55 protein-coding genes and 1 pseudogene (1 of these 56 running past the window's edge) are annotated in these 57,671 nt (G+C 40.8%); 28 read left to right on the forward strand and 28 right to left on the reverse strand.

The window, feature by feature from the left end; all coding sequences use genetic code 11:
• The first annotated feature begins 249 nt into the window (after positions 1-249).
• The 4 genes from ACED29_RS12780 to ACED29_RS12795 are packed head-to-tail and all read left to right on the forward strand — an operon-like array spanning position 250 to position 2,708.
• Positions 250-861, forward strand: a complete 612-nt coding sequence (locus ACED29_RS12780) for a TIGR02594 family protein (protein WP_371697822.1) — start codon at positions 250-252, stop codon at positions 859-861.
• Complete coding sequence (locus ACED29_RS12785) at positions 861-1,304, forward strand: hypothetical protein (RefSeq protein WP_182741703.1); 444 nt, start codon at positions 861-863, stop codon at positions 1,302-1,304. Before ACED29_RS12780 ends, ACED29_RS12785 begins: the two co-directional genes overlap by 1 nt.
• A 52-nt stretch (positions 1,305-1,356) precedes the next feature.
• Positions 1,357-2,130, forward strand: a complete 774-nt coding sequence (locus ACED29_RS12790; protein ID WP_371697823.1) for a ChaN family lipoprotein — start codon at positions 1,357-1,359, stop codon at positions 2,128-2,130.
• Complete coding sequence (locus ACED29_RS12795) at positions 2,124-2,708, forward strand: hypothetical protein (RefSeq protein ID WP_371697824.1); 585 nt, start codon at positions 2,124-2,126, stop codon at positions 2,706-2,708. The genes ACED29_RS12790 and ACED29_RS12795 overlap by 7 nt, the downstream gene beginning before the upstream one ends.
• A 124-nt stretch (positions 2,709-2,832) precedes the next feature.
• On the opposite strand, the gene ACED29_RS12800 is transcribed toward ACED29_RS12795, so the two are convergent.
• The gene (locus ACED29_RS12800) at positions 2,833-4,119 is read right to left on the reverse strand and encodes a citrate synthase (protein ID WP_124015805.1); all 1,287 of its coding nucleotides are present in this window, start codon (positions 4,117-4,119) and stop codon (positions 2,833-2,835) included.
• A gap of 429 nt (positions 4,120-4,548) precedes the next feature.
• Here ACED29_RS12800 and sdhC point away from each other — a divergent pair, with 429 nt between their 5' ends.
• The 9 genes from sdhC to ACED29_RS12845 all read left to right on the forward strand — a co-directional run bounded on the left by sdhC (position 4,549) and on the right by ACED29_RS12845 (position 15,162).
• On the forward strand, positions 4,549-4,923 hold the full coding sequence (sdhC, locus tag ACED29_RS12805) for a succinate dehydrogenase cytochrome b556 subunit (RefSeq protein ID WP_124015806.1): 375 nt from the start codon (positions 4,549-4,551) through the stop codon (positions 4,921-4,923).
• Positions 4,917-5,264: a succinate dehydrogenase, hydrophobic membrane anchor protein gene (gene sdhD / locus ACED29_RS12810; protein WP_124015807.1), complete on the forward strand. Its 348-nt coding sequence runs from the start codon at positions 4,917-4,919 to the stop codon at positions 5,262-5,264. Before sdhC ends, sdhD begins: the two co-directional genes overlap by 7 nt.
• Positions 5,265-7,031, forward strand: a complete 1,767-nt coding sequence (gene sdhA, locus ACED29_RS12815) for a succinate dehydrogenase flavoprotein subunit (RefSeq protein ID WP_124015808.1) — start codon at positions 5,265-5,267, stop codon at positions 7,029-7,031.
• 16 nt (positions 7,032-7,047) lie between these two features.
• Entirely contained in the window at positions 7,048-7,755 is a 708-nt protein-coding gene (locus ACED29_RS12820; RefSeq protein WP_124015809.1) for a succinate dehydrogenase iron-sulfur subunit, read from the forward strand.
• A 203-nt stretch (positions 7,756-7,958) separates the two neighbouring features.
• Complete coding sequence (sucA, locus tag ACED29_RS12825) at positions 7,959-10,781, forward strand: 2-oxoglutarate dehydrogenase E1 component (RefSeq protein ID WP_124015810.1); 2,823 nt, start codon at positions 7,959-7,961, stop codon at positions 10,779-10,781.
• 28 nt (positions 10,782-10,809) lie between these two features.
• Complete coding sequence (gene odhB, locus ACED29_RS12830; RefSeq protein ID WP_124015811.1) at positions 10,810-12,003, forward strand: 2-oxoglutarate dehydrogenase complex dihydrolipoyllysine-residue succinyltransferase; 1,194 nt, start codon at positions 10,810-10,812, stop codon at positions 12,001-12,003.
• Positions 12,004-12,078: 75 nt separating this feature from the next.
• Positions 12,079-13,245: an ADP-forming succinate--CoA ligase subunit beta gene (gene sucC / locus ACED29_RS12835; RefSeq protein WP_124015812.1), complete on the forward strand. Its 1,167-nt coding sequence runs from the start codon at positions 12,079-12,081 to the stop codon at positions 13,243-13,245.
• Positions 13,245-14,117, forward strand: coding sequence for a succinate--CoA ligase subunit alpha (sucD, locus tag ACED29_RS12840; RefSeq protein WP_124015813.1), 873 nt, complete (start codon positions 13,245-13,247; stop codon positions 14,115-14,117). The genes sucC and sucD overlap by 1 nt, the downstream gene beginning before the upstream one ends.
• Before the next feature lie 118 nt (positions 14,118-14,235).
• Positions 14,236-15,162, forward strand: a complete 927-nt coding sequence (locus ACED29_RS12845; protein ID WP_371697825.1) for an AEC family transporter — start codon at positions 14,236-14,238, stop codon at positions 15,160-15,162.
• A 161-nt stretch (positions 15,163-15,323) separates the two neighbouring features.
• Here ACED29_RS12845 and fur read toward each other — a convergent pair whose 3' ends face one another.
• Entirely contained in the window at positions 15,324-15,755 is a 432-nt protein-coding gene (gene fur, locus ACED29_RS12850) for a ferric iron uptake transcriptional regulator (protein ID WP_124015998.1), read from the reverse strand.
• A 348-nt stretch (positions 15,756-16,103) separates the two neighbouring features.
• Here fur and cobB point away from each other — a divergent pair, with 348 nt between their 5' ends.
• Both cobB and ACED29_RS12860 read left to right on the forward strand, forming a co-directional pair.
• The gene (cobB, locus tag ACED29_RS12855; RefSeq protein ID WP_182722740.1) at positions 16,104-16,826 is read left to right on the forward strand and encodes a Sir2 family NAD+-dependent deacetylase; all 723 of its coding nucleotides are present in this window, start codon (positions 16,104-16,106) and stop codon (positions 16,824-16,826) included.
• A 55-nt stretch (positions 16,827-16,881) separates the two neighbouring features.
• Complete coding sequence (locus ACED29_RS12860; RefSeq protein ID WP_220487551.1) at positions 16,882-17,304, forward strand: AAA family ATPase; 423 nt, start codon at positions 16,882-16,884, stop codon at positions 17,302-17,304.
• Between the two features lie 112 nt (positions 17,305-17,416).
• Here ACED29_RS12860 and ACED29_RS12865 read toward each other — a convergent pair whose 3' ends face one another.
• From ACED29_RS12865 to ggt, 5 genes are all read right to left on the reverse strand, one after another.
• On the reverse strand, positions 17,417-19,516 hold the full coding sequence (locus tag ACED29_RS12865; protein WP_371697826.1) for a bifunctional 2',3'-cyclic-nucleotide 2'-phosphodiesterase/3'-nucleotidase: 2,100 nt from the start codon (positions 19,514-19,516) through the stop codon (positions 17,417-17,419).
• Between the two features lie 591 nt (positions 19,517-20,107).
• Complete coding sequence (locus ACED29_RS12870; RefSeq protein WP_371697827.1) at positions 20,108-20,503, reverse strand: phosphate ABC transporter substrate-binding protein; 396 nt, start codon at positions 20,501-20,503, stop codon at positions 20,108-20,110.
• Between the two features lie 11 nt (positions 20,504-20,514).
• Positions 20,515-21,738: a hypothetical protein gene (locus tag ACED29_RS12875; protein ID WP_124015818.1), complete on the reverse strand. Its 1,224-nt coding sequence runs from the start codon at positions 21,736-21,738 to the stop codon at positions 20,515-20,517.
• A gap of 83 nt (positions 21,739-21,821) precedes the next feature.
• Positions 21,822-23,438 (reverse strand): methyl-accepting chemotaxis protein, encoded by a 1,617-nt coding sequence (locus ACED29_RS12880; protein ID WP_182697114.1) that lies wholly within the window; start codon positions 23,436-23,438, stop codon positions 21,822-21,824.
• A gap of 440 nt (positions 23,439-23,878) precedes the next feature.
• Positions 23,879-25,630 (reverse strand): gamma-glutamyltransferase, encoded by a 1,752-nt coding sequence (gene ggt / locus ACED29_RS12885; RefSeq protein WP_182697115.1) that lies wholly within the window; start codon positions 25,628-25,630, stop codon positions 23,879-23,881.
• Positions 25,631-25,742: 112 nt separating this feature from the next.
• Here ggt and ACED29_RS12890 point away from each other — a divergent pair, with 112 nt between their 5' ends.
• Positions 25,743-26,915: a GNAT family N-acetyltransferase gene (locus ACED29_RS12890; RefSeq protein ID WP_371697828.1), complete on the forward strand. Its 1,173-nt coding sequence runs from the start codon at positions 25,743-25,745 to the stop codon at positions 26,913-26,915.
• A gap of 45 nt (positions 26,916-26,960) precedes the next feature.
• On the opposite strand, the gene ACED29_RS12895 is transcribed toward ACED29_RS12890, so the two are convergent.
• The 3 genes from ACED29_RS12895 to ACED29_RS12905 all read right to left on the reverse strand — a co-directional run bounded on the left by ACED29_RS12895 (position 26,961) and on the right by ACED29_RS12905 (position 29,952).
• Entirely contained in the window at positions 26,961-27,578 is a 618-nt protein-coding gene (locus tag ACED29_RS12895; RefSeq protein ID WP_124015822.1) for a LysE family translocator, read from the reverse strand.
• A gap of 104 nt (positions 27,579-27,682) precedes the next feature.
• Positions 27,683-28,723 (reverse strand): 4-hydroxyphenylpyruvate dioxygenase, encoded by a 1,041-nt coding sequence (gene hppD / locus ACED29_RS12900; RefSeq protein ID WP_371697829.1) that lies wholly within the window; start codon positions 28,721-28,723, stop codon positions 27,683-27,685.
• Between the two features lie 68 nt (positions 28,724-28,791).
• On the reverse strand, positions 28,792-29,952 hold the full coding sequence (locus ACED29_RS12905) for a homogentisate 1,2-dioxygenase (RefSeq protein WP_182741694.1): 1,161 nt from the start codon (positions 29,950-29,952) through the stop codon (positions 28,792-28,794).
• A gap of 219 nt (positions 29,953-30,171) precedes the next feature.
• Between ACED29_RS12905 and ACED29_RS12910 the strand changes: the two genes are divergently transcribed.
• Positions 30,172-31,101 (forward strand): LysR family transcriptional regulator, encoded by a 930-nt coding sequence (locus ACED29_RS12910; RefSeq protein WP_124015825.1) that lies wholly within the window; start codon positions 30,172-30,174, stop codon positions 31,099-31,101.
• Positions 31,102-31,272: 171 nt separating this feature from the next.
• Positions 31,273-32,061, forward strand: coding sequence for a TIGR00266 family protein (locus tag ACED29_RS12915; RefSeq protein ID WP_124015826.1), 789 nt, complete (start codon positions 31,273-31,275; stop codon positions 32,059-32,061).
• A gap of 149 nt (positions 32,062-32,210) precedes the next feature.
• On the opposite strand, the gene ACED29_RS12920 is transcribed toward ACED29_RS12915, so the two are convergent.
• Positions 32,211-32,678: an EVE domain-containing protein gene (locus ACED29_RS12920; RefSeq protein WP_182741693.1), complete on the reverse strand. Its 468-nt coding sequence runs from the start codon at positions 32,676-32,678 to the stop codon at positions 32,211-32,213.
• 156 nt (positions 32,679-32,834) lie between these two features.
• Entirely contained in the window at positions 32,835-33,248 is a 414-nt protein-coding gene (locus tag ACED29_RS12925) for a YccF domain-containing protein (protein WP_124015828.1), read from the reverse strand.
• Positions 33,249-33,445: 197 nt separating this feature from the next.
• On the opposite strand from ACED29_RS12925, the gene ACED29_RS12930 reads away from it, so the two are divergent.
• Positions 33,446-34,417, forward strand: a complete 972-nt coding sequence (locus tag ACED29_RS12930) for a 1-aminocyclopropane-1-carboxylate deaminase/D-cysteine desulfhydrase (protein ID WP_182741692.1) — start codon at positions 33,446-33,448, stop codon at positions 34,415-34,417.
• Between the two features lie 226 nt (positions 34,418-34,643).
• On the opposite strand, the gene ACED29_RS12935 is transcribed toward ACED29_RS12930, so the two are convergent.
• The 5 genes from ACED29_RS12935 to ACED29_RS12955 form a co-directional block, all read right to left on the reverse strand.
• Positions 34,644-34,817, reverse strand: coding sequence for a hypothetical protein (locus tag ACED29_RS12935; protein ID WP_124015830.1), 174 nt, complete (start codon positions 34,815-34,817; stop codon positions 34,644-34,646).
• Between the two features lie 722 nt (positions 34,818-35,539).
• Positions 35,540-36,226, reverse strand: coding sequence for a ChrR family anti-sigma-E factor (locus tag ACED29_RS12940; RefSeq protein WP_124015831.1), 687 nt, complete (start codon positions 36,224-36,226; stop codon positions 35,540-35,542).
• Positions 36,219-36,881, reverse strand: coding sequence for a sigma-70 family RNA polymerase sigma factor (locus ACED29_RS12945; RefSeq protein ID WP_124015832.1), 663 nt, complete (start codon positions 36,879-36,881; stop codon positions 36,219-36,221). Before ACED29_RS12945 ends, ACED29_RS12940 begins: the two co-directional genes overlap by 8 nt.
• 159 nt (positions 36,882-37,040) lie before the next feature.
• Positions 37,041-37,631 (reverse strand): LON peptidase substrate-binding domain-containing protein, encoded by a 591-nt coding sequence (locus ACED29_RS12950; RefSeq protein WP_124015833.1) that lies wholly within the window; start codon positions 37,629-37,631, stop codon positions 37,041-37,043.
• 58 nt (positions 37,632-37,689) lie between these two features.
• Complete coding sequence (locus ACED29_RS12955) at positions 37,690-38,199, reverse strand: lipocalin family protein (RefSeq protein WP_220492705.1); 510 nt, start codon at positions 38,197-38,199, stop codon at positions 37,690-37,692.
• Between the two features lie 258 nt (positions 38,200-38,457).
• On the opposite strand from ACED29_RS12955, the gene ACED29_RS12960 reads away from it, so the two are divergent.
• A complete protein-coding gene (locus ACED29_RS12960) occupies positions 38,458-39,399 on the forward strand; it encodes a chemotaxis protein CheV (RefSeq protein ID WP_124015834.1) in 942 nt (313 codons plus the stop codon).
• A 49-nt stretch (positions 39,400-39,448) separates the two neighbouring features.
• Here the strand turns inward: ACED29_RS12960 and ACED29_RS12965 are convergent, their stop codons facing one another.
• Together ACED29_RS12965 and ACED29_RS12970 are read right to left on the reverse strand one after the other, a co-directional pair.
• On the reverse strand, positions 39,449-40,123 hold the full coding sequence (locus tag ACED29_RS12965) for a hypothetical protein (RefSeq protein ID WP_165870077.1): 675 nt from the start codon (positions 40,121-40,123) through the stop codon (positions 39,449-39,451).
• A 238-nt stretch (positions 40,124-40,361) separates the two neighbouring features.
• Positions 40,362-40,721, reverse strand: a complete 360-nt coding sequence (locus ACED29_RS12970) for a DUF2750 domain-containing protein (RefSeq protein WP_182697124.1) — start codon at positions 40,719-40,721, stop codon at positions 40,362-40,364.
• Between the two features lie 498 nt (positions 40,722-41,219).
• On the opposite strand from ACED29_RS12970, the gene ACED29_RS12975 reads away from it, so the two are divergent.
• The 3 genes from ACED29_RS12975 (at position 41,220) to ACED29_RS12985 (ending at position 43,357) form a co-directional block, all read left to right on the forward strand.
• Positions 41,220-42,467 carry a lytic murein transglycosylase gene (locus tag ACED29_RS12975; RefSeq protein WP_182756703.1) on the forward strand — a complete coding sequence of 416 codons (1,248 nt, stop codon included), beginning with the start codon at positions 41,220-41,222 and terminating at the stop codon, positions 42,465-42,467.
• An 83-nt stretch (positions 42,468-42,550) separates the two neighbouring features.
• Positions 42,551-43,033: a peptidylprolyl isomerase gene (locus ACED29_RS12980; protein ID WP_182756701.1), complete on the forward strand. Its 483-nt coding sequence runs from the start codon at positions 42,551-42,553 to the stop codon at positions 43,031-43,033.
• Between the two features lie 96 nt (positions 43,034-43,129).
• Positions 43,130-43,357: a DUF3389 domain-containing protein gene (locus ACED29_RS12985; RefSeq protein WP_124015839.1), complete on the forward strand. Its 228-nt coding sequence runs from the start codon at positions 43,130-43,132 to the stop codon at positions 43,355-43,357.
• 268 nt (positions 43,358-43,625) lie between these two features.
• On the opposite strand, the pseudogene ACED29_RS12990 reads toward ACED29_RS12985, so the two are convergent.
• Positions 43,626-44,656: pseudogene (locus ACED29_RS12990) on the reverse strand (glutathione S-transferase family protein).
• A gap of 213 nt (positions 44,657-44,869) precedes the next feature.
• Between ACED29_RS12990 and ACED29_RS12995 the strand changes: the two are divergent.
• From ACED29_RS12995 to ACED29_RS13005, 3 genes are all read left to right on the forward strand, one after another.
• Complete coding sequence (locus ACED29_RS12995) at positions 44,870-45,538, forward strand: alpha/beta hydrolase (protein WP_371697830.1); 669 nt, start codon at positions 44,870-44,872, stop codon at positions 45,536-45,538.
• Positions 45,539-45,851: 313 nt separating this feature from the next.
• Positions 45,852-47,570 carry a bifunctional UDP-sugar hydrolase/5'-nucleotidase UshA gene (gene ushA / locus ACED29_RS13000; RefSeq protein ID WP_124015842.1) on the forward strand — a complete coding sequence of 573 codons (1,719 nt, stop codon included), beginning with the start codon at positions 45,852-45,854 and terminating at the stop codon, positions 47,568-47,570.
• 196 nt (positions 47,571-47,766) lie between these two features.
• Positions 47,767-47,940: a hypothetical protein gene (locus ACED29_RS13005; RefSeq protein WP_165870071.1), complete on the forward strand. Its 174-nt coding sequence runs from the start codon at positions 47,767-47,769 to the stop codon at positions 47,938-47,940.
• A 228-nt stretch (positions 47,941-48,168) separates the two neighbouring features.
• Here the strand turns inward: ACED29_RS13005 and ACED29_RS13010 are convergent, their stop codons facing one another.
• The 6 genes from ACED29_RS13010 to ACED29_RS13035 all read right to left on the reverse strand — a co-directional run bounded on the left by ACED29_RS13010 (position 48,169) and on the right by ACED29_RS13035 (position 52,491).
• Positions 48,169-49,014 (reverse strand): D-hexose-6-phosphate mutarotase, encoded by an 846-nt coding sequence (locus tag ACED29_RS13010; RefSeq protein ID WP_182741347.1) that lies wholly within the window; start codon positions 49,012-49,014, stop codon positions 48,169-48,171.
• 85 nt (positions 49,015-49,099) lie between these two features.
• On the reverse strand, positions 49,100-49,714 hold the full coding sequence (locus tag ACED29_RS13015; RefSeq protein WP_182722756.1) for a DUF938 domain-containing protein: 615 nt from the start codon (positions 49,712-49,714) through the stop codon (positions 49,100-49,102).
• Positions 49,714-50,376 (reverse strand): response regulator transcription factor, encoded by a 663-nt coding sequence (locus tag ACED29_RS13020; RefSeq protein WP_182697130.1) that lies wholly within the window; start codon positions 50,374-50,376, stop codon positions 49,714-49,716. The genes ACED29_RS13015 and ACED29_RS13020 overlap by 1 nt, the downstream gene beginning before the upstream one ends.
• A gap of 183 nt (positions 50,377-50,559) precedes the next feature.
• Positions 50,560-50,997, reverse strand: a complete 438-nt coding sequence (locus ACED29_RS13025; RefSeq protein ID WP_124015846.1) for an acyl-CoA thioesterase — start codon at positions 50,995-50,997, stop codon at positions 50,560-50,562.
• A gap of 233 nt (positions 50,998-51,230) precedes the next feature.
• Positions 51,231-51,770, reverse strand: coding sequence for a histidine phosphatase family protein (locus tag ACED29_RS13030; RefSeq protein WP_371697831.1), 540 nt, complete (start codon positions 51,768-51,770; stop codon positions 51,231-51,233).
• 4 nt (positions 51,771-51,774) lie between these two features.
• The gene (locus tag ACED29_RS13035; protein ID WP_124015848.1) at positions 51,775-52,491 is read right to left on the reverse strand and encodes an SIMPL domain-containing protein; all 717 of its coding nucleotides are present in this window, start codon (positions 52,489-52,491) and stop codon (positions 51,775-51,777) included.
• Between the two features lie 361 nt (positions 52,492-52,852).
• Between ACED29_RS13035 and ACED29_RS13040 the strand changes: the two genes are divergently transcribed.
• Complete coding sequence (locus tag ACED29_RS13040; protein WP_182722758.1) at positions 52,853-54,076, forward strand: HD-GYP domain-containing protein; 1,224 nt, start codon at positions 52,853-52,855, stop codon at positions 54,074-54,076.
• Between the two features lie 101 nt (positions 54,077-54,177).
• Here the strand turns inward: ACED29_RS13040 and ACED29_RS13045 are convergent, their stop codons facing one another.
• Positions 54,178-55,242 carry a 3-deoxy-7-phosphoheptulonate synthase gene (locus ACED29_RS13045; RefSeq protein WP_124015850.1) on the reverse strand — a complete coding sequence of 355 codons (1,065 nt, stop codon included), beginning with the start codon at positions 55,240-55,242 and terminating at the stop codon, positions 54,178-54,180.
• A gap of 194 nt (positions 55,243-55,436) precedes the next feature.
• Positions 55,437-56,249, reverse strand: a complete 813-nt coding sequence (locus ACED29_RS13050; protein ID WP_124015851.1) for a pyruvate, water dikinase regulatory protein — start codon at positions 56,247-56,249, stop codon at positions 55,437-55,439.
• Between the two features lie 126 nt (positions 56,250-56,375).
• On the opposite strand from ACED29_RS13050, the gene ppsA reads away from it, so the two are divergent.
• Positions 56,376-57,671, forward strand: the 5' portion of a protein-coding gene (ppsA, locus tag ACED29_RS13055) for a phosphoenolpyruvate synthase (protein ID WP_124016001.1). 1,074 nt of this gene lie beyond the right edge of the window; only the first 1,296 of its 2,370 coding nucleotides appear in the window; its start codon is at positions 56,376-56,378; its stop codon lies beyond the right edge, outside the window.

The raw sequence follows: 57,671 nt of genomic DNA on the forward strand, positions 1-57,671 counted from the left end.
AATCTGCAGATTTAACTTCTGCTTTACACCAATAATGACAAGGATAATACGATGTAATCAATAAAAATAACTCAAGCTGTCGGGCTGGGTGGAGCTAACGATGTAAAAACAGTTCAAAGCGGTTTAAATAAACTACTTAAATTCATTCCTCCTACAAAATCATTAATTGTTGATGGCCGTTTAGGCTCTAGGCCTGAAAGCTCTAAAACTGTTGCAGCGATTAAATTGTTTCAAAGCAAAGTACTTAATATGGTACGTCCAGATGGCAAAATTGACGCGAATGGTCGAACTTATCGAAAGATGAATGAAAAACTGTTGATTGTAGACGGGTTTCCTAATGTAAATACCTCTTTAAAAATGCCTGTAACTAATGCTTTTTGGATGAAAACAGCAGTTAATGAGGTGGGTGAATCCGAAGTTGCAGGCACTAAAGCAAACCCTCAAATTTTAGAATATTTTAAGGCGTCTAAGTTTTGGGGAAGTGATGACAGTGGGGGGCAAAATGCCTGGTGTGGGTCTTTTGTTGCTTGGGTGATGAAACAAAATAATATTGAACCTGTCAAAAATGCTTTTAGAGCCAAATCATGGATTGATTTTGGTAAACCAATAACTCAACCTGTTTACGGTGCTATAGGCATCAAATCAAGGCAAGGGGGCGGACATGTTGCTTTTGTCGTAGGGCAAAGCGTTGATGGTAATTATTTGTTTATGCTCGGAGGTAATCAAAGTAATAGTGTGAAAGTTTCTAAGTATAAAAAAGAGGTGTGGGATGCTTTTGTTGTTCCTTCTAACTTTGACTCATCATCTGCCAGTTTACCTGTTTATACTCAAAAGTCATCGATTGCAGGAAGTGAAGCATAATGAAAAATATCATAGTTCTCCTATTCTTGTTAGTAGGTGTTATCCATCCAGCGCTCGCTCAAAACGAAGCCTCATCAGAATTAAACGGCTTTATACAAGCTATAAAAAATGTACATTATCTTGCTAAATTAAAAGTCACTAAAGTGGAAGTAACGGCTCAGAATGATGGATTAGAAAAGCAGGTTTTTTTTGCTGAAGTCCTCGATACTTATAAAGGTGAATCTCACAAAAACATAAACTATGAAATGCTTGTCGAGCAAGGTGAAGATGTCGTTTTTAATTCGACTCCAGTTTATGTCGCGCTGTGTTTAGATAGTGCTGGGAATTACTACTGGCCGGGTACTGGCTCTGAATTCAAACCTTCAACAGCGATCGATGTATGGTTAGCTGAAAATAAAGAAAAGTTGATGGGTATTGTTTCTGTAGCAGATTGGTGTAAGTAGTATTATTTCAAAAATTAGACTGTTAAGTTTTAATAAAAATCACGGACAAATAATGAATAAAATTAACACGGATGTAAATTACAAAACGATGGCAGGTAATGCTCGCTTAGTTATGCTAGGTGAGTCTAATCACAACACCGCTGGTTATAAATATGAAGCGATTAAAGCGATCAAACAATTAAAAGCAGCTGGCTTTACCCATTTTGCTATAGAGATGTTACCACAATCAATGAAGGAGCAAGTGGCATTCTATCAACGTACAGGTAAGGGATTTGAAGTTATTCAGCGTTACTTTAATGATAATTGGGCATGGGGATATTTAGTTCCTCATGCATACGGTGAACTTGTTAAAGCAGCAAGAACTGCAGGTTTGAAAATAGTTGCTTTGGACATGACATTAGATCAAATGGCAAGTCTTGATGCAGCTTGCTCGTCTGACAATGCCGAGGCGGGTATTTGTAAAGATACTCATAGCAAACGCAATGATAGCTGGACAAATAATATTGTGAGTATCATAAAAGAATCCAATCAACATCGTGTGCTGGCTTTCATGCATCGGTGGCATGCTGTTGAAGCTGCATCTTATCAAGAAGGTATTGATACTTTAATCCAAAAGCAAGGGATACATAATGTTGTCTTTGTAGACTTTATTGGAGGTATGTTGTGTCTAACCGAAAATGATTGCAAAGAGGGCTCTGCTGAAGATACTCCGCTTAAGCAGCAATACTTTTACCGTGAAGGGTTTCCCTATAAGTCAGCTATTAAGTCTTTTCAGGTTCATATTCCTGAAAAACGGGTCAATTCAGATGGTGAGTTGCAATGGTAAGGATAAGTCTTTTTATATTGTTAGTTTTAAACTCAATTTGCCACTATGTGCAAGCAAATAGTTTATGGCATGCAATCGATATTAACGATCCAAACTTAACAGTAGAACAGGCTGCACAACAGTGTGCAAAAAGTTCAATGTTTGCACCATATAGTCTAGAAGAGTGGTGTGAAAAAGCTTATTCGATGGGAAGTTGGAAATCACTTCTTTACATTGGATACTATACAGGTGATGGGACTCGTTATGTCAATGAAGCAAAAAAAAATGCACAAGCCGATGATGTTGAAGCTATCAAAATATTAGCTTGGATTTATAGTAATGGGTCTTTTGTTGAAAGGGATCTTAGTCAGTCGATTAAGCTTTATAATGATTACTTGAATCATAAAAAAAATAAATCACTGACAAAACATCAATTAGTTTCAGTTCATAAAGCCCTGTATAACATATACAAAGAATTGGAATTTTGGCAAGACGCTTCAAAAAGTTTGCAGTATATTATTAATAATGAAGATAATGACATTGAGAAAAATTTTTTCCGAGAAGAGATGGTTTATATTCGCGAGAGATTATCGGAATAATATCAACCGTCATGATATTCCGAACTCAAGCAAACAAGTAGAACCTGATATAGCCGTTGTAAATTACCTTTAAGTAACAAAAAAGCGCCTTTCGGCGCTTTTTTCTGTTTGGTTAATCAGATGATTAACGCTTATCAACGCTCACAAAATCACGCGCAGACTCACCAGTGTATAACTGACGAGGACGGCTGATCTTATGGCCTGGTTGATCTAACATTTCTTTCCAATGTGAAATCCAACCAACAGTACGAGACAATGCAAATAGCACTGTGAACATATCGTTAGGGATACCAATGGCTTTCATGATGATACCAGAGTAGAAATCAACGTTCGGGTATAGCTTCTTAGAGATGAAGTACTCATCTTCAAGAGCGATACGCTCAAGTTCCATTGCCACGTCTAATAATGGATCAACCACTTTCAGTTCTTTAAGCACTTCATGACAGGTTTCACGCATCACTTTAGCGCGAGGGTCGAAGTTCTTATAAACACGATGGCCAAAGCCCATTAGACGGAATGGGTCGTTTTTGTCTTTCGCTTTCTCGATAAACTCAGGAATACGATCAACGCTGCCGATTTCTTCTAACATTTCTAAGCAAGCTTCGTTAGCACCACCATGAGCTGGGCCCCACAACGAAGCAATACCCGCTGCAATACATGCAAATGGATTAGCGCCTGAAGAACCGGCTAAACGAACAGTAGATGTAGATGCATTTTGCTCGTGATCAGCATGTAATACAAAAATACGGTCCATCGCTTTTTCAACAACTGGGTTGACTTTGTACTCTTCACAAGGAGTAGCAAACATCATCGACAAGAAGTTACCTGCGTAACTTAAATCGTTACGTGGGTAAACAAAAGGTTGCCCCATTGAGTACTTGTAGCACATCGCTGCGATTGTCGGCATTTTCGACACTAAGCGGTAAGCTGCAATTTCACGATGCTTTGGATTGTTAACATCAAGAGAATCTTGATAGAAAGCAGATAATGCACCCGTTACACCACATAGCATTGCCATTGGGTGTGCGTCACGGCGGAAACCTCTGAAAAAGAATGCAATTTGCTCGTGAACCATAGTGTGTTCTTTCACTGTGGAAACAAATTGTTCGTAATCAGCTTTAGACGGTAATTCACCATACAATAGCAAGTAGCATAAATCTAAGTATGTCGATTCAGTAGCAAGTTGGTCAATTGGATAACCACGATGCAACAAGATACCTTGCTCACCGTCGATATAAGTAATTGCTGACTCACAAGATGCAGTAGCTAAAAAGCCTGGATCGAAGGTGAAATACCCTTTTTTTCCAAGTGTACTGATGTCGATAACGTCAAAACCTTCAGTACCTTTCTTAATAGGTAGGTCGATTGAATCGTTTCCTGGTAACTCTAATTTGGCTATATTATCAGCCATACCCCGTTCTCCTTACTTCATTCTTCTATATGAGTGCGGCATGTTAAGCGGTCATTACTTTACAGTGGATCGGGATCACAGATCAATTTAAATAAGCGTTTAAATTCGTTAGACCAAGGTATATGTCTGCTGTAAACCGCTCTAGGCTTGAATTAAATTAAAAAAACAGTAAAAAAACTTATTTTGCATAATGTGATGTTTGTATTTGACAATTCCCGCGAGTATACTTGCCTGCGTCCCTAAGGGAGACTAACGTCACAGTTTAGAAACGATTAATTTACGCACTAAATAGTGGTTTCTCAACTGATTAGATGTTTTAGAGTGATCTGTTATTTGTTTTAAAACGTAAGCTAAGTGTTAGCGTTAGTGGTTAAACAAATAACAGATATATAACAAAAATAATGCTCGACGGAGCTGAGTGAGCAGAACGTGAAAAAGCAAAGACCTGTCCATCTAGACCTGCAGACGATTCGCTTTCCTGCAACAGCGATCGCGTCAATCCTACACCGTGTTTCCGGTGTTATCATGCTATTTGCTATTGGTATTCTTCTATGGTTGTTAAATTCGACTTTAACATCAGCAGAAGGGTTCGCTAGCGTACAATCCTTGTTCGATGGTTTCGTGATGAAGTTCATCCTTTGGGGCATTCTAACCGCGTTAGGTTATCACTTGTTAGGTGGCATTCGTCATCTGATTATGGATACTGGTCGCTGGGAAGAGTTAGCTTCGGGTACAGCATCAGCTAAAGCTACGTTTGCTTTAGCAGCGGTTCTATCAATCATAGCGGGGATTTGGGTATGGTAACAAATGCAGCAAGTTTTGGACGTAGTGGTGTTCATGACTATATTCTATTACGCGCAAGTGCAGTGATCCTCGCTTGTTATACTATTTTCTTAGTAGGTTTTATCGCGTGTAGTGCCCCGTTAACTTTCGAAATTTGGAGTGGCTTATTCAGTTCACTTCCAATGAAAGTCTTTACTCTTATAACGTTGGTTGCTTTGCTTATCCATGCTTGGATTGGTGTATGGCAAGTGTTGACTGATTATGTCAAAAATACAGCGTTGCGTGGTGTACTACAGTTTACTTTTGTTGTTATCGCATTGAGTTATTTAGCTTCAGGCATAGTAATAGTGTGGGGTGTTTAAGTGAGTATTCCAGTACGCGAATTTGATGCAATTGTGATCGGCGCCGGTGGCGCAGGTATGCGAGCAGCATTACAGATTTCTAAAGAAGGTAAGAGCTGCGCGCTGTTATCTAAAGTATTCCCTACTCGTTCACATACCGTTTCTGCTCAAGGTGGTATCACCGTAGCATTAGGTAATGCACACGAAGATCATTGGGAACAACACATGTATGACACGGTTAAAGGTTCCGATTTTATCGGTGACCAAGAAGCCATCGAATTTATGTGTAAAACAGGTCCTGAAGCCATCATCGAACTTGAGCAAATGGGTTTACCTTTCTCTCGTTTTGAAAACGGCACCATTTACCAACGTCCGTTTGGTGGTCAGTCTAGAAACTTTGGTGGCGAGCAAGCCGCTCGAACTGCCGCTGCTGCTGACCGAACAGGCCATGCACTGCTTCATTGTTTATATCAACAAAACGTTAAACATAAAACTGACGTTTATTCTGAGTGGTATGCCTTAGATTTGGTTAAAAATGAAGATGACGTTGTTGTCGGTTGTACTGCGATTGAAATCGAAACCGGTGATATTGTTTATTTCAAAGCCAAAGCCACTATTTTAGCCACCGGCGGTGCAGGGCGTATTTACGCGTCTACCACCAATGCTCATATCAATACCGGTGACGGCGTTGGTATTGCAGCTCGCGCTGGTGTTCAGTTACAAGATATGGAAATGTGGCAGTTCCACCCTACGGGTATTGCTGGTGCAGGCACATTGGTGACTGAGGGTTGTCGTGGTGAAGGTGGATATCTTTTAAATAAAGATGGCGAACGTTTCATGGAACGCTATGCTCCTAATGCGAAAGATTTGGCATCTCGTGACGTGGTAGCACGTTCAATGATGACTGAAATTCGTGAAGGTCGTGGTTTAGACGGTCCATTAGGTCCGCATTTGTTGCTTAAACTTGATCATTTAGGTAAAGAAACCCTTGAAGCACGTCTTCCTGGTGTATGTGAATTATCCCGTACTTTTGCCCACATTGATCCAGCTGATGGTCCAATTCCTGTGATCCCGACTTGTCATTATATGATGGGCGGTTTACCGACTAAAGTGAGTGGACAAGTTATTCGCCAGAATAACGATGGCACCGAGCAAGATGTATTAGGTTTGTTTGCTGTGGGTGAGATTGCCTGTGTATCAGTACATGGTGCAAACCGTTTAGGTGGTAACTCACTACTTGATTTAGTGGTGTTTGGACGTGCTGCCGGTCAGCATTTAGGTAAAGCGTTAGACGAAACACCTGAGCCTAAAGCGGCTACAGACGAAGAAATAAGTGCATCACTTACACGTCTTAATCGTTGGGAAAGCAACAAAGACGGTGAAGATCCTTCGGTTATCCGTAAAGACCTTCAATTGTGCATGCAGTTAAATTTCTCTGTTTTCCGCAGTGGCGAAGCCATGGCAGAAGGTTTAGAACAGCTTCAAGCAATTCAAAAGCGTCTTGAAAATGCCAAGTTATCTGATAATTCAACAGAATTTAACACTCAACGTATTGAATGCTTAGAATTAGACAACTTGATGGCCACCGCGCTGGCAACGGCTTATGCAGCTAACTTCCGTACTGAAAGCCGTGGTGCGCATTCTCGTGAAGATTATTTAGATCGTGATGATGATAATTGGTTATGTCATAGCATATTTGACCCAGTCACTACCGCTATGAGTAAACGTGATGTCAACATGACACCTAAATTGCGCGATGCGTTTCCACCAGTAAAACGTACCTATTAGGCAGGAGTTGCAAAAGATGAAATTAACATTTGCATTGTATCGTTATAATCCTGATGTAGATACCAAGCCTTATATGAAGGATTACACCCTAGAAGTGCCAGATGGCTCTGATATGATGGTGTTAGATGCGTTAATTAAACTGAAAGAACAAGACCCAACGCTTGCGTTCCGTCGTTCATGCCGTGAAGGTGTGTGTGGTTCTGACGGTGTTAACATGAATGGTAAAAATGGATTGGCGTGTATTACACCAATTTCAACCTTTAAAGGGAAGAAAATTGAAGTCCGTCCATTACCAGGCATGCCAGTAGTTCGAGATTTAGTCGTCGACTTGACTCAGTTCTACAAGCAATATGAAAAGATTAAGCCTTTCCTGATTAATGATGAAAAGGCACCTGTTCGCGAACATTTACAATCACCTGAAGAGCGCGCTCATTTAGATGGTTTATACGAATGTATCTTGTGCGCATGTTGTTCAACTGCTTGTCCATCATTCTGGTGGAATCCGGATAAATTTATCGGACCAAGTGGTTTATTACATGCTTATCGTTTCTTAATTGACAGCCGCGACACGGCAACTGAAGAGCGTTTATCTGATCTAGATGATGCGTACAGTGTGTTCCGTTGTCATGGCATCATGAACTGTGTTGATGTTTGTCCTAAAGGATTAAACCCAACGAAAGCGATTGGTCATATTAAGTCGATGCTGCTAAAGCGGGCAGTTTAATGCACCAAGAAGAGCAAAATAGTCTGACTTATTAGCTCTATTAAGAGTCATCTCCAATAACGGGGATGGCTCTTTTGTGTGTTTATGCAATACCTCCTGAAATTAGGTTTTTTAAGATAGTTTCAGTCTACGTGTGATGTAACTTATGTTACTCACTGTTATGTTTATGGCTAGCACGTGTATCAAGTTTGAAAGGAATAACAATGCACCAAGGCATCATGAAAGCTTGGCTCGAGTCGTCGTATTTAAGTGGTTCGAACTCGACCTACGTAGAAGAGATGTATGAAGCCTATCAAGAAGATCCGCAATCAGTTACTGCTGATTGGCAGCTTGTTTTTGATAATCTCCCTCCCGTTAACGGTGCTTCAGTAGACGTACCCGAAACAGCCCACTCTAAAGTCCGTGACTATTTCCGTAGCTTAGCCCTAGAAGGTCGTTTTAAAAACGCAAACAGCGTAACCGATCCAGAGCTAGACGCGAAGCAAGTTAAAGTCCTGCAATTGATCAATGCCCATCGTTTCCGTGGCCATCAAAATGCCAATTTAGATCCATTAGGATTGTGGAAGCGTGAGGTTGTTCAGGAGTTAGATCCTGCTTATCACGGCTTAACTGTAGAAGACATGCAGCGTCAGTTTAATACTGGTTCATTCGCCCTCGGCGGTGAAACCATGAAGCTTGCTGACATTATTCATGCATTAAAGAGCACCTACTGTGGCTCTATTGGTGCTGAATACATGCATATTACTGATACCGATGAAAAACGTTGGATCCAACAACGTCTTGAACCGACATTAGGTAAAGCCCAATACGGTAACGATGTTAAAAAGCGTATTCTTGAAGGGTTGAATGCTGCAGAAGGTATCGAAAAATACCTTGGTGCTAAATTCCCTGGAGCTAAACGTTTCTCCCTAGAAGGTGGTGATTCGCTCGTTCCTATGATGCGTGAAATCATTTACCGTGCCGGTGAAGCGGGTACCAAAGAAATCGTTGTTGGCATGGCTCACCGTGGTCGTTTAAACCTGCTTATTAACGTGTTAGGTAAACGTCCTGCTGAATTGTTTGACGAATTTGCTGGTAAACACGCTGATACCCATGGTTCAGGTGATGTTAAATATCATCAGGGTTTCTCATCAGATTTTGAAACGCCAGGTGGTAATGTCCATTTAGCGTTAGCCTTTAACCCATCTCACTTAGAGATCGTTAATCCAGTGGTTATTGGTTCAGTTCGCGCTCGTCAAGATCGTCGTGGTTGTAAAGATGGCCTGCAAGTGATGCCAATTACTATTCATGGTGACTCTGCTATAACGGGTCAAGGCATTGTGCAAGAGACGTTTAACATGTCTCAAACACGTGGTTTTACCATTGGTGGTAGCATTCGGATTGTGGTCAATAACCAAGTTGGTTTTACCACATCTAACCATGCCGACACTCGTTCAACCGAATATTGTACTGATATCGCTAAGATGGTTCAGGCGCCAATTTTCCATGTCAACTCTGACGACCCAGAAGCGGTGGCGTTTATTTCGCAACTTGCAGTTGATTATCGTAATGAGTTTAAACGCGATGTGGTTATTGATTTAGTGTGTTATCGCCGTCATGGCCATAATGAAGCTGATGAGCCTAGTGCTACACAGCCGCTAATGTACGCTAAAATCAAAAAACATCCAACGCCACGTAAAATCTATGCAGATAAGTTAATCGCTGAAAATAGTATTCCAGCCGATGAAGTGACTGGTTTGATTAATCATTATCGTGATGCATTAGATGCCGGTGATTGTGTTGTTAAAGAGTGGCGTCCAATGACGCTGCATACGGTTGATTGGACACCTTATCTCAATCGTGAATGGGATGAAGATTATGCCGGTGCGATGTCGATGGACCGTCTACAAAACTTAGCCAATAAGTTAGTCGATATTCCTGATAATCATCCGCTGCAATCTCGCGTTGCCAAAATTTATGGCGACAGAACTGCGATGGCAAAAGGCGAGAAGTTACTTGATTGGGGTTTCGCAGAAACGCTAGCTTATGCTTCTATCCTTGAAGACAACAAGCGTGTGCGGATTACCGGTCAAGACTCTGGTCGTGGCACATTCTTCCATCGTCATGCGGTATTGCACAGCCAAAAAGACGGCACTACCTATTTACCTTTGCGTAATGTGGCAGATGAGCAAGGGCCAATTGATATTATTGACTCGGTATTGTCTGAAGCTTCAGTGTTGGCATTTGAATACGGTTACGCCACAGCAGAACCAGGTGGTTTAACCATTTGGGAAGCGCAGTTTGGCGATTTCGTTAACTGTGCCCAAGTGGTAATTGATCAATTCTTATCGTCTGGTGAGCAAAAATGGGGCCGTTTATGTGGTCTCACTATGCTGCTACCTCATGGTTATGAAGGTCAAGGCCCTGAGCATTCAAGTGCCCGTTTAGAGCGCTTCTTGCAACTATGTGCTAACCACAATATGCAAGTGTGTGTGCCATCAACTCCGGCGCAAGTTTATCACATGCTTCGTCGCCAAGTTGTTCGTCCGATGCGTCGTCCATTAGTGGTAATGTCGCCTAAATCTTTATTGCGTCATCCATTAGCTGTGTCTAGCTTAGAAGAGCTTGCTGAAGGTACTTTCCAAAATATCATCGGTGAGGTTGATACCTTAGACGCAAGTAAAGTTGACCGTGTTGTATTCTGTAGTGGCAAGGTGTATTTCGAGTTACTTGAAAAACGTCGCAAAGAGAATGTCACTAACGTTGCCATCGTGCGTGTTGAGCAGTTGTATCCGTTCCCTGATGTGGAACTTCGTGCAGCATTAGAAACTTATCAACATGTTACTGATTTTGTTTGGTGTCAGGAAGAACCGCAAAACCAAGGTGCATGGTACTGTAGTCAGCATCATTTCTGGGCTAATATTCCTGCAGGTGGTCAATTAACTTATGCCGGTCGTGAAGCGTCTGCTGCACCAGCATGTGGTTATCCTGGCTTGCACGTACAGCAGCAAGAATCATTAGTTAATAGCGCATTAAAACTGTCGTAATAGATAATTTATATAAGGGAAGCTTTCCATGAGTATCGAAATTAAGGTACCCGTATTACCAGAATCTGTTGCTGATGCAACTATTGCTACTTGGCATGTTAAACCTGGTGAGCAGGTGACTCGTGATCAAAACTTAGTTGATATCGAGACTGATAAAGTTGTTTTAGAAGTGGTTGCACCTGAAGATGGTTCAATCTCTGAATTGTTATTCCAAGAAGGTGACACCGTTTTAGGTGAGCAAGTGATTGCTAATTTTGTCGCTGGTGCAGTTTCTGGCCAAGAAGTGACTAAAGCTGAAGCGTCAGCGCCTTCTGCTGCGGCATCTACCGAAGCGGCTACTGATGAATCTAACGATGCATTGAGTCCTTCAGTACGTCGTGTGATTGCAGAGCACAATCTTGATGCCAGCAAAATTAAAGGTTCTGGTGTTGGCGGACGTGTGACTAAGGATGATGTTGATGCATTTCTTAAGTCTGCACCAGCTAAAACCGCGCCAGCTGCACCTGTTGCACCACTTGAAGGTCGTAGTGAGAAGCGTGTTCCAATGTCACGTCTTCGTAAAACCATTGCTAAACGTCTTTTAGAAGCGAAAAATTCAACGGCAATGTTGACCACGTTTAACGAAGTCAACATGAAGCCAATCATGGATATTCGTAAACAGTATCAAGACATTTTTGAAAAACGCCATGGTATTCGTTTAGGCTTTATGTCTTTCTATATCAAAGCAGTAACAGAAGCGTTAAAGCGTTTTCCAGAAGTGAATGCGTCTATTGACGGTGATGATATTGTGTATCACAACTATTTTGATATCAGCATTGCAGTATCGACACCTCGTGGTCTGGTAACACCAGTATTACGTGATACCGATACCATGAGTCTTGCTGAAATTGAAAAAGCAGTTCGTGAATTGGCTATCAAAGGCCGTGACGGAAAGCTATCTGTTGCAGATATGACTGGCGGTAACTTCACAGTCACCAACGGTGGTGTGTTCGGTTCGTTAATGTCGACTCCAATTTTGAACCTGCCACAAAGCGCAATCTTAGGCATGCATGCTATTAAAGATCGCCCAATGGCAGTAAATGGTCAGGTTGAAATCCTGCCTATGATGTACCTAGCACTCTCTTACGATCATCGTATTGTTGATGGTCGTGAGTCAGTTGGCTTCTTAGTTGCGATTAAAGACTTCTTAGAAGATCCAACTCGTCTGCTGCTTGATCTATAAGTCAGTAGATAAACCCTCGTCGCTGGCTCATATTGAGCCAGTTGGATTTGATTAGAAGTATATGGATAGATCATCATGAATTTGCATGAGTATCAGGCAAAATCTTTATTTGCCGAATATGGTTTACCAGTCTCTGAAGGCTTTGCATGTGATACTGCTCAAGAAGCAGTTGAAGCAGCTGGCCACATTGGCGGAAATTTATGGGTTGTTAAGTGTCAAGTACACGCAGGCGGCCGTGGTAAAGCAGGTGGCGTTAAAGTTACCGGTAGTAAAGACGAAATCAGAGCATTCGCTGAAAACTGGTTAGGCAAGAACTTAGTAACGTACCAGACTGATGCTAAAGGTCAGCCAGTTGCTAAAATTCTAGTTGAAAGCTGTACTGATATCGCCAACGAATTGTACTTAGGTGCAGTTGTTGACCGTAGCACTCGTCGCGTTGTGTTCATGGCGTCGACTGAAGGTGGTGTTGAAATTGAAAAAGTGGCTGAAGAAACGCCAGAACTTATTCATACAGCAATCATCGATCCGTTAACGGGTCCGCAAGCTTTCCAAGCTCGCGATCTTGGCTTCAAGTTAGGTTTAAACCCAACACAAATGAAGCAGTTCACTAAGATCTTTATGGGTCTTGCGAACATGTTTAACGACCATGATTTTGCATTATTAGAAATCAATCCACTTGTTATCACTACTGAAGGCAACCTTCACTGTTTAGATGGCAAAATTGGTATTGATGGCAACGCATTATATCGCCAGCCAAAAATCAAAGCGATGCACGATCCATCACAAGATGATGCTCGTGAAGCACATGCTGCTAAATTTGAATTAAACTATGTTGCTTTAGACGGTAACGTAGGTTGTATGGTGAACGGTGCAGGCCTAGCAATGGGTACAATGGACATCGTAAACCTACACGGCGGCAAACCAGCTAACTTCTTAGACGTTGGCGGTGGAGCAACTAAAGAACGTGTTGCTGAAGCCTTTAAAATCATTCTTTCTGACAGCAATGTTAAAGCGGTATTGGTTAACATCTTCGGTGGTATCGTACGTTGCGATATGATCGCTGAAGGTATTATCGGTGCAGTTAAAGAAGTTGGCGTTAAAGTGCCAGTAGTTGTTCGTCTTGAAGGTACTAACGCCGAATTAGGTCGTGAAGTATTGGCTAAGTCTGGTCTTGATATCATCGCGGCAACAAGTCTAACTGACGCGGCTGAGCAAGTTGTTAAAGCTGCGGAGGGCAAATAATGTCTGTTTTAATTAACAAAGATACCAAGGTGATCTGTCAAGGTTTCACTGGTGGTCAGGGTACTTTCCACTCTGAGCAGGCGATTGCTTATGGCACGCAAATGGTTGGCGGTGTTTCTCCTGGAAAAGGTGGTCAAGTTCACCTTGGTCTTCCAGTATTTAACACAGTTAAAGATGCAGTAGCACAAACTGGTGCAACAGCATCTGTTATCTACGTTCCTGCACCATTTTGTAAAGATGCAATTCTTGAAGCAATTGATGCTGGCATTCAGCTAATCGTTTGTATCACTGAAGGTATTCCTACACTTGATATGCTGCAAGTGAAAGTGAAGCTTGAAGAAACTGGCGTTCGCATGATCGGTCCTAACTGCCCAGGCGTAATCACTCCTGGTGAATGTAAGATTGGTATTATGCCTGGTCACATTCACAAGCCAGGTAAAGTTGGTATTGTTTCTCGCTCTGGTACATTAACGTACGAAGCGGTTAAGCAAACGACTGACGAAGGTTTCGGCCAATCTACTTGTGTAGGTATCGGTGGCGACCCAATTCCTGGTACTAACTTCATCGACGTATTGGAAATGTTCCAAAACGATCCACAGACTGAAGCGATTGTAATGATCGGTGAAATCGGTGGTAACGCTGAAGAAGAAGCGGCTGAATATATCAAAGCACACGTAACTAAGCCTGTTGTGTCTTACATTGCTGGTGTTACTGCACCAGAAGGTAAGCGTATGGGTCATGCTGGCGCAATTATCGCTGGTGGTAAAGGTACTGCTGCTGATAAATTTGCTGCTTTAGAAGCTGCTGGTGTTACGACTGTTCGCTCTTTAGCTGATATCGGTAAAGCATTACGTATTCGTACTGGCTGGTAATATTTACTCGGCTTAAAAAGGCGCTTAGGCGCCTTTTTTTATTGCTTTTTTCTCAGTACGGTTGAGATTGTTATCGCCTATTATAAGTTTAGGTTACCTCAGCGTTAGTAAGGTTGTTATGCATATAGTGAGTATTATTTTCCCGTTAATGTTTATGGTCACCCTAGGCTATGGCTTAACCCGAGTGGGCTTTTTTACTCAAGAACATATTGCAGGCATCAGCAAATTCACTTTTTATGTCAGCATTCCGGCATTTTTATTTATCAATATGTTGGCTGCGCCACTGGCACAAAGTATTGATCCACTTGCGTTGCTGGCTTTTTATATGCCGGTCGTGGTGGTATTTACCATTGGTTATCTAATTAATCGATATTGTAGTCCAGTAGCACAACAAAGCCGAGATGCCAGTGCCGTTTTTGCCCTAGGCAGCTGTTATTCTAATACTGTATTGGTCGGATTACCGATCATTACCGCCGCCTTGGGCGACACGATGATCGGGCAGGTATTTATGATCATTACTTTTCATAGTGCTACCTTGTTTGCGTTGACATTTATCTTAGCGGCACGCGCGCAAAAACAAGGCTTTTCGTGGCGTCGATTTACTCGTTCTATGCTACTCAATCCGGTGGTGATGAGCATTAGCTTGGGCATTTTAGCTAATGCGATAAGTATTAACTTGGGGGAACAGCTTAGTGCAGGGCTAGCATTACTCGCAAAACCGGCATTAGCCTGTGCATTATTTGTTCTAGGCGCTAATTTAAGTTTCTATCGGATTGGCGATCATTGGCGTTTAGCATTAGTGGCAAGTAGTTTGAAAATTATCTTGTTACCCGCATTAGTGTATGTGATGGCGCATTTTGTGTTTCAGTTAACATTACAAAATACGGCGATGTTAGTGTTACTTAGCGCCTCGCCATTAGGTGTTAATGCTTATTTAATTGCTACAGAGCTTAAACAGCATGAATCAACCTTGGGCAGCACAGTGGTATTATCGACCTTGTTATCTGTGCTGAGTTTCAGTCTATGGTTAACACTGTTAATTTAACCGTATTTATTTAATAAGACTTTTTACAATGCCATCCGCACTTGTGTGCTATGTACGGCTCCCAGTTCTATACTTTTTACCCCAAAAAGAGATGCAGATGATAAATTTCAAGCAATAAAAAACCAGCAAATTTGCTGGTTTATTTGTTGCCCACATATAGACTATTCGTCAGCGTGATCACATGTATCGTTGGTGCAACGACCATAAAGGTACAAGCTATGGTGAGTTAACTTGATGTTATGACGCATGGCGATTTCGTCTTGACGACGCTCAATTACATCATCAGAAAACTCAATGACTTTATCACAGGTCAGACAAACCAAATGGTCGTGGTGTTGCTGAGTCGATAATTCAAACACCGCTTTGCCACTTTCAAAATGATGACGATTAAGAATGCCAGCATCATCAAACTGGTTTAATACTCTATACACAGTAGCAAGGCCAATTTCCTCACCAATTTCGAGTAACTTTTTGTATAAGTCTTCTGCACTGATATGCTGATTATTTGGTTCTTGCATCAGTTCTAGAATTTTAACTCGCGGCAGGGTTATTTTTAATCCGGCTTTTTTGAGCGCTTGATTTCCATCTGTCATTGCTAATCTCTTGATTGCAGAACCAATCGGTTCATCGGTGGATATTCTAATCATTATATGTCTTGAGTTTAAAAACATAAACCTCTTAAGGTGCTTAATCAACCTATATGGAGCATATTTAGCAAAACACTCGCTGAAGTTGATATTATTTGTTACTAATCTCTCAATAAACTTACTTATACTAAGGGATTATTGTGCCAATTGGCTAATTCGATATGATTATATTATCGATAAAATGGCTTTTTAGGCCGTCAAGTCACAACATTTTGAAACGTATGGGCGTATTTTTGATATCGTATTGAAAGTATATGGCATTATATTTTACATCATCACACTAAAGGATAATCAATGTACCGGCAAATTGTAGTGCTAACCGGCGCGGGTATATCTGCTGAGTCGGGTATGAGCACATTTAGAGATCAGCATGGCTTATGGGAACAGCATCATATTGAAGATGTTGCCACTCCAGAAGGCTATGCCAGAGATATTGAACTCGTTGAGCGTTTTTATAATAGTCGCTGGCAACAATTACACAGTGATGATGTTGTTCCCAATGCTGCACATTTAGCATTAGCCAAGCTTGAGACCGAATTTACGGGTGAGTTGTTAGTTATAACCCAAAATGTTGATGATTTGCATGAGCGGGCAGGCTCTAAACGATTGCTGCATATGCACGGTGAACTTGCTAAGGGTCGCTGTCCACAATCATTACAAACATTTATTTTACGTGAGCCATTTGGCGCTGACAATTGCTGTACCTGTTGTATTCCAGGTAAGCGTTTAAGACCACATATTGTGTGGTTTGGCGAAATGCCGTTTGGTATGGATAGAATTCATGATGCTTTAGATAATTGTGATTTGTTTATAGCCATCGGCACTTCTGGTACCGTTTATCCTGCAGCCGGTTTTGTCGATAGCGCTAATCATCATGGTGCACAGACGGTAGAAGTTAATCTCGATCCTGCTGATCGCCACAGTCAGTTCCAATATCATTTTACCGGTAAAGCAGGTGATATTTTACCAAGTTTAGTGGCAGATATTTTAGCGGGTAAGGTGATTGGTAGTGAGTAAAGTGTTAGTTGATGGGACGAACAATGAGGTGACAGTGCCAAAGTTAGCCATTATCATGCGTGGCTTACCTGGTAGTGGTAAGTCTTATTGGGCTGAACAATTTATTATATCTCAAGGTATTGAGCAGGCGATTCATATTCGACAACACGGTTACTTTTCAACAGATCGCTATTTTTATTATCAAGGTGAATATCGCTTTAATCCGCAAAAAATTGCGCAGTATCATCAGGCTAATTTAACAGCATTTATCCAAGCATTAGCCCGAAGTGAACCGATTGTGATTTGTGATAATACCAATATTGCCAAGTGGGAATTTATGGCTTATGAGGCAGCGGCTAAAGCATTAGGTTATAAAGTTAATGTAGTATTAGTTGGACAACCTAAAGATGAGCCGCATCAACAGCTTTGTGCTCAACGAAACCAGCATCATGTTCCATTAGTACAAATTCAAAAAATGGCCCAGTTGTTTGAAGAGTAGTGATTTGAACAATAATTGTCTGACTATACAGTTGATGCCATAACGTTATGCTTATATCTTGCAAAGGTATTAAGAAAAAGGCGCATATAGCGCCTTTTTTATTGGATAATTATTACTTAGCAGCAACCGGCGTTGTTAGGTCGATGCTGTAAATAGCAAATCCTGACACTACATCAGCTGTTTTAGGTAACTTGACCATTTTACGTTGTTGGTTATCAGCAACGAACTTGTCGGCAACATCGCTGTCTTGAGTTTCAAAACGAATGTCTAATGCCACGGTGGCATTATCTATGGTTTTAAAGTCCCAGTTGTAATCAGCTGATGGATCAACCATAGCATCATATCCGCCAGTAGCATTAGGCTTTGATTGCTCAGTAATATAAGCAGACAATGCATCACGGTTGGTATCAGGTAGCTCAAGTACTACATGATCAGAACCAGTACCTGCAAATGCCCCACCAAATGCACGGTAGTTATTTGATGCTACAACAAATGACATAGCAGCCAAATCATCACCGGTGATAACCTTTGAGTCTGCATCTGTATAAGCCAAGTCAACAATTCGATTTGCATCTGGGTTAACGACTTTACAATCCCGATCAAACTTACTCGGTTGGGTCACATCAATTTTGTAAGTTAAACCATCAATTACGTCAAAGTTATAGGTTGGGTGGCCGGCGCGGTTAATCAAGTTTTGAGGAGCACTCACGGTTGGATCAATTTGATTAAACTGATTTGCTGAGCATTCCAACCAGTCTTTTAACTCAGCCCCAGTCGCTTTAACTGCTACCATGGTATTTGGGTACAGATATAAGTCAGCGGCATTTTTATAAGATAAATTACCTTCATCAACCTGCACATACTGGCTAGCATCACCTTCAGCATAGCGTCCACCGGCTTTAAATGGTGCAGAAGCAGACAAAATAGGTAAATCTTTTAGATCATCGGTAATTAATGTTTTAACGCGGGCAATTTGGGCATCTGAAACAATTTGCACAGTTGGATCATCTTGCACCAGTGTTAAGAAACTGTACATATTGGCGGCAGCAACACCGATAGGTTGGCTGACGTATTCAATCGTACCTTGGTGTTCAATTTCAATCGCATTACGTAAGCTTGCTTCACCTTCAACCAAGGCAATTTTATTGGCATTGTCGTAAATAGGGCGTGCTTTAGCCGTTGATTCTTCATGGATTACGGTCCATTTACCTTCAACTTGACGCACCACTAAGTCAACAACGCCTAAGTTATCTCCCCAACGACCAGGCATCACTGCAGGGATACCATTTAATAAACCTTTTTCTACGTCGGTATTAGGTAAATCACTGTAGGTTGCAGCAGGGAATACCGAGTGGCTGTGACCAAAGAAGATAGCATCGATGCCAGCAACATTGGTGAGTGCATAAGTTGCGTTTTCAGCCCATGGATCACCAGGGTTTTCACTTGATCCAATTCCTGAATGCGGAATGGCTAAAATAATGTCAGCACCTTCAGCTTTCATTTGCGGAATAAATTTATTAGCCGCTTGAACTATGCCTAATACTTCAACTTTACCTTCTAAGTTAGCTTTATCCCATTGTAAAACCTGTGGTGGTACAAAACCGATATAGCCTATTTTTATGGTGTGCTCATTACCGTCGACATCAAGGACCACTTTGTCTTTAATAATATACGGTGTGAACATATTCTCATTAAATAATACATTATCCCAGCAGCCGTCTTTATCAGCACAAATGACATTTGAGTTAATATAAGGGAAGTTTGCACCGGATATAGATTGCTCAAGAAACGATAAACCGTAGTTAAATTCGTGGTTACCAATATTGCCGACTTCATAGTCTAAGGTATTCATTGCTTTGTAGACGGGATGGGTCTCGGTAAGCGTGTTACTGTCAGTTTTAAATTTATTGGCAATATAGTCTCCCATCGGACTACCTTGTAATAAATCGCCATTGTCGACTAACACCGAGTTTGTTACTTCAGCGCGAGCGGCATTGATCAAACTGGCAGTACGTACAAGACCAATAGTCTTGTCTTCTTTACCTGAGTAGTAGTTATAATCCATCATATTAGTATGAAGATCAGTTGTTTCCATCACTCGTAAATTAATATCTGCAGCAACAGTACTTGTTTGGTCGTCGTTATTTGAGTTGCAACCGCCTAGTCCTAGTGCACCCGCGATAACTACAGCAAGTAGTTTTTTATTTAACATATTTTACTCTCTATTTTTATTTGACCCTGAGGTATATTTGTTATTTTTACCTCTTACGTAGTGTTAACTTCTTTTTATCTAATTGATAATAAGATGAAAATACAGCGGTGATTATAAGCATAGTAAATGAATAAATTGTGATACAAGGCTAAATAAAATCTATTCGTGAGTGAGATTGCGCAATTAATCATCATCAGAAATGATAACAGGCTACGCAATGTTAATGTTACGGTATTAATGTTAATAAACGGTGCTATTTTACTTCGGCAAAAATGTGGCGAAATAACGCAACGAATAATTGAGTATTTTATATTTGCCAGAATTTACTTAATATTGAATTGTTAAATTTAACTCGATAAGCTATTAAGGATAGAGTGCGATATATTGCTTTTGCTCGTCATCATCTAATTCGACGTTATAAATGATGGTTATAAACCAAAAAAGTTTTGGTGCTGATTTTTTATTAGGTTAGTCATAAAAAAACCGAGCAATAAATATCATTACTCGGTTTATATTTCATCTTCCAATTAACTAACATCGGTGATTATGTGCTCACGTTTTTATGGTGAGTTAATCACAGTAGTAATCAATCTATGGCTTCAGTATGACTTTTACTGTGGCATCAACATCAGCTTCATCAATGTAGCCAATGGCATTTGGATTGCTTGCAATCGCAGATTTCATTGCACCCGCACCAGAAACCGCTGGTGGTGGCGTACCTTTACCGGTAAAGACTTGCTTAGACCAAAATGCTTTGAGCTGTGCATCTGACTTACCGGTTACTGCTTGATGAAACTCACTGCGTACAGGATTGCCTTCTTCTAATTCGTAAACGACGACTGAAGAGTCCCCTTTACCCAAAAACGCTTTTTTAACATCATTAATTGCAATATCTGCAGCAGCAGGATTGCCAATGACAACAACCGCTGCATTAGCTGAGGCAACGGCTGTTAAACTTAGCGCTAAAATAGTCAGTAACTTGTTCATTATCATACCCCTTAAAATACTGCGTCGAATTTAACGGTGTAAATCAAGGTGTCATCATAGGCAAATTTACCTGTTGATGCGTCGAAGCTGTTGGTATCTAATCCACCTGATGTATTGCCAAAGTCATCAGCGTAGGTGACATCAAATTTTATCGCGACATTATCAATTGCATCCCAACGTAAACCTAAGCTATAAGCCATACGCTCAGCATTGAATGCGATCATTTGTGTTGCCGCAGCAGTTGATAGCGGTAAACGATCTTCATTGTCCTGAGTCTTCGAGTAAGCAACGGTGACATAAGGCGTGAATGCCTTAATACGATAGCCTAATGTCAAGTAACCTGAATCAATATCAGGGTAGGCATTATCAATTTCTGAACGAGTCCATTCAGATATTGCAATAACTTCACCGTTGTCATAACTGGCACCCACACCAACAAAAGAGCCTTTATCATCGTTAAGCTCTAATAGAGTATAGTTAGCTTGAGTATTCACGCCTGGCGCTAAAGGAACGGTTACTTCTGTCACAACGGGTCCGTCTAATTGCGCTTGTGCGTATACGGCACGTAAAGTCCATATTTCGTCGGTCCAACTCACGTTAGCACCCATAAGATTACTGAGTTCAACCGCTGTGTTTTTAACTTTTGATTCACCACCAAATGCTTGCATTGTTAGGGTTGAGTCATCGTATTCAACATCATAAGATACACCAGCACCTGTGTAAGATGAAAACGGAATGGCACCGTAAACTTCTTGTGGCGGACGAGCAAAAGGTTGTGCATATCCTACATCGAGGTAATCAGAATACATGAACAAAGGTACACGCAGTTTACCGCCACGAACCTTGATACCGTTTTCAAAGCGGTGAGATAAATAAGCCCATTCAGCTTCAACTTCCCAGTCATATTTACCGCGCATCATTAACTGCAATACCGCTTGAGTGTTGTCAGAAATGTTGAAGGTACCTTGTAGACCTAATTTACTGTCTTCACTAAAGTCAGCGCTTGAGTCTGCACCGTTATAACCCGCATCATTATCAGAGCTAATATAGGCTCCGCTAATAAAGCCATTAAATTTGACCTTGTCTGCTAAGCTCGCATTTTGTTGCGCCTGCAAGGTTTGTACTTGTTGCTCTAGTTTAGCAATTTTAGCATCAGCAGCTTCATCAGCTGTTGCCAGGCTAGGGACCATTGCCATCGATATCGCAACAGATAACACTTTTAAATTAAATTGCATGGTTTTACTCCTTGAACATCACTCATCAATACGCCATTAAGGCTTATATTTTTTGGTTTTTAATACTAGCAATGCAATCAATCTCAAACCTTAAATTGATTGGTAATTGATTGCAGTCTTTCGCTAATATTTTGAATATCAACACTGATACCTCCCATATCAGCAGTCGTTACTCTTACTTTTTGCGAACCGGTTTCCATTTCAGTTATATATTGCTGGATTAACACCGAAGTGGTGTGTTGTTCTTCTGTCGCAGTAGCAATTTGATCATTAACTTCAGAGATTGCACTGACTTTACCTGTGATACGTTGTAATGCTTCACCGGCTAAAGAGGTTGATTGCACCCCTTTGGCCGCTGTGTGAATACCGCGATCCATAGCGTCAACCGCTTGTTTAGAAGTAGAACGTAATTCTTGTAATACTTGCTGGATCTCTTGGGTCGACGTTTGTGTTCTAGAAGCCAATGTTCTGACTTCATCAGCTACTACCGCAAAACCACGACCATGTTCCCCCGCACGAGCGGCTTCAATTGCAGCGTTGAGAGCCAGTAAATTAGTTTGATCTGCAATACTGCGGATTGTGTCTAATATGTCATTAACATTATGGGTAAATGCGTCGAGTTGATTTACCACGACGGCTGTTTGCTGCACTTCGTCAGCCAAGGTGTTAATGGTAGAAACGGCATCATTAACTATGACAAGGCCTTGTTTCGCCTCTGTGTTGGCATCTTCAGCCTCTAATGCTGCACTGGATGCATACTCGGCAATGTGAGTCACACTAACAAACATCTCTTTCATCGCTTGTGATATCTGCTCTATAGCCTCATTTTGCTGCTTTACGTTGAGTTCACTGTACTGACTGCCGCTGAGTAAGGTTGCAGCCACTTCAGTTAAGTTTTCTGTGGTGTTCTTTGTATCGGCAATAGACGATTGAAGTTTAGAGACAAATTGGTTAAACCAGTAAACAAGCTGTGCTATTTCGTCTTTGCCCGCATAGTGGATCCGTGCGCGAAGATCGCCTTCACCTTGTGAAATATTTCGCAAAGATTGAGTGACATTGTCTATGGTATTAATGATTGAGCGATTAACCAGTAATCCCATAATGATCATCAGTGCAGTAGCAATCACGCCAATAAGCAGAACACTATTTTCCGCATTTTTTGAACTGGTAATCGTCGTTTGAATACTTTGTTGAAATTGTTCTGCCAAAAGTGATTTTTTTTCAGCAAATTGTTTGACCAATGTTTGGTATCGCTTTGCATTTTCAGCAGCTTGCAGCTGTATTTTGCTAAAATCGACATCATCTTTAATAAACTCCGCGGCTAAACTGCTAGCATTATCATAGTAGATGTTCATATCGCGGTTCATTTTTTGCGCCGCAGCTGCCTCGTCTGGCAGTAGATCGATAAGTTGGCGTAAATTAGCTGAGATTTGCAATACCATGTTATTGGCCACATCTAACGCATCTTCTTCACCTGTAGTAATTGCTGATTGGATTGTTTGATCCAATTGTAATATTAAGCCTTGGTTGATCGTTGCAAGATTTAAGGCTGGATAAAGTTGATTTTGGAGTCCATTTAAGCGTTGTTCATTATTCTTACCCGTTTGATTATTGATGATAATCGAAATGACAAACGACACGATAGCGACAAAGGTGAGTAGGGCAATTCTATGTTTGATTTTTAAATTAATGAGTTGCATGAGGCCTTTTGTTAATTTAGTTAAGCTAAAAAAAGATAATAACAACTTAGATTGTGACTTAGAAATATTAACGTTTGATTAACTCGGGGTATATAATTATTAACAATAATAGCAGATGCAGCAAAGTGGTTCATTAATCTTAATAATATTTAAACAGTTTGAGGATTAGCATGAGTCTGACTAAATAACATTCAAGCTTATATTAATGATTGCCATTGTTTATCCTGCGGAGCAGGGTATAGCTTTGTTGGCGAGTCGTTTCGAGTTTTACTGGACATGAGGTTTTGAGTTTTTGAACGAATTTTGCTCACCAGTACAGTGGTAGAAAATTAAGCGTAAAATGATAGTCGATATCAATGCATATCTTGGTATTAATTATATGTAATAGCGGCTTTAGATGGTGTAAAGCCGCTGCCTTTTTATACTTGCAGATTAACGCTCTAGTAGCCGATGGCGGCAGAGCCTGCACGTCTTGGATCTGATGCGCCAAAAAGACCTTGTTCTGTCATCATTATTGATTGAGTACTGCCAATTGATTCTTGAATTTTGACTTTATGACCTTTAGCTTCAAGTAATGAAATCGTGTCTTTATTCAAGGTGTGCTCTACCCAAATAAAATCCGGTAACCATTGATGATGAATACGTGCTGCTGCAGTGGCTTCGGCAATATTTAAATTATGATCAATAACATTCATAATAATTTGCAAAGTAATATTAATAATACGCGAGCCACCAGGGCTGCCGGTCACAATGAATGGTTTACCATCTTTCATTACAATGGTTGGACTCATTGAACTCAGAGGGCGCTTATTCCCTTGAACAGAGTTTGCTTCACCACCAATTAAACCATAACCGTTAGGTGTACCAGGTTTAACCGAAAAGTCATCCATTTCATTGTTTAATAAAATACCAGTGCCTTTAGCGACTAAGCCAGAACCATAACTGAAGTTAAGGGTGTAAGTGTTGGCAACTGCATTGCCCCATTTATCGATAACAGAGAAGTGGGTAGTTTGATCGCTCTCATATGGCGCCAATTCTCCTGGCAGTATTTCGCTGCTTGGGGTGGTTTTATTAATGGAGATCTTACTGGCAATACTCTTAGCATATTCTTTGCTGATCAATTGTTTAACCGGAACGTTAACAAAGTCAGGGTCGCCTAAAAATTTACTCCGATCGGCATAAGCATACTTCATGGTTTCAGCCATAAGATGCAAGGTATCAGCGGTATTGTGACCTAATTTATCAATTGGGAACTGCTCAAGCACATTTAGCATTTCGATAATATGTATGCCACCAGAAGAAGGCGGCGGCATTGATACCACTTCATAACCGCGATATTGACCACGAACCGGTTGGCGCTCAATCACTTTATAGTTTGAAAGATCGGTTAGGCTCATCACCCCACCAGCATTCTGGACCGCAGAAACAATTTTTTCAGCGGTTTCACCTTGATAAAACCCTTTACTGCCTTTCTCTGCTATTAACGATAACGATTGTGCTAATTCCGGTTGTTTGAATAATTCATTGACCTGATAATTACTGCCATCAGCATGATAGAAAACCTCTGCTGAACTTGGCCATTGTGTAATGCGCGATTTAAGGCCGGCAAGAGAGTTAGACAAATCTGAGGTGACTAAAATACCGTCTTTAGCCAGTTTAATAGCAGGTTTTATGACTTGTTCCATGCTCATGGTGCCATATTTTGTCAGGGCCAGTTCCATTCCCATGACGGTACCAGGAACGCCAACAGCTAAACCGTGCTCACGGCTGAGCTTATCGACAGCATTACCTTGTTCATCAAGAAAGATGTCTTTGTGTGCTTTAGCTGGCGCCGTTTCACGGTAATCGATAGCGATAGTTTTATGTTGCTCGGCTAAATGCACCAACATAAAACCACCGCCACCAACATTACCCGCGCGAGGTAATGTCACGGCAAGTGCATATGCTACCGCGACAGCAGCATCGACCGCATTACCGCCTTGTTTTAAGATATCTACGCCAATTTTACTTGCTAATGCTTCTTGGCTTGAAACCATGCCATGCTTAGCATAGATTGGCTGAGCCGTTGCCATTTCACTAAAAATTGAGGCTTCGTTTGCTTGGCTGTTAGCAATATGAATGGCGGGATAACAAAGTGTTAGTGTTAAGGCTGAGCTCAACAGAAGCGGTGTTAATTTAGGGAATAGTGTCACGATTAATCCTTGGCGTGAATGGAAAAGATATTGTGATAGAACATGCCACATGATAACAATAATTGGTATGTGTTTTAACTTTACAGCGTTAATTATTATAGGGTAGGTGTGGGTGGAACAAGCACAAAAGCAAAGTTATCAATATAAATTTGTTAATAGTATTAATACTATAGATCCTTCTGTATGGAATAAAATGTTTGGGGTGTCCCATCCTTTTACCCGTCATGAATATTTATCCGCACTCGAAATGAGCGGTTGTGTTAGTGCTGAAACGGGCTGGAGTCCCATGCATCTTGTGGTGATGGATATTGATAATGTTATCGCCTTAATGCCTTTGTATCTTAAAACGCATTCTTGGGGCGAGTATGTGTTCGACTGGGCTTGGGCAGAGGCTTATGAGCGTAATCACATTGAATACTATCCTAAACTTGTCGCGAGTATTCCTTTTACGCCTACCACTGGTCAGCGTATAGGTTTTAGTGCTGCTTTGTCGATCACGGCACAGCAAACTTTAATCGAGAGCATTCAGCACTTTTTGTCGCAGACTGTCATTGAGCATAACTGGTCATCTTGGCATTGTTTATTTATCCATGAGGCGCAACAGCATCAGTTCTCTCAGGCAGATGCTATGCAACGCTTGGGGTGCCAGTTTCATTGGCACAACCAAGGTTATGCTGATTTTAATGATTTTATTGCCAGATTAACGTCACGTAAACGTAAAAACATCATCAAAGAGCGAACCATAGCAAGACAACAGCTACAATTTAGTTTTATTGATGGCGATAAGGCCAGTCCTGAGCAGTGGCAGGTTTTTGTTCGCTGTTATCAAAATACCTATTTAAAACGTTCCGGTCACACAGGGTATTTATCACCTGCCTTTTTCGAACAGATAGCAGCAACGATGGGCGCGTCGATACGCTTATTGATAATTGAAGATGTTGATGGAAATCTAGTGGCATCGGCGCTGTACTTCGTGTCAGATACACACTTATTTGGCCGCTATTGGGGAGCATTAACTGAATGTGATGGATTGCATTTTGAGGCCTGTTACTATCAAGGTATTGAGTTTGCCATTGCCAATCAATTAATGGTATTTGATGCTGGCGCCCAAGGTGAACATAAAGTTATGCGAGGATTTCGTCCGGTCAAAACTTTCTCAAGTCATTTTATTGCTCATGAAGGTTTTAATGATGCGATTGGTCATTTTTGTCAGCAAGAACGCGCGCACATTGACATCTACATGCAACAAATGTGCGAACAACTGCCGTATAAGGCGATAGAATAATAGACATATCGGTAGTGAAATGGCTAAGTCAGTGGGATTGTGTGGTTAGCCTAATGCTAACCATATACCAACAACGATCATTAAACTCCCAGCAATACGGTTCATCCAACGAATGTTATCGCCGCGGCTTAAGAATAAACGTAAGCTTTTACCACCACTGGCATAAGCCAACATAGAGACACTTTCAGTGATCATGATAATCCCGAGTAACACCGCAAGTTGTGGGCCAACGGCATAATCGACATTAATAAACGGTGGCAATAGTGAAATCATAAAGGCCCAACCTTTAGGGTTCGCAATGGCGGTGATAAAACCTTGACTGATTAAACTGACTCGGTTGGTTTTCACATCAAGGCCAGTAATGATGGCCATTCTGCCTTTGGCGCGCCACATATTAATCCCAATATAAGCCAGGTAGGCGCCACCCACCCACTTAAGGATATCGAACACTTGTGGGTAATTTAACATGATGCTGGCCACCCCAAGTACTGCCGCAATGGCGACCAATGCCACGCCCACTAATTCACCGAGCATCATCCATAATGTTTTACGCACACCAATGCTCATGCCGAGGGTCATGGCTAATGTCATGCACATCCCAGGGGTGATAGACACAAAAAAGAATGTAGGGATAAAAACCGCAAGAACAGCATAATCTGGCATGGGTAACGTCTTTGGTTAGCAATATGGATGGCAGAGTGTAATGGCCTAAAATGATAAAAACCAGCACTTTGCTGGTTTTTATGTATCACTTAGTGTCTATAAAATTACAGCACACCACGTTTCATTTGATCACGTTCAATGGATTCAAATAATGCGGTAAAGTTACCCTCGCCAAATCCAAGGTTATTTTTACGCTGAATGATCTCAATGAAGATTGGCCCAAATAAATTTTTGGTGAAAATTTGCAGTAAATAACCGTCATCATCACCATCAACCAAAATCTGGTGATGCTTGATCCGATCGTGATCTTCCGTGACCTGTGGCAACTTATCGAAAATAGTGTCGTAATATTCAGGAATAATATCCAGAGTCTTAATTGAAGTGCCTTCCATTGCATCTAATGAAGCAACAATATCACGGCTTCTAAATGCTAGATGTTGCACACCTGGGCCATTGTATTCACCCAAGTATTCATCAATCTGGTTTTTGTCGTTGCCTTTACCTTCGTTAATCGGAATGCAGAAGCTGCCATCTGGAGAACGCAAAGCATAAGACACTAGAGCCGTTTGCGCGCCACTAATATCAAAGTAACGCACTTCGGTAAAACCAAAGATATCTTTATAAAAGTTAGCCCATTTTTCCATAGTGCCTTTGTAGACATTATTGGTTAAATGGTCGACTTCCATAAAGCCTTTTTCTGGTGTGACGATAGGCTGCTCTAAATCAACAAAGTCAGTTTGATAAATATTGTTTTGTTCGCCAAAGATATCAATAAAATAAATTAAGCTATCGCCAATGCCATAAATAGCCAGATACGGCATGTCTTTGTTGGCATCATCTGCCGGTTTTGCACCTCGAGCCACCGCTTCGGTATATGCAAAATTAGCATCTTCAACCCGCCAACCCATTGAACAAATAGCTGGGCCGTGTGATTTAGCAAAGTCTGCAGAAAAGCCTGCGCGGCCTTTATTCAACAAAAAGTTAATGTCGTTTTGTTTGTAATAAACGATGTCGTTATTTTTGGCTTTTTTTAACATTGAAAAACCGAAATCAATAAACACTTGATGCATATATTCGGTATCTGGACTGGCAAATTCGGTGAATTCAATGCCTAATAGGCCCAGTGGGTTTAGTTCGCTTGCCATTTTTTTTTCCTTTATTTTATGTCAACACCATCACTCTTAGATGACTTAGGGTTGATATAAATGTGGTCTTAGTTTTCTAACCAAGAGCGATTGTAATCATCACTCATGCAATTTTTTACATGAGCGGTTAAATTCAGTGGGGCGAAGGTATCGACCATCACCGCGTATTCGTAAGTTTCAGTTTTGCCGATAGAGGCTTCGGTCCGTCCAGGTTGCGGGCCGTGGGGGACACCTTTTTGATGTAAGGTCATGTAGCCGGCTTCAATACCGGTACGGCTCATAAAATCACCGTCGACGTAATACAGCACTTCATCGCTATCGATATTGTTGTGGTAATAAGGCGCCGGAATTGATCTAGGGTGGAAATCGTATGGCCGTGGCACAAAGTTACAAATTACAAAATTGTGTGCAGTAAACACTAAATGTTCAGATGGTGGTAAATGAATTTTGCCAACTTTAGGGGCATATTCACTGATGTTAAATGCCCATGGATAGACACAACCATCCCAACCTACTAAGTCAAATGGATGCCATTGAAGTGTCATCTGTTGATAGCGATCGCCAAACTTACACATTAACGGGAATTCGCCTTTTTCGACCACAGCCTCGGTTAAGGTTGGGGTTCGAATATCACGCTCGCAATAAGGAGCGGACTCGAGCATTTGGCCATATTCATTTCTAAAATGCTTAGGCACCTCTACCATTGACGAGGATTCAATCACAAACAAACGTACATCTTGATAATCGTTAAATTTTAGCTGGTAGGTGGTTCCGCGCGGAATAATTAAATAATCCCACTTCTGAGTATTGATAACACCGTACTCACTTAATAGTTGCCCTTCACCTTGGTGAATAAACACCACTTCATCTGCATAAGCATTGCGATAAAACTCATTAGTGTCTTCAGTCACTTTAGCCGTGTAAATGGCGACATCATTATTGAAAAATATTTTATTACGAGCACTAAAGAAATTGCCTTGGCAGTCGGCTTGGCGCGAGTCTAATTTGTAATTTTGAATGAGCGGATCTTGCCATTGTTCGCCATGTGACAGAGCGTAAGGTTTAACATCGATCGCTTTGGTTGGCATATTATGATGATATTTATTGGAATAAATATTTGAAAAGCCATGGGTCGAAAATAATTCTTCACGGTACAACTCACCATTATCTTTTTCGAAGGCAATGTGACGTTTGGTCGGGATCTGACCTTGCTTAACATAGAATGGCATGTGATTGTCCTATGGTGAATCGACTGCGAGTGTCGTGGCGTTTATGTTATTTATTGTTATTGCCTAATCTCATTGGCTAAACCAATATGTGATCTAACTAACAATTTAGTGGTAAAGATCAACAAAAAAAAGAATAATAAATAACTCAACTCAATCGACTTTTTTGATTGTTATGTTAGCTTTACATTTGTGTATGGATAACGGGACAGTGGAAATCTTATGCGAATAGATATAGATGCCTTTAATGTACTGCAAGTACTTGTTGAAGAAGGAAGTTTTGCAAAAGCTTCAGAACGGTTACACAAGGCACAATCGGCAGTAAGCTATCAGATTAAAAAACTGGAGCAACATCTGGGGGTAACATTATTTAATCGAGATCATTATCGAGCGGAATTAACCCCCGAAGGTAAAGTGATTTTGGCCGAAGGGCAGCGCTTATTACAGCATTTAGCCAATATAGAACATCTTGCAAGTCGCTTTAGTCAAGGGTGGGAACCTAAACTTGAATTAGTGATAGACGGCGCACTGCCGATGGAACCGATTATGACGGCTTTAAAACGGATGTCGGAGCATAACATACCCACTAAAATTCAACTCAATATGGAGTTTTTAGGCGGAGTACAGCATCGATTTGAACGTGATCAAGCCGACTTAATGCTAGTGAAAGACTATCGTACCGGGCCCTCTTATCATCCTAAAGCATTGCCTACCATTACCAGTGTGCTGGTGGCATCATCACAGCATCCATTAAGTCAGCTTAAGAGGATTAGTTTGCCTGAGTTACAGCAGCATGTAGAGTTGACCATTGAAGATTCATCTCCTGGTAAACGTGATCGCGATGAAATGCAGTTTGGCGGCGATAAAGTCTTTTATTTGTCGGGCTTTATCATGAAAAAAAATGCCTTACTAAAAGGCCTAGGTTTTGGCTGGATGCCGGATTTTTTAATTACTGAAGAATTACATCAAGGACAACTTATTGAAGTAGATTTTATTGGTGGTAATAGGTTTAGTTTTACCCCACAACTAGTGTCAACTTTAGAGCGACCACTTGGTCGAGCAGGGCAATTATTTACTGAATTAATTTTGCAAGAATTTGCCCAATATCAGCAGCAGCAACAATTAGGGTTAAGTGGTGCTGGATTGGGTTAATCATTGGCATACGTCTGCAGAGCCATCAACAGATTTATTGGGCAGCCTAGCATAGTTAAAAGTTGTCGTGTTAAATTGCGGATCCTTTTGTTATTTTATAACATTGTTGCAGGGAAATTATTTAGCTTTGTTAGGCGACAACAATCAATCATAAATTTTTAAGGAATGAAAATGACCAGAAAATGCCATGAAGTAGATTATGAAATTATCGGTTCTAGTATGCAGCTTGTTGAAGTTGAACTTGATCCAAATGAATCAGTGATTGCTGAAGCAGGCGCGATGACCTATATCGAAGAAGATATTAGTTTTGAGGCTAAAATGGGTGATGGCTCTGAGCCTGAATCTGGTTTTTTTGGCAAGCTACTGGGGGCTGGTAAACGTGCCATTTCGGGTGAGGGGATTTTTATGACTCACTTTACCAATGAAGGTCAACATAAACGAAAAGTGGCATTTGCTGCGCCGTTTCCTGGGACTATTTTGGCGATCGACTTAGCTCAACATCAAGGCGAACTTATCTGCCAGAAAGACAGCTTTTTAGCAGCGGCTTTAGGTACGCAAGTGAGTATGAAGTTTAATAAGCGATTAGGAACCGGTTTTTTTGGTGGTGAAGGTTTCATTCTACAAAGCCTTAAAGGTGATGGTATGGCATTTGTGCATGCCGGTGGCACACTGATAAAAAAAGAACTGCGTGGTGAGACATTGCGAGTTGATACTGGGTGTTTAGTCGGATTTACGCCCGGGATTGATTATGATATTCAGCGCGCTGGTTCTTTAAAATCAATGGTGTTTGGTGGCGAAGGTTTGTTTCTTGCGACCTTGCAAGGTCATGGGACAGTATGGTTACAAAGCTTACCGTTTTCTCGCATGGCTGACAGAATTATTGCTCATGCACCATCTCGTGGTGGCAAAGATCAGGGTGAAGGATCTGTGCTTGGTGGAATAGGGCGGATGATTAACTAATCTGGGCATTGGCTGATCTTATTCATTTTCGTTCGCAGTTAGATGCTCAGACGATTTAGCGCTAATTGTCTGAGCCGTTTTTAGGAAGCGGCTTTTAAAAGAATAGTTACCTGTTAGCGACCAGCTGCCCAGTGGTTAATTCAAGGTTATTAATCTACGTTTGTTAGTTTCATAATATGTTGGTATTGCTCTTGTGTGACGGGCTGAACACTCAGGCGAGTACCTTTAGCCACTAGTACCATATCTTGCAGTAAGGGATCTGCCTTCAATTGCTTCAAGCTGACTGGGTTAGAGAATTTGGCCATAAATTGAATATGCACTTGCCACCAACGAGGTGCAGTGGCGTCAGATTTCATATCAAAATACGCTGAGCGGTCATCAAAAGCGCTGACATCAATTTGAGGTTGACTGCTAATGTTGGCTAAACCTACAATGGCAGGTACTTTGCAGCTAGAGTGGTAAAACAACACTAGATCACCCAATGCGATTTGATCGCGAATATAATTACGTGCTTGATAGTTACGAATACCTTGCCAAGCAACCGTTTGCTGCTCACACATCTGAAGATCATCAATGCTAAAGTCATCTGGTTCAGACTTCATTAACCAATAGTTCATGCGATTCCATTACTGTCATTAAAGAGAGTGAATTACTTTTCTGTGCTTGATTATGGCAATGTACACGCAGCTAAGACAATTAGGCAAATAAAAAGCCGATAGCACTGTGCTATCGGCTTTTTATAACAGCGGTCATTCAACCGTTATTAATGAATGCTAATAAGTCGGTTTGGCAATAACAGTTTGACCAATAGGGGTTAAACTTAGTAAGGCTAACTTAAGATGTTGTAACGCGAAAGGAATACCTATAATTGTTACAAAACAAGCCAATGCATGGACTAGATGGCCAATCGCAAGCCAAATACCAAAGCATAAAAACCATATAACATTACCTACTAAACCTAACGTGCCAGTGCCAATATCTTCTTGGCCTGAAATGTGTTTTCGGTTAACCGTTTCTTGTCCAAATGGCCAGAAAGCTAGCTCGCCAATAACAAAACATGCACGGCCAAATGGGATACCAATGATACTGATAAAGCATAATAGCCCCACCAACCACCATGCTAGGCCCATGATAAAACCACCCATAAGAAACCAAGCAATATTAAAGATTAAGCGTAAAAGTGACATTTTCAATCCTATCAATAGTCAATATTACTTAGAATATAGCGATATTCATGCCATCTTTTTAACTGTTTGATTATAATAGGTTAAATGTTAATTTTTTACTTTATGATTAGGTGTGTGTGATGAGTAATACAAATGAATCGATGAGATTTATCATTTTTTAGTTAAAATACTCATATTACAGTTGATTAAGGCAATGTATGTTTTCGATAAGCCCAGTACAAGCGATGAACTTTGATGGACGCAGCATCTATATTAAACGGGATGATCTATTACATGCTGATTTTAGTGGTAATAAAGCGCGTAAATTTTATCATTTCCTCCATCATGATTATTCACACGTTACCCAGCTAGTGGCATCGGGCTCGGCACAAGCCAACTCATTATACTCCTTGTCTGTACTTGCAAAGCTGCAAGGATGGAAATTTGATTACTATGTAAGTCATATCAACACATTCTTGTTACAACATGCTCAGGGTAACTATGCTGCTGCCATACAAAATGGTGCCAATATTATTGATGTCAGTCATTTGGCCGATGCCGAAAACCTTCAAGGTATGCATTTAGACGATGCGATGCAATACATTGTGTCGTCGCACCCAAATTACACAGATAAAAATCAATTACTATTTATTCCCGAAGGTGGACGTTGTGGGTATGCCGAAACCGGGATAACACAACTCGCCAGTGAAATTATTCAATGGGCTCAAGACCGACGACTAAATGAATTGATGGTATTTCTCCCCTCAGGTACGGGGACCACTGCGGCTTATTTAAATAAACAAATTATTCAACAACTGACTCAATTATCATTAACGGAAGTTTTTGCTATTGAGGTGTTAACTTGCAGTACTGTTGGCGGAGATAAATATTTACGCCAACAGTTTTCACAATTAGTTGATGAGATTTATTTTCCTAGAATTATTAATGATGGTCATAAATATCATTTTGGGAAATTATCACAACGTTGTTTTGATATGTGGAAAACAGTTTGCCAGTCGGGAATTGAATTTGAATTGTTGTATGATCCGGTTGGCTTTTTAGTATTACAACATTATTTAAATAGTCAGGCTGTCAGTGCCACCAATGTTCTTTACATACATCAGGGGGGAGCCTTAGGCAATAAAACCATGTTACCAAGATACCAACGAAAATTTCCTCACTCGGTTTGATCACACCAGTGCAGGATACATTTTTGCTACAAGGTATTGATAGTAAGAGAAATAGGTTTTTTAGATGGTTAACTTGGGGTTTAAAATTGAAGAGTAACTTGAAAATAAGCTAGTGAGCTATTCATTTTACTCTGTTTTAATAAACATCGGTAATTGAGAGGAGAATACCGAGAAATGAGTTTATTAAATAACAGAGTAAATGATTAACGCAAAGCGTTAGGGGGGATTACTTATTAGCTGATAATAACCATTTCATGAAGTTTATTGCTTCAATACGCTTTGAAAAGGTTTTTTTGTTTTTACCTAGGCTGTCGGTAAAAGCAATTGAGTTTTTGTTTGACGAAATAGAATTAACTGGAAAGCTAACTGAAATTTCGTGTCCATTAATGTTGTATGACATTGGCCACACTCCTTCTATATATTCACCCATTAGGTGAGACAATTGTTCAATAAAATATCCTTGGCATTTTTTAGTGTTGCAAAAGATTAATGTTTCGAGATTTAACTTAACCTATCTTTTACTCACTAATCAAGTGTTGTTATGTGAATAGTTGATTAAGGTCTAATTTGTGTCTACAACTTTTATGTTGCCACATAGCCTAAAATCACAGTAATACATACAGCACTTAATTTGTAAGTTGAACATAGTTTTATGACAATAAGATTACGCCAATAGAAATTATCATATCAACAGAAATCAATTGAATTTAAAACAATGTACAGAAGCTTGTCTTGGGTTTATTTACGAAGTGAAGTTGAGCAGACTTACAGGTAGGTAACCAAAATTAACAAGAAAACTAAATCTGTGTAGATAATATACTGAGTGTTTGCATATGGCAATAGTCTTTTTCAATTTTTAATCAAATTAATGTGCTTTTCGATTAAAAAATAGCTAATCCTAATGGCATTACTGGTTATTCATAGGATAATTTCACTGCGTTATACAGTTTAGCTCATAAAAATGGATGATGAGGTACCTCATCATCCATCTTCTAAATCATTCTTTTAGAAGAAATTAAACTAATAATCTAACTTATGCCGCCATCATCAGCTAAGTGATAAGTTGGCATACGTAAGCTATCTTTGCAGCGAGCAGTAAATAACTCGCAAGGATATTGATATTTAGTAAATTAGATCACCAATTGGATTTAGTAACTTACTTATACCTTTAGTGAAGTATAAGGGCGCATCTACTACGGTGTAACACAAACAACCATCAATTGTTTTAGGTGAATGTTGGTGCGCTTTATCAAGCAACATAAAATCACCTGGTTTATAAGTGTTATAGCAATCGCTAAACTCTCCTGCCAGTAACAAGGTTAACTCTGCACCTTTATGGGTATGCTCAGGTATTTCACCATTAGCAGCAATGTGTAACAAACTCGCTCTTGCTTGCGGCTCTCCGGTATCAAGTCTTAAACGACTCACTTTACCAATACCTTGCCATGATGCATTGATTTGATTGCGAAATGCTCTTGGTAAAGAGTAATGCTGACCTTTGATGTTGACACTGTTATCTTCTGTCTTGTCGATATTCGTCGGCTGCTCGGCCGCTAATGTATCTAGAGTTGAATTTAATAACTGGCTCAATAATGCGTCTAACTGATCATTATCTTTACTGTTAGCGAATTGTGGTGCTACTGCCGATTCAAATTGCTGTTCAGACATGGCAATTGTCATCTGGTCAAGCTGCTGTTGGCAATGCTGACAAAACTCAGCATGGGCAGAGATTGCAATCGACATGGACAGCGGTAATTCGCCTTTAGCATGGAGAGACAGCATGTGCTGGTCAGGGTGGTAATTAATCATAGTGTTTCTCCATAAAGCTTTTCAATTTTTCTAAACCTAGTCTAAGTCGAGATTTAACCGTTCCAATTGGAATATTAAGTTTGTCTGCAAGCTCTTGTTGAGTCAGCTCTTGCATATAAATACCTTGTACTACTTGGCGTTGTAAGGGAGGTAATTCCTCTACATGCTGCAATAAAGAAGCCGACAATAAGAAGTCATTGTCGTCATTTTCTGCATCATCAGATTCAAACAATGGCCAAATGTCATCACCAAATGCATCTTCGCGGTTATGTTGCACTTTGCGAAGCATGTCAAAGCATTGATTACGCATTATGGTGAAAACCCAAGTGCTTACAGCTGCTTTATCTGCATTATAAAGATGTGCTTTGGTCCATACTCGAGTCATTGTCTCTTGCACTAAATCCATTGCTAAGCCCTGTTGACTTAAACGCTGTACGCCAAAAGAATTAATTTTAGGGCCAAAATGCGAAAAGAGTTTGGCAAAAGAAGTCTTGCATCGATGATTAGCGACTTTCATCATTAATGCAGCGAGTTCATCTGCCATTGGATTTGGTTCGTCTGATTTCATAGCACCGCTTCGTTTAATTAGGGATCTCTGTGCAAGATGTCCCTTATCATAACGATTTTGTGCGCTTTGTGATTGAATATTTTCCATTATTTTCACTCGCATCCAATAATTACTTCATTAAGCATAATTAATTATCTTATCCATGCAGTTGCTAATGTGGCCTAAAAAGACATTAGCAACTTCATTGACAAACAATAGCTATAATCATGTATACGAAAGCTCACTTAATTAAGATCACTCTTGTTATTATTTTATGATATCGAATAAGAATGATTTAGCTAATTGGTGGTCATGACTATTTATACACTGATATTTTTGTTTTGAACTCAATGGGATAATTTCAAGCCAACGCTGGCATACCCAAGACATATCATTAAAACTTTCTTCAGAGTAATGGGCCAGATGCTGCGGATACTGCTGTAAAATTTGCTTTAACGTTTGACTCAGTATTTTATCTTTTTTTCGGTTAATCTTATTGCTTTGAGCCGGTTCAATTTGTTGTTCAATGATATCGCTTGGCCAAGAATCAATTAAGCTGACGTCACCTCGTTTCAAACCGTCATCATCAACGCTAATGTGGTTAATGGTGAAGGTTTGTTTTCCTTGAACACTGATACCTAATAAGCCATCGTCAAGCGTCTCAAAGTCAATAATTTGGGTTAACGTACCAATAGGTAGAATGGTTTTTTTATCATCAGCCAGCATACATAAGCCAAACCCAATACCACTCTTTAGTGATTCAGATACTAAGCGTTTGTATCTGGGTTCAAAAATGCGTAATTGGGTATATCCCTGAGGCAATAAGCAAACGGGTAGTGGAAATAATGGGATATTCATAACGGCACCTGTATCAGATATAACAAATAAACTTACTTAATGTACGTGTAAAAAGAGCTTAACGATCATCTTTTAATGCGCCTTGATCCACCCAAATTAGATTGTTGGTGTTAATCCCCAATGCTGAGAGTTTGTTTATAAAACCTTGTTTGGTGTTGGAGTTAATCACAGCTGTTCTTGAGAGGATCCATGCATATTGCGCGTTAGGGCCAATGACTAGAGCATCGGTATATTGACCATTAGGAGCTTGGATTACGTCATGTATTTGGTATGCGCCATAAAAAGGACCAAAAAATGACACTTTAAGTAAGCCTTGGTCACTTCCATCAATAAAATAAGCTTTACCATTAGCTTCATCCCATTGCTGTTCATCTTGTTTAAATCCACGGTTAGTCACCACAACCTTGCTTCCTTGAAGTGTATATTGTGCGGTCACATGGGACATATTTCGCTCAAATGAGTGATCGAGGCGGGCGATTTCATACCAAGTTCCTAAGTACAGATTTAGTTCAAACGGTTTTACAACAGTGACCGGTTTATCGATTAAGGTACAAGCAGATAAACTCATTATTGAGAGCCATATGCTTAAGTGCCTCAGAGGTTGGGTGATATTTATCATGTATAACCTTTGCTGAAAGTTTGCGAGATGCAACAGCTTGCTTCTCTAATAAAATATGATACGAATTAAGGACGCTTTTTGATCTTGTTTAAAGGTTTTTTCTTTTTTTGGGGGATAAATCTTGTTTTAACACTGTTAATAAATCTTTTTTAAGTATAATTAGCGTTAATAATACATTTTTACGTTGTTTGTAGGTGGGACTCGTCCATGAGAAAAGTGCTCGATACGGTTGATCAAAGGACTAAGCTAGTTGGCGAAAATCGTTTAGAACTATTGCTGTTTCGCATTAACTCGACCCAGTTATTTGCCATTAATGTATTTAAAGTTAAAGAGGTGGTTAAGTTACCTCCGCTAAGTAACTTGCCTGGCAGTAACCACAACGTCTATGGTGTCGCTAATATTAGAGGGGTGTCGATCCCTGTGATCAATTTGCGTGAAGCAATTGGTTTTTCACCTATGCCGGTGACTGAAGACAGTAACTTGATTATTACTGAATATAACCGCAGTGTGCAGGGTTTTTTAGTCGGTAAAGTTGAGAATATTGTTAACATGACCTGGAGTGATATTATGCCTCCGCCTAAAACCTCTGGAGGGCATAATTACTTAACCGCGATAACTAAAATAGAAGACCAAGGTCAATCACGATTAGTATCCATTATTGACGTAGAGAAAGTCTTAGCTGAGATCATTAGCTATGATGTTAAGTTGTCAGATGGTGTGCTTGATGAATCTCTGACTTCTCATATGCCAGGGCGTAAGATATTAGTCGTCGATGACTCCTCCACAGCTCGCAAGCAAGTGAGGGACACATTAAGTAAGTTAGGCATTGAGATCCTTGAGGCATCAGACGGGCTACAAGCGTTACGGTTATTACAATCGTGGGCCGATAAAGGTCAAAACGTTGCCGAAGAATTGCTTATGATGATAACCGATGCAGAAATGCCTGAGATGGATGGTTATAAGTTGACTCATGAAGTCCGTAATGATCCCCGAATGGCGGCATTATTTATTACACTCAATACTTCTTTAAGCGGCAGTTTTAACCAAGCTATGGTGAAAAAAGTCGGCTGCAATGAGTTTATTTCTAAATTTCAACCCGACTTGTTAGTGAGTGTTGTTCAAGATCGTTTACGTGCTATTCTTTCATAGGCAATAGCATAAATCGTTAACCAGAGGCACGTATCCAGAGTGGATTGAGTTATTGAGCCGCACCTTGGTCCATATCTTCGATCAACTCATCAAGAATTCGACGCTGGTTTCCAGGGGTAATACCAATATTGAGCCGAGCTATTTTGACCGCATGGCCAAATTGGGCTTTACCCAATAGCGTAATGAGCTGCTGTAAAAAAATACTGTCTAAAGACAATGTTTGGCTGTAGTGGCTAATGGCTTTAGTGAGTGACGTAAACACAATGCCGTCAAATTCAAAACCTGTTTGATATTGACTCACATCGCCAGCAATCTCGCCATCGAGTAATATACCTTCCAGACTTAATGGCCAACCTCTTGCATTCATTCGACTTTGTGCAATTTGGTACATCATCCAAGCACTTTTTTTAAAGCCTCCAAAAATCATACAGTCAAATTCTGATTGTTCGAGTTCTTCTTCAGTCCAGTTAATTCCAATGGCCAAGTCTTTACGGTATAAATGCATTAAATTGTCTTTTACTGCATCTCGACAATCCCAAATAGAGGTCAGCAGATTTTTCTTGGCTAGCATATGGCATTCTTTACACGCCGGAATCGTTAAAGAGGGGTGGGGAGTGTGAGTCATTCTATAATAATCAAACAATTGATTACTTGGCTCGTTACAAAACCAACATGTATGACGTTTATCAAAAGGAATATCAATCTGTGTAGGCATGGATGCAATACTATTAATGAGCAGTGAAATGATGGCTGAACTTAGTGGCTAAGCGTAAATTAATCTGAGCTTAGGATTATCATACGCAGCGATAACACCAAGCAGTGGCTTGTGAGTTATCGCTGCGTATGGCGCTCTTTGAATGACCGACAAAGTCGAACCTAGTGTAAAGAATAACCTTAACAAAAGGTAAAGACGCTGTTTAAAGTGCGCTTTTTATTCCCTATTCAGCTTAAATTAGTGACGATTATTCTTTTTCAAAATCGACTAATTCTTTAGCGAGTACGATAGGATCAATTTCTAAGCACTCTTGTTCTGCTTCCCAATTAACACCGATTAGAACGCCATCGTCATTTAAATCACTCACCCAGTATTCTAAGAACTCCGTTAGCGTAATAGTAACCGGATTATAGTCAGCCCATTCATCAGTGCAGTGACTTTTTGCTGCAGCTTCGCTTGACCAAAGTGGCATAACATCTGTTTCTTCAAATTCTGATGAGTCACATACTACCCAACCCTCACCAGTTTCATCTTGTAAGCCCCATAAGACTTGATGTTGTTTTACGCTTTCGATAAAGCTTGATAATGCTGCAGTTTGTTCTGTCATGATTAATCGCTCAAATGAGTTAGAATTAATGTCATTATACGGACTCATTGAATAAGGAAAAGGCTTAATTAATGACAATTATATTTAGCTGGAGACTTAAGCAGTGTTTAAAGGCTAAATTGACTCATTATCTTGTGACTCTGCGGTAAATGAGAGCAGCATAGATAATAGACACATCAAAAGTGTTTTGGTGATAATAGCTAGTGGCTCGTTGTGGTTGCTGCCAGTCTTTATGGCATGGCTCTTATTAAACTAACGTTTAAATGCGATGATTGCTTGGTTTTATGAGGTATTCATAATGGATAAACCATGGGGCTATTTTACATGCTGCTGTGGTTTTGAGTCGGTTTACCATGATTGCGCACTTGTTAGCAGATTTTTCATTTTTCACTTCGGTTTAGCATAAATAAACAGGGTTTAATGTTAACAGCTCTTGTTTCCTTAAGGCTGATGCGTCACGATATTCAATATTCATTTTGCGTAAATTAAGTGTTGTTCATGGCCCATAAAAGACGTTTATCTGTGTTTATTGCTTCAATGTTTTTATCTAGTACCTTATTAAGTGCTTGTGCGGTATCGGCATCACCCGATCCTGTTGCAGATGTTGCTCCTGCTCAAGAGCAAGCTGATTTTGCCACTTGTGTCGTTACGTTACAGCAAAAAGCTAAAGCCGCAGGGATTTCACAACAGATTATCGACACTACAGTGGCAAATTTAAAGTATGTCCCTAGAGTGATTGAATTAGATAATCAGCAACCTGAATTTACCACCACCTTTGGTGATTACTTTGATAAACGTGTCACTGCGTGGCGAGTTGAGCAGGGTAAAAAAATGTTGGCTGAGCATAAATCATTATTAGCTAAGCTCACAAAAGAGTATGGCGTACCAGGGCAATACATTGTTGCTTTCTGGGGGCTAGAAACTAATTTTGGGAGTTATAAAGGCAGCATGCCTGTGCTCGATTCATTAGCAACATTAGCGTGCGATCCAAGGCGTAGTGATTATTTTACTGGTGAGTTACTGCAAGCGTTGACCTTAAAGCAGCAGTATAATTTTGCCGACAGTAAAATGGTTGGTTCATGGGCCGGAGCTATGGGGCATACTCAATTTATGCCAACCAATTATCGAAAGTATGCGGTAGATGGCGATGGCGATGGTGTTGCTGATTTATGGAACAGTACTGATGATGCACTGACATCTGCGGCAAATTTTTTACAGCATCTAGGTTGGAAAGCAGATGAACGATGGGGGCGTGAAGTGTTGATTCCTAGCGATTATTCTTTTGCTTACTTAGGCGGTAAACATCCTCTACCACTGGTTAAGTGGCGTGAGCTTAATGTTAAGCAAGTTAATGGTCAGCCTTTGTCTACACCAGATATGCAAGCAGCGTTATATTTGCCAGCAGGGCACACAGGGCCTGCTTTTTTAGGATATGACAACTTTAATGTGATAATGCGTTGGAATCGTTCTGAATTTTATGCCATTTCAGTGGGACATTTAGCCGATCGTATAAATGGTGGTGCGGTATTAACCCGTGCAGTACCTAAACAGCCAAGGCTAAGCCGAGAAACGGTCAAACAAATTCAGCAAAGGCTCAATGATGCTGGTTTCGATGTGGGTAAGCCTGACGGTATTTTAGGGCGTAATTCAGTATTAGGGTTACAAGCTTTTCAACATGAAAAAGGGCTTATTGCTGATGGATTTCCTGATGTAGAGACGTTTACTGCCTTGGGTATCAAACTATAATCAGTATTTTTATGAGCATTTTTTGTGGATGCATTAGTACGCTTTTGCTAAGCTTCGGCAAATTTTTGAATTAAGGAACGATAATGAGCATTAAAGACAATATGGTCGTGCAGTTTAATTACACGCTACGTGATGAAAAAGGCGAAGTACTTGAATCAAACGAAGGTCGTGAGGCGATTGCCTATTTGCATGGTCATGACAACATGATGCCTGGTATTGAAGATGCGATTAATGGCAAAGAAATTGGCGAGAAATTCACTATTACTCCGCCAGCTGCAGATACTTATGGCGAACGTCAACCAGATTCTGAGCAGCGCGTGTCGGTTAAACACCTTGCAGGCGCTAAAGTATGGAAACCGGGCATGGCTGCCGTGGTGAATACTGAGCAAGGCCAGCGTCAAGTGACCATTATTAAAGTCGGTAAGTTTATGGCGACGGTTGATGTTAATCATCCACTTGCTGGCCGTGAATTAACTTTCGATATTGAAATTGTCGGTGCCCGCGATGCATCTGATGAAGAAATTGCCCATGGTCATGCCCATGGCGCTGGTGGTCATCACCACTAGTAGGGGACCGCTTGGGTAAATTGATATTTACTTATGGTTTAACCCTGTACAGATCCCAAGTGAAGACTTGGGATTTTTTGTTTTAAGAGAGTAGATATGATTATTGATTTCTCATTAGGTAAAATTATTGTCACTGTGCATGAAATTCAGTGCCGGTTTCATGATAGCCAATTAGTGCTTACCGCATCCATGGATGACATTAGCTGTTTTCATCAAGGCTTAGTGATTGTTGCCGATGCAGGAACGGTGAGGTGGAGTATTAAACTGGATAATCCAGCGCAATTAGACGCGCTATTGCAACACACTGGCATTCAAGCGCAATAACTTAATTTGTATCGGCTTAGTGGCAAGATGAATGGGAATAGGCTGCTCGGCCATGAGCCTTGATTCAACTTGAATGACAAACTGAAGGTATTGACATGCTCTGAGCGATGCATGACATGTCAATACGATTACTGTCTATTTAACCTCCAACCAAAGCTAACCCACAGTTTGTGGCTTATATTATTGCTGCCGTTTTCGCTGCACTTCTGACTGCATATTGCCGCGAGTCCACTAAACTCCTTAAGCGTGTTCAAAAACCTATGACAGATTAACCTTGTGGGTGAGATGTTGACGTCATTAGTTGCTCACGGTTATGTGGGCGTAAAAAGTCAATATCAGGCCCGGCAGGGATGATTTGAGTCGGATTAATTTGTTGATGACTAAAGTAATAATGCTGCTTGATATGATCCATATTGACTGTGGTAGCAATGCCGGGTTGTTGATATAAATCACGTAAATAATCTGAAATATAGGCCATGCTTTCGATTGTATTGCGGTTGGTTTTAAAATGGCCGACATACACATTGTCAAAACGGATCAGGGTAGTAAACAGACGCCAATCCGCTTCAGTAATGCTATCGCCCAATAGATACCGTTTTGTGCTTAAGCGGGTCTCGATGGTGTCCAGCGCCGAGAATAAGGCATCATAAGCTTCTTCATAAGCGGCTTGTGAGGTAGCAAAACCACAGCGATAAACCCCATTATTGATTTTTTCGTAAATGAACTCATTGAGTTGGTTTATCTGCGGTTGTAAGGCTTGAGGATAATAATCGAGTGTATTGCCGGTAATATCATTAAAGGCGGTATTGAACATTCTAATGATTTCAGATGATTCATTACTGACGATAGTGTTGGTTTTTTTGTCCCACAATACTGGTACTGTGACTCGACCATTGTAGTGTGGTTTCGCTAATTGATAGATTTGGTATAAAAGTCTTTTTGATGTAAAGGATCGGCTTGAGCCCCTGCTATGTGTTGACCAATTTTGCCATCAACAGCATTGGCAAACTCCCAGCCGTTTTCTCGCATATGTGCTTCAACAACAGTAACATCAATAAGTGATTGTAATTGCTTTAATTCTCTAAAGATAAGGGTGCGGTGCGCCCAAGGGCAGGCTAGAGAGACGTACAAATGATAGCGGCCTGCTTCTGCAACAAAGCCTGCATCGCCAGAGGGGCCAGCTTGGCCATCCGCAGTTACCCAATGACGTAATTGCGCATCTTCTCGAACAAACTCACCGCCATTTTCTTCGGTTGCATACCATTGATCGACCCACTGGCCATTTTGTAGTAATCCCATATATCTCATCTCCTTAGTGGCTTTAGTCTTAGGTTACAACAAATAAAATCGAATAAAAGTGTAATTAATCGCTAGTTTTGTTCGATTAAATTAATTACATTGCCGTCAAGGTTGATTATTTGTGGTGATGGGGTGTGAATAGATCGATGTTAAAAATCAATTGACGTAATATAGCCTGCAATATTTTATTGCATTGATAGGATTGATATATATATGTCTTTTAAGCTAGAAAAAATTGTAATCGAGCCGCAAACACCTGCGACAGCATGCGTTATTTGGCTTCATGGATTGGGTGATTCAGGTGCTGGCTTTGCGCCCGTCGTCCCCGTATTAGGCTTAGCTGGTCAGCACAGTATTCGTTTTATTTTTCCTCATGCACCAGAACAAGCAGTGACCATCAATGGCGGTTTTGTTATGCGCTCATGGTACGATATTAAAAGCATGGATTTACACGATCGCGCCGATATACAAGGTGTTATGGCGTCTGAGCAAGCCATCCGTCAGTTAATTGTCGAGCAGATTAATAGTGGTATACCTGCTGATAAAATCATTTTAGCTGGTTTTAGTCAAGGTGGGGTCATGAGTTTGTTCACCGGGCTGCGTTTTGAACAAAAACTGGCCGGTATTATGGCGTTATCATGTTATTTACCCGGTGGCGAAACATTGCCAGAGCAACTTGCTGATGCTAATGCTCATACTGCTATTTTACAACATCATGGTGAGCAAGATGATGTTGTCCCGATGTTTGCTGGTAAAATGGCTTATGACGCACTGATTGCGGCAGGTTATCAGAGTACCTGGAAAACTTATCCGATGGCTCACAGTGTATTGCCTAATCAACTTGCTGATATTGGTCAATGGTTGCAGCAAGTGTTGAAATAACGCAAGCTCATCACTGTTCTTATATAAAGACAATAATCGTTATTGTCTTTATATAAAAAAATCAATCTAATTAAATGGCTTAGCAGCAAAAATGCTTAAGCCATTTTTTTTACTTTACTTTAACATACCCGTTAACATGGTAATTGTTTTTTACTGGGAACTATTGAGGTGTAAGTTATTGTTAAATAATGTATTAAAAATCACATTCTGTCATAAAAGTGACATCAAAAACCGTCAATCTTTGTTATCATTCTGGCCGTGAATAGGATAATTCACGGATTTAAAAATATAAATTATAACATCGGGGTAAATCATGACAAATATGTTAATTAAAGGATTGGTCGCAACGGCTGTACTAGCAGCGTTGACCGGTTGTGGCAGTGACGACGACAATACCGCTGTCGTTGCACCGACGACGTGTGCCGAAGCTGGTGCAGATTGTAAAATATTTACAGTATTACATACCAATGACAACCACGGTCGTTTTTGGGAAAACGGTGACGGCGAATACGGTATGGCAGCACGTAAAACGCTGATCGATCAGATCCGTGCTGAAGTTAGCTCAAACGGCGGTGAAACGATTTTACTTTCGGGCGGAGATATCAACACTGGCGTCCCTGAGTCAGACTTACAAGACGCAGTGCCAGATTTTATTGGTATGAATGAAATTGCTTATGACGCAATGGCAGTCGGTAACCATGAGTTTGATAATCCACTTGCGGTATTAGATTCACAACGCTCAATTGCTAACTTCCCAATGTTAGCGGCTAACATTTATAAAGCTGATGGCACTCGCTACTTTGATGCTTACAAAGTATTTAATATAAATGGTTTGCGCATTGCTGTGATCGGTTTAACCACTGAAGACACTGCGAAGATTGGTAACCCAGAATTTATCAAAGATTTAACCTTTACCGATCCAACCACTGAAGCAGCAAAAGTGATTGCAGAAATTAAAGCTGCAGATACTGCGGATCTTATTTTTGCAACCACTCATATGGGTCACTATGCGGATGCAATGAATGGTAGTAACGCTCCTGGCGACGTCGCCATGGCTCGTGCTCTAGCAGAAGGTGATTTGAATGCCATTATTGGTGGTCATTCACAAAACCCAGTATGTATGGAACCAGGTACAAACGATTACGCTGACTTTGCTCCTGGCGATGACTGTACGCCTGATATGCAAAATGGCACTTACATTATGCAAGCTCACGAGTGGGGTAAGTATGTCGGTCGTGCTGATTTTGAATATTTCAATGGCGAGCTTCACCTTGCTAGTTACAAGTTAATCCCGGTTAACTTGAAAACATCAGTGACTGATGCAGATGGCAACAAAACGAAAGTATTGGTTGCTGATGAAATCGCCGCAGATGCAGACTTAAAACAACTACTTTCTTATTATCAAGAACGTGGTCAAGGCCAACTTAGTGAAGTGATTGCTACCACCGATGGTTTATTAGACGGCGAACGTGCAAATGTACGTAATATGCAAACTAATTTAGGCCGTTTGGTTGCAGAAGCGCAACGCACTAAAGTCGGTGCCGATATCGGTGTAATGAACTCTGGTGGTGTGCGTGCTTCAATTGCTGAAGGTGATATCTCTTACCGTGACGTGTTAACCGTGCAGCCTTTTGGCAACATGGTAACGTTAAGCACTATGACAGGTGCAGAAGTCACTGAGTACTTAAACACTGTAGCATCTTTCCAACGTGGTTCTGGCGCATATGCACAAATCACCGGTGTGAAAATGACAGTAGATTGTACTGCTCAAACAGTTGCTATCAGTGAAATCAATGGTAAAGATTACAGTGCCACTGACTCATACAGCTTTACTGTACCAAGCTTCAATGCTGCTGGTGGTGATGGCTATCCTGAGCTTGCACCAATTCAAACAGGTTATGTTGATGCAGAAGTGTTATACACTTTCTTCAAAGATAAAGGCACTATTGCGGCTGCAGATTATGCTCCAATGGGTGACATTGTTTATGAAAACTCAAACAGCCCACTAGGTTGTGAAGTAACAGCAAACTAATTAGCCTCAATTTGGGTAAACAGATGGTATAACCATTTCTTATCTCGACCAAAGGTACGATTGCAAAAAAGGCAGCTGAAGCTGCCTTTTTTATTGGCTGCTATTTAGTTGACTTACAGTGGATTAAAGGGCTAATGTGATTGGAGAATATAGTGACTGATGAACAGTTCATTGATTGGGTTGAGAGATAATTAATATGACAGGTATCTACAGAGTCGTGGTCTTAATCGCATTAATTGCGCTGGCGTTGACATGTTATTTAGCCGGCAGCCAAACCGGGGCGGTGACTTTTTTTGTGGCTGGAGGATTACTTGAAACCGCTTTTTGGTTTGGTTTGTTTCGAAAATCTACCAATCGAACCATTAGTTAATTCTAACCGCTAAGCTGATTAGTCATTTTACGATAAGCGATTAGCTTTATGTGATCGATATCCTGAATGCTACTAAGCAACATGTGATAATCAACTGGCAGCCGAGGCTGCCTTTTGATTATGCTCAAGTCAAATTAGCTTGATAACTGCGTGTTTCATCAGTCTATGGCTGACGTGATTAGCCACAATTAAGTGATATTATTTCCAGCCTATTTATTTCCAACCTATTTATTTCCAACCGATATGAGTGGTTAACGTGTGGGTTTGTCCTGGCGCTAACACTATGCTGTCGTCTCTCACGTTGGCTGCTTCTAAACAGACCATGGTTAAGTAATCATCATGATTAAACCGAGATAGGCGGGTTGACTTGTCTATCCAAGGATTCCATAACACTGCGGATTGGCTGTTTTCCCGGCTCACCACAATCGTTCCATTTGGAGTATGTAATTCCTGAATGGGCGCTAGTTTGGTATAAACTCTATCGGTTTCTCGATCAAATTTAACCACATCGTCGACTTGTTCAAAAGGTCCTTGATCAAATTCAATGTATTGTGAACCGCCAAATCCACTGGCCTTAAGTAGGTGAATATCTTCTATGGGGAAATAGCTATGCAATGCTTGTGTGAGCTCGATGTCGTAATCTGCATTGTTAATATTGATGATGCTTACCGATAATGTTTCACCTAAGTTAAATAGCACCTTCACTTGGGTATTATGCGGCCAATACTGCTTATCTATTTCGCTGGCGGGCAGGGCAAACAGCAACTCAACAGATTGATCGCCCATGTTGATGGATTCTAATGACCAAATCTTATTGCGCGCAAAACCATGCTGCGGAAAGCCTTGGATATCGCTCATCCCAAACCAAGGCCAACAAACTGGAATTCCACCTCTTATGCCATTGCCTGGTTGGTAATCGTCGGCACTTGATACCCATAAAAGTGGTGATTTTCCACTGGGTGTAAATTGATCTATTTGCGCCCCTTGCAAAAAAATACGCGCTTGGCAAAACGCGGTATCGACAGCAACATAATCGAGACCATTGGCATGTCTCTTGGTGGTAACTGAACCCATAATCTGTGTCCTTATATGTGTTAATCCAAGCCGATAGCTTATAAATGAACAGAAGCAATTGGCTTATTGGTTAAATGATTTGGGCTTACTTAATAAAATGCAGTAAACGATTATTGGCTGGCATAGCAATGTCTTCTCGAAGCGTTAGCCCTTGCTGCTGTGCTAATTGACAGATCCATTCGATATCGCGGATGCCGCTTTGGGGATTATTGTGTTGTAAAGACATATTGAACTGTCGATTACTGTCACTGGTAAATTGGCCTTGGTAATTGAACGGACCATAAATAACTAATGAGCCAGCGTTTACCAATAGATTACCCACGCCAATAAAAAATGCTTCAACCATAGTCTTACTCATAATATGCAGAGTATTAGCACTGAATATCGCATCGACATTTGATGTCAGTTGCGGCCAAGGCTGGGTGACATCTAATTCAATAGCCGGCTGTAAGTTTGGTGATGCTTGCAAATTGAGACGAGCTTGCAAATTAGGCAGATAATGCCGTTGATCGCTTGGTTGCCAGCGGATATGCGGAAGATGGTTAGCAAAATACACGCTATGCTGGCCAGTACCACTGCCTATTTCAAGCAAATGAACGCAACTAGGAAGCCACTTTGTTAATAGCGTTAATATAGGCTGCTGGTTATTTTCACAAGCTTGCGAAAAAGGTAGCTGTTGTAACGTTAATGATTGAGGCATTACGAGATATCAATTCTATCCATTTCTAATTGCTGTAATGCTATCACCGCTTGAGTGCGATTGCGAACACCCAATTTGCGAAATATTGCCGTTGCATGAGCCTTGATGGTGGCTTCTGATACCCCAAAATCATAAGCAATTTGTTTGTTGAGTAATCCTTCGGCAAACATCTGCAGTACGCGATATTGCTGTGGGGTTAAATCAGATAGGCGTGAGGCCATTTTATCGGTTGGATCATCAGAAACCGGCACAATTTGGGTACCTTTGGGTAACCAAATATCACCGTATAACACCGCGTTTAACGCTTCTTCCAACACTTCCATAGACGCTGATTTCGGTATGAATCCGCTACTACCATAATGTATTGCTCGGCTTATGGTATTGATGTCTTCGTGGGCAGAAATCACCACCACAGGAATGTCTGGATGATGGGTTCTAAGGTGGATTAACGTTGAATAACCGTGAGAGCCAGGCATCTGTAGGTCAAGTAAGATTAAGTCAAACGGTTGGTCTTTCTCATCAAGGACATGTTGTAATGCCTCGGCACTATCAGCCTCAAACCATTGCGTGTGTTCAAAGGCATTACTCAGCGCTAGCCTTAAGGCATTACGGAATAATGGATGGTCATCTGCAATAATGATATTTAAATTTTCGAGCTTCATGGCGTTTTTTATTCTATGTTGCACGTGAAGATAAACTCAATGTAACAGAAAAGTAATCGAGTATTCTATTGCTTTGTGCAAGATTATCATTGATTTGAATAAAAACAATCAAACTATAGACTTTAGTCTAGTGAGCGAAATGATGATGCAGCCATCTATCTGACTGCATTTACTGGGGTGTTATTAATTATGTGGCCACACTTGGGTCGGGTTGCGATTTTCATCTACCGCAACAAAAGTAAACACGCCACGTATTGCATGTTCCCTGTGATCGCGGTACATATCTTCAACATAAATATTCACTTCAACTTTTAGCGATGTGTTACCAACATGGATCACATTTGCAATCAGCTCAGCCAAGCTGCCAGCGGGTATCGCTTTTTTGAAATCAATCCGATCAGAACTCACGGTTACTAATGATTTACGACAAAAACGTGTAGCGGCAATAAATGCTGTTTCATCCATCCAGGCTAATGCATCACCACCAAATAAGGTGTTATGGTGATTAGTATTAGATGGGAAAATTGCCTTAATAACGCGGGCTTCTGATTGAGCAATACGTGCTGCAATGTCATCAGGGAAATGGTTTTGAGTTTGTGCTGGGTTTTGAGCAAGGGACATACAACGACCTAATGTTATGCGGTTCAATAAAGAATTAAGCGAAAAAGCCGCGCATTGTAATGTATTGAGCGTATTCGTGTCGATGTTGTGGTGCTTATTTGTCGATAAGGCCTCACGATTGTGCAACCTTATGGACAATATGTTGTTTAATAGTAACAACTGAATTTTTTGATTAACCTAATGTGCTTAAATGCAGTTGTCGATTGAGTTGATGTCTATTCTGCACAGGCTAATTAATAACGAAGCAATACCGTTGATACTATTTGTTTGTTGGCATTTAGGGTCACAATATATAAACGATCAAATTCACTGGCGTCATCAATCGGTATTTGTTGCTTTGCCCCGAGTTTTTCAACTAAATCTGTCGAAGTATTACTGTGGCCTACCACTAAAATATTACCCTGTTCGGCTAATAACTGCTGGGCAAAGTTTGCCATATTTTGAGGATCATAAACACTTAGCTCCAGGTGTTGATCTTGAGCGACTTGCTTGGCTGTTTCACGGGTACGATTATAATCAGTGGTGTAGACTTTTTGTAAAGGGGTCGCCGATAACACTGTTGCTAAACGTAAGGCTCGTAATTGTCCTTGGGCAGACAAACTGGGATTTTTACCAGTACGTTTTTCTGCATGCCTAACGATAAAGATAACGTGATTACTTGTGGCCCCTTTATGGTTAAGATCAACTGATGCCGATTCTGGCGACTGTGCCATTATTGATATGCTCATTAAGCTCATCAAACCAATCAGTATGCTGGTGATTATCTGTTTCATATGGTTAATCCGCTAAGTAATATTCGATGGTTGATACCACACGCACTTGCTTAATGTAGGGCGTATTCTTATCTCTGTTACTGATACTGAATTGCCCTTGAGTGGCTTTTTTAATTTTTCCTAATCGGCTTTGAGAATCTTTAGCAAATTTTTCGGCCACTGAGCGGGCATTGGTGGTCGATTCTTCAATCATTTTTGGCTTAACGTCATTTAATCGGCTGAAAATATACTCGACTTGGGCATCATAGTTATTCTGCGAGAATACAATGCCTGTTTTCCCCAGCTCAGTTAATTGCGGCATGACACCACGCACTTTATCGATGTCATTAGAATAAACCGTAATGGTTTGTGTCGCGGTATAACGCAATTCTATTGGTTGATTACCACCATATTGTTGTGCCAATTTATCGGTAATTGTCGGAGCTGTGAGGGTAATTTCTTTTGGATCGATATGTTGCTCAGTTAAAAAACTGACCACTTGGTTGTTTTGTGCTTCCAGCTGTTTATACAGTTCGTCGAGATTATTATTGGCTGCAGTAAATTGGATAGGCCAGATGACAATGTCTGCAGGATATTCATTTTCTGCTAAGCCTTTAACTGTGACACTGCGCTCAAGTAATTTGTATTCAACAATGGCTTGTTTGAGTAATAGACCCAAAGCACCAAAGCCCAGCGCAATGAATATTCCAAAAACAGCAGCACTACGAGACGAACTTTGCATAACAACATCCTTATTAATAGGTAACAGTGTGGCTCGACGAAGGTGACTCTTTGTTGCAGAGAATGAATAGAAGTACTTCATTATCATATAAGGCCATCATTATGGTCAAATAAGGCACTATCAACAATCATCGTCAGTCCAATGAAGGGCGATCATAATCGAATATGGACTCAATATTGGTTTTATGGATTATTTTTAATCCTATTTTTTGCGTATTGTCAGTGTTGCAACAATACTTACAAGCGCAAATAACACAATTGCTATATTGCCTTTATCACTTGGATAACGTTTTAAGCTATTCAATTTACTATATTAAAAAAACTCAATGCTGTGAGCACAACCTCGCCTTAAAGGAATTAATATGTCTTCTCGGTTAACCGCACAGCTTATTCTTCATGGATTTGATGATTCATTACCAGCATGGCGTCGAGTGATTTTTCAACGATTATTTAGCATATTAGCTTTATTGTGTATTCCGGTTTACATCACCAGTGTCTATTTGTGCGTCGTTAAAAACTTATGGGGCATGGCAATATTTGATACTCTCGCTTATGGAATATTGTTATTCATTTTGTTTTATCCTCGCATTACTGATAGGCAAAAATTTATCGTAGGATGTTACCTTGCGTTTGGTATCGGTATTGGTTTTGTCATTGCTATCGGCCCCTCTGGCGCGGGCTTTTTTTGGCTATTTGCTTTCCCTCCACTGTGCAGCATTTTGCTCGGCGAAAAAATGGCGCTATGGGCTCAAGTTGTCAACGCGATATCGCTATTACTAATCGGTATCGCCTATCAATACCAACTAGTTCATTGGCCTGATGTGAGTGGATTTTCGACCTTGATCTGGTATGTGGTAGCGATTAACTTTTTAGTGACTAATGCCATTGTGACTCAGTCTATATCTTATTTGTTGGGTAAATTAACGCATTCGTTAGCATCTACTTTGGCCTCACGTAAAGCCACTGTGATGGGATTAGCTAAGTTAGCTGAGTACCGTGATAATGAAACGGGGGCGCATTTAATCAGAATGCAGCAGTATGCCAATATGCTGGCAAAACAACGATTAACTGATGAGCATGTTCCACAAGAATTAACCGAAGCTTTTATTCAAGAAATAAGCCTCTCAGCCATTTTGCATGATATAGGTAAAGTGGGTATTGCCGATCATATCTTATTAAAACCTGGACGCTTAACGGCAGAAGAGTTCGAGCAAATTAAGGCGCATCCAGTGATAGGTGAAAAAGTACTGAATAGTCTATTAGCCTATGCCCCAGAATGTTCATTTATTCGGATGGGGCGCGACATTGCCGGAGCTCACCATGAAAAGTGGGATGGCAGCGGCTATCCTAAGGGGTTAATCGGTGATGCCATTCCCTTGTCTGCGAGAATAGTGGCTCTGGTTGATGTATATGACGCATTAACATCACCACGCTGTTACAAGAGGCCATTTAGCCATGAAGAAGCTATGACGCTTATTTTAGAAGGTAAAGGTAAACATTTTGACCCTGAGTTAGTCGACAGCTTGGTGATGATCAGTGAACAGTTTGCCGTATTGTCTAAAGCCTCTTTACTAGAACAAGAGTAATAGGATGGATTTAAGACTATAAATGGCAATGCCAGTCATAAATGACTGGCATTGGTAAACGTTCATCAAGCTGCTCAACTAGCGAATAAGTCAGTAAGGACTTATTGTGCGAGTAAGGCTTTACGCTCTCTTGATGCTTGAGCTAAATCACGTAACAGTTTTTCTGAATCAGCCCAATGTAAACAGGCATCGGTAATACTTTGACCATAAACTAAAGGTTCACCTTTAACGACTTTTTGATTACCTTCAATCATAAAGCTTTCAGCCATAATACCGGCGATAGCTGTGCTACCACTGCGCAGTTGCGCTATGATGCTATCGGCAACATTTAACTGATTTTTATGCTGTTTTTCACTGTTGCCGTGGCTAAAGTCAACCACCATACGCTGAGTTACACCCACTTGTTCAAGTTGGGCGCGAGCCACTTCAATGTCCTCTGCACAATAGTTTGGCGTTTTCCCGCCACGTAAAATAATATGCCCAAATGGATTGCCGTGAGTACGATATACCGCCATGGCGCCATCTTTATCCGGAGAATAAAAAATATGTGGAGCTTGGGCTGCGCGAACGGCGTCAACAGCGATATTAATGTTACCGTCGGTACCATTTTTAAAGCCCACAGGACAGGACAACGCAGACGCCATTTCACGGTGAATTTGGCTTTCGGTGGTACGTGCGCCAATAGCGCCCCAAGTGATTAAGTCAGCAATATATTGACCGTTTACCATGTCTAAAAATTCAGTGGCGATAGGCAGTTTTAATTCGGTGATCTGCTGCAATAGTTCGCGCGCCAAGCGCAAGCCTTTGTTGGGGCTAAAGCTGCCGTCTAAATCAGGATCCGAAATTAATCCCTTCCAGCCAACAATAGTGCGAGGCTTTTCAAAATAGACCCGCATCAGAATGCATAAGTCATCTTTTAGTTCGTGGTGAAGTGCCGATAAGCGCTCGGCATATTCAAGTGCCGCTTTGGTATCGTGAATTGAACAAGGGCCAATAATGACTAATAAGCGTTGGTCTTCACCGGCAATAATGGCTTCAACTTCTCGGCGCTGTGCAACAAGATAGTCTGCAGCATCTTGAGTCAAAGGGTATTCTGATGCCAGTTGAGCGGGTGAAATGACTTTGCTTAAAAGGGTAGTTCGTAGTTCATCTGTTTTAATTGTCATGCATATTACCGAGAAATCGTGAGATGCATCAGCATCATATTACTCGGGATTATATACCCAAAGAAGTTCAAGATGCGAGGCTTAGCCTCGGATTCTCTGGCTGAATAAACAGATTGCTGTAAACGGCTTACCCGAATTAAGCGAGTCAGTCTGGGTTTGAAAGCCTATTTACAGCGTGTTTTATTGTTTATAAATTAGAACATGTGACGTTCTAAACCGGTTATATCAATAATTTTTGTGGCAATTTCTTCAACCGAATGATTGGTGGTATTCACAAAAGGGATACGTTCTTTTTTATACATCATTTCCACTTCTTTCACTTCAAGCTTGCATTGTCTTAATGATGAATAACGGCTGTTTTCCATTCGGCTTTGACGAATTTCATGCAAACGATGTGGATCGATTGTTAAGCCAAATAATTTTGATTTATTGCGTTTTAATGCCTCAGGTAGCTGAAGGTTATCCATATCATCTTCAGTAAACGGGTAGTTTGCAGCCTTTATACCAAACTGCATCGACAGATATAAACTGGAGGGGGTTTTACCACAGCGAGATACGCCCAATAAAATGATATCGGCTTTATCCATGTGTTTCATGGTTTGGCCATCGTCGTTTTCCATGGTGTAGTTAATCGCATCTATACGAGTTTCGTAACCGTGGTTACTTTTACCATGAGTTCGATGCAATAAAGGCTTCGCTTGCACGCCCAAGTGTTGTTCTAATGGCGCAACAAAGGTATTCAAAAAGTCATAATCGACACATTCGCTTGAAAAAATCACATTGCGGATTTCCGGATTAATGATTGAGTGGAACACAAGTGGTCTTACACCTGTTGTAATAAAACAATCATTTATTTGTTGCTTCACTTTTTGTGCTTTCTGAATCGTTTCCACAAACGGAATCGTAAGTGCTTCAAATTCTATGGGAAATTGCGAAAGCACCGCATGCCCAAAAACCTCAGCTGTGATCGCGGTCCCATCTGAAATGTAGAATACTTTTGGTGTCATTCTGACCTCTTGTAGTAATAAAATTACAAATAAAATTATAGATTTACGCGTGTTGTATGGGAGTGTAAGATGCTATTGCCCTCGTGTGAAGTGGCCACTGAAATAAAAACTTGCGGAGATAAAACTGTGCAGCAATACGTACTCTGGTATCAAGAATTAGGCATGGGTGATGTAAACAAGGTTGGCGGTAAAAACGCATCCCTTGGTGAGATGATCAGCAATCTGGCTAATGCAGGGGTTCAAGTTCCTGGCGGTTTTGCAACGACCTCTCATGCGTTCAATGAGTTCCTTGAACAAAGTGGAGTTAACCAGAAAATTTTTGACATTCTGGCGACATTGGATGTTGATGATGTCAATGAACTGGCAAAAGTAGGTGCCCAGATCAGACAATGGGTTATTGAAACCCCATTTCAACCCGCATTAGAAGACGCGATTCGCGAAGCTTACGAGCAATTGTCGAGCGAAACGAAAGAAGCATCATTTGCTGTGCGTTCTTCAGCCACTGCTGAAGATATGCCTGATGCATCTTTTGCTGGTCAACAAGAAACCTTCCTCAACGTTAAAGGGTTCGATGCTGTCATGCTGGCAATTAAGCATGTATACGCATCACTGTTTAACGACCGTGCAATTTCTTACCGTGTCCACCAAGGTTATGAACATCAAGGTGTCGCTTTATCTGCTGGCGTACAACGTATGGTCCGTTCAGACAAAGCCGCATCTGGGGTGATGTTCACTATGGACACTGAGTCAGGTAATAATGACGTTGTATTTATCACTTCATCTTTTGGTTTAGGTGAAATGGTTGTACAAGGTGCTGTTAACCCTGATGAATTCTATGTGCACAAACCTATTTTAGCGCAAGGCCATCAGGCTGTTGTGCGTCGTAACATCGGCAGTAAGTTGATTCAGATGGTTTACTCTGATGATGCCGGCCATGGTAAGCAAGTTAAAATTGAAGACGTTGCTGCAGAGCAACGTCGTGTATTCTCGATTAATGATGAAGAAGTCATGGAGCTTGCTAAGCAAGCTATGGTGATTGAAAAGCATTATGGTCGTGCAATGGATATCGAATGGGCCAAAGACGGTAACGACGGAAAGTTATATATTGTCCAAGCTCGTCCAGAAACCGTTCGTAGCCGTGAAGATGTGCAGTTAATTGAACGTTATCACTTAAAAACCAAAGGCGAGGTGATCTGTGAAGGTCGTGCTATTGGCCATAAGATTGGTACTGGTGTCGCCAAGGTATTAACCTCTATTGACCAGATGGATCAAATTGAGCCAGGTGATGTGTTAGTGACTGACATGACAGACCCAGATTGGGAACCTATCATGAAACGTGCTAGTGCGATTGTAACCAACCGTGGTGGCCGTACTTGCCATGCTGCGATTATTGCACGTGAACTAGGTGTTCCTGCTGTTGTA

It is taken from the genome of Shewanella sp. 5S214, assembly GCF_041439795.1.
Lineage (GTDB): Bacteria > Pseudomonadota > Gammaproteobacteria > Enterobacterales > Shewanellaceae > Shewanella > Shewanella vesiculosa.

Bases quoted from the DNA above. Each gene is read 5' to 3' on its own strand.
- sdhD (WP_124015807.1), top strand. From the start codon at position 4,917: ATGGTAACAAATGCAGCAAGTTTTGGACGTAGTGGTGTTCATGACTAT.
- ACED29_RS12795 (WP_371697824.1), top strand. From the start codon at position 2,124: ATGGTAAGGATAAGTCTTTTTATATTGTTAGTTTTAAACTCAATTTGC.
- ACED29_RS12945 (WP_124015832.1), bottom strand. From the start codon at position 36,881: ATGGAAAATATTCAATCACAAAGCGCACAAAATCGTTATGATAAGGGA.
- ACED29_RS12870 (WP_371697827.1), bottom strand. From the start codon at position 20,503: ATGAACAAGTTACTGACTATTTTAGCGCTAAGTTTAACAGCCGTTGCC.
- ACED29_RS12860 (WP_220487551.1), top strand. From the start codon at position 16,882: ATGCGTGGCTTACCTGGTAGTGGTAAGTCTTATTGGGCTGAACAATTT.
- ACED29_RS12930 (WP_182741692.1), top strand. From the start codon at position 33,446: ATGTTTTCGATAAGCCCAGTACAAGCGATGAACTTTGATGGACGCAGC.
- ACED29_RS12975 (WP_182756703.1), top strand. From the start codon at position 41,220: ATGGCCCATAAAAGACGTTTATCTGTGTTTATTGCTTCAATGTTTTTA.
- ACED29_RS12925 (WP_124015828.1), bottom strand. From the start codon at position 33,248: ATGTCACTTTTACGCTTAATCTTTAATATTGCTTGGTTTCTTATGGGT.
- ACED29_RS13010 (WP_182741347.1), bottom strand. From the start codon at position 49,014: ATGGGTTCAGTTACCACCAAGAGACATGCCAATGGTCTCGATTATGTT.
- ACED29_RS12905 (WP_182741694.1), bottom strand. From the start codon at position 29,952: ATGCCATTCTATGTTAAGCAAGGTCAGATCCCGACCAAACGTCACATT.
- ACED29_RS12790 (WP_371697823.1), top strand. From the start codon at position 1,357: ATGAATAAAATTAACACGGATGTAAATTACAAAACGATGGCAGGTAAT.
- ACED29_RS12800 (WP_124015805.1), bottom strand. From the start codon at position 4,119: ATGGCTGATAATATAGCCAAATTAGAGTTACCAGGAAACGATTCAATC.
- ACED29_RS13030 (WP_371697831.1), bottom strand. From the start codon at position 51,770: ATGAAACAGATAATCACCAGCATACTGATTGGTTTGATGAGCTTAATG.
- sucC (WP_124015812.1), top strand. From the start codon at position 12,079: ATGAATTTGCATGAGTATCAGGCAAAATCTTTATTTGCCGAATATGGT.
- ACED29_RS12865 (WP_371697826.1), bottom strand. From the start codon at position 19,516: ATGTTAAATAAAAAACTACTTGCTGTAGTTATCGCGGGTGCACTAGGA.
- sucD (WP_124015813.1), top strand. From the start codon at position 13,245: ATGTCTGTTTTAATTAACAAAGATACCAAGGTGATCTGTCAAGGTTTC.
- ACED29_RS12780 (WP_371697822.1), top strand. From the start codon at position 250: ATGGTACGTCCAGATGGCAAAATTGACGCGAATGGTCGAACTTATCGA.
- ACED29_RS12845 (WP_371697825.1), top strand. From the start codon at position 14,236: ATGCATATAGTGAGTATTATTTTCCCGTTAATGTTTATGGTCACCCTA.
- ACED29_RS12950 (WP_124015833.1), bottom strand. From the start codon at position 37,631: ATGAATATCCCATTATTTCCACTACCCGTTTGCTTATTGCCTCAGGGA.
- ACED29_RS13045 (WP_124015850.1), bottom strand. From the start codon at position 55,242: ATGACAATTAAAACAGATGAACTACGAACTACCCTTTTAAGCAAAGTC.
- ACED29_RS12880 (WP_182697114.1), bottom strand. From the start codon at position 23,438: ATGCAACTCATTAATTTAAAAATCAAACATAGAATTGCCCTACTCACC.
- odhB (WP_124015811.1), top strand. From the start codon at position 10,810: ATGAGTATCGAAATTAAGGTACCCGTATTACCAGAATCTGTTGCTGAT.
- ACED29_RS12895 (WP_124015822.1), bottom strand. From the start codon at position 27,578: ATGCCAGATTATGCTGTTCTTGCGGTTTTTATCCCTACATTCTTTTTT.
- cobB (WP_182722740.1), top strand. From the start codon at position 16,104: ATGTACCGGCAAATTGTAGTGCTAACCGGCGCGGGTATATCTGCTGAG.
- ACED29_RS12920 (WP_182741693.1), bottom strand. From the start codon at position 32,678: ATGAACTATTGGTTAATGAAGTCTGAACCAGATGACTTTAGCATTGAT.
- ACED29_RS12785 (WP_182741703.1), top strand. From the start codon at position 861: ATGAAAAATATCATAGTTCTCCTATTCTTGTTAGTAGGTGTTATCCAT.
- sucA (WP_124015810.1), top strand. From the start codon at position 7,959: ATGCACCAAGGCATCATGAAAGCTTGGCTCGAGTCGTCGTATTTAAGT.
- hppD (WP_371697829.1), bottom strand. From the start codon at position 28,723: ATGGCAAGCGAACTAAACCCACTGGGCCTATTAGGCATTGAATTCACC.
- ACED29_RS12875 (WP_124015818.1), bottom strand. From the start codon at position 21,738: ATGCAATTTAATTTAAAAGTGTTATCTGTTGCGATATCGATGGCAATG.
- ACED29_RS13035 (WP_124015848.1), bottom strand. From the start codon at position 52,491: ATGCAAAGTTCGTCTCGTAGTGCTGCTGTTTTTGGAATATTCATTGCG.
- ACED29_RS12985 (WP_124015839.1), top strand. From the start codon at position 43,130: ATGATTATTGATTTCTCATTAGGTAAAATTATTGTCACTGTGCATGAA.
- ACED29_RS12970 (WP_182697124.1), bottom strand. From the start codon at position 40,721: ATGACAGAACAAACTGCAGCATTATCAAGCTTTATCGAAAGCGTAAAA.
- ACED29_RS12960 (WP_124015834.1), top strand. From the start codon at position 38,458: ATGAGAAAAGTGCTCGATACGGTTGATCAAAGGACTAAGCTAGTTGGC.
- ACED29_RS12915 (WP_124015826.1), top strand. From the start codon at position 31,273: ATGACCAGAAAATGCCATGAAGTAGATTATGAAATTATCGGTTCTAGT.
- ACED29_RS13015 (WP_182722756.1), bottom strand. From the start codon at position 49,714: ATGCCTCAATCATTAACGTTACAACAGCTACCTTTTTCGCAAGCTTGT.
- ACED29_RS12980 (WP_182756701.1), top strand. From the start codon at position 42,551: ATGAGCATTAAAGACAATATGGTCGTGCAGTTTAATTACACGCTACGT.
- ACED29_RS12820 (WP_124015809.1), top strand. From the start codon at position 7,048: ATGAAATTAACATTTGCATTGTATCGTTATAATCCTGATGTAGATACC.
- ACED29_RS13040 (WP_182722758.1), top strand. From the start codon at position 52,853: ATGTCTTCTCGGTTAACCGCACAGCTTATTCTTCATGGATTTGATGAT.
- ACED29_RS12940 (WP_124015831.1), bottom strand. From the start codon at position 36,226: ATGATTAATTACCACCCTGACCAGCACATGCTGTCTCTCCATGCTAAA.
- ACED29_RS12995 (WP_371697830.1), top strand. From the start codon at position 44,870: ATGTCTTTTAAGCTAGAAAAAATTGTAATCGAGCCGCAAACACCTGCG.
- ACED29_RS12935 (WP_124015830.1), bottom strand. From the start codon at position 34,817: ATGTCATACAACATTAATGGACACGAAATTTCAGTTAGCTTTCCAGTT.
- ACED29_RS13020 (WP_182697130.1), bottom strand. From the start codon at position 50,376: ATGAAGCTCGAAAATTTAAATATCATTATTGCAGATGACCATCCATTA.
- ACED29_RS13005 (WP_165870071.1), top strand. From the start codon at position 47,767: ATGACAGGTATCTACAGAGTCGTGGTCTTAATCGCATTAATTGCGCTG.
- fur (WP_124015998.1), bottom strand. From the start codon at position 15,755: ATGACAGATGGAAATCAAGCGCTCAAAAAAGCCGGATTAAAAATAACC.
- ACED29_RS13050 (WP_124015851.1), bottom strand. From the start codon at position 56,249: ATGACACCAAAAGTATTCTACATTTCAGATGGGACCGCGATCACAGCT.
- ACED29_RS12955 (WP_220492705.1), bottom strand. From the start codon at position 38,199: ATGAGTTTATCTGCTTGTACCTTAATCGATAAACCGGTCACTGTTGTA.
- ACED29_RS12910 (WP_124015825.1), top strand. From the start codon at position 30,172: ATGCGAATAGATATAGATGCCTTTAATGTACTGCAAGTACTTGTTGAA.
- ushA (WP_124015842.1), top strand. From the start codon at position 45,852: ATGACAAATATGTTAATTAAAGGATTGGTCGCAACGGCTGTACTAGCA.
- ACED29_RS13025 (WP_124015846.1), bottom strand. From the start codon at position 50,997: ATGTCCCTTGCTCAAAACCCAGCACAAACTCAAAACCATTTCCCTGAT.